This is a genomic window from Mycobacterium asiaticum (genome assembly GCF_001673315.1).
GTDB classification, from domain to species: Bacteria; Actinomycetota; Actinomycetes; order Mycobacteriales; family Mycobacteriaceae; genus Mycobacterium; species Mycobacterium asiaticum_B.
The window spans coordinates 1-57,671 of the sequence record NZ_LZLQ01000071.1; the positions used below are offsets into that span (position 1 = coordinate 1).

49 protein-coding genes and 1 pseudogene (1 of these 50 running past the window's edge) are annotated in these 57,671 nt (G+C 66.1%); 19 read left to right on the forward strand and 31 right to left on the reverse strand.

Annotated features, from left to right (window positions below):
• The 3 genes from A5636_RS10790 to A5636_RS10800 all read right to left on the reverse strand — a co-directional run.
• Nucleotides 1–1,472, reverse strand: a 1,472-nt coding sequence (locus A5636_RS10790) for a PE family protein (protein WP_155763749.1), incomplete at its 3' end; no start/stop codon positions are given.
• Nucleotides 1,473–2,132: 660 nt separating this feature from the next.
• Entirely contained in the window at nucleotides 2,133–2,588 is a 456-nt protein-coding gene (locus A5636_RS10795; protein WP_065158631.1) for a hypothetical protein, read from the reverse strand.
• Nucleotides 2,585–3,193, reverse strand: a complete 609-nt coding sequence (locus A5636_RS10800) for a ParA family protein (RefSeq protein ID WP_301336709.1) — start codon at nucleotides 3,191–3,193, stop codon at nucleotides 2,585–2,587. The genes A5636_RS10795 and A5636_RS10800 overlap by 4 nt, the downstream gene beginning before the upstream one ends.
• A 413-nt stretch (nucleotides 3,194–3,606) precedes the next feature.
• On the opposite strand from A5636_RS10800, the gene A5636_RS10805 reads away from it, so the two are divergent.
• Nucleotides 3,607–7,014 (forward strand): TM0106 family RecB-like putative nuclease, encoded by a 3,408-nt coding sequence (locus A5636_RS10805; RefSeq protein WP_065158632.1) that lies wholly within the window; start codon nucleotides 3,607–3,609, stop codon nucleotides 7,012–7,014.
• Nucleotides 7,015–7,025: 11 nt separating this feature from the next.
• Here the strand turns inward: A5636_RS10805 and A5636_RS10810 are convergent, their stop codons facing one another.
• On the reverse strand, nucleotides 7,026–8,888 hold the full coding sequence (locus tag A5636_RS10810; protein WP_081287725.1) for an MFS transporter: 1,863 nt from the start codon (nucleotides 8,886–8,888) through the stop codon (nucleotides 7,026–7,028).
• Between the two features lie 136 nt (nucleotides 8,889–9,024).
• On the opposite strand from A5636_RS10810, the gene A5636_RS10815 reads away from it, so the two are divergent.
• From A5636_RS10815 to A5636_RS10825, 3 genes are all read left to right on the forward strand, one after another.
• A complete protein-coding gene (locus tag A5636_RS10815) occupies nucleotides 9,025–9,777 on the forward strand; it encodes a hypothetical protein (RefSeq protein WP_065158633.1) in 753 nt (250 codons plus the stop codon).
• Nucleotides 9,778–9,930: 153 nt separating this feature from the next.
• Nucleotides 9,931–13,710 (forward strand): multifunctional oxoglutarate decarboxylase/oxoglutarate dehydrogenase thiamine pyrophosphate-binding subunit/dihydrolipoyllysine-residue succinyltransferase subunit, encoded by a 3,780-nt coding sequence (locus A5636_RS10820; RefSeq protein WP_065158634.1) that lies wholly within the window; start codon nucleotides 9,931–9,933, stop codon nucleotides 13,708–13,710.
• A gap of 245 nt (nucleotides 13,711–13,955) precedes the next feature.
• Nucleotides 13,956–14,786, forward strand: coding sequence for an SDR family NAD(P)-dependent oxidoreductase (locus tag A5636_RS10825; RefSeq protein ID WP_065158635.1), 831 nt, complete (start codon nucleotides 13,956–13,958; stop codon nucleotides 14,784–14,786).
• A gap of 3 nt (nucleotides 14,787–14,789) precedes the next feature.
• Here the strand turns inward: A5636_RS10825 and A5636_RS10830 are convergent, their stop codons facing one another.
• The 3 genes from A5636_RS10830 to A5636_RS10840 all read right to left on the reverse strand — a co-directional run bounded on the left by A5636_RS10830 (nucleotide 14,790) and on the right by A5636_RS10840 (nucleotide 17,884).
• Nucleotides 14,790–15,638, reverse strand: coding sequence for a glycine betaine ABC transporter substrate-binding protein (locus A5636_RS10830; RefSeq protein ID WP_065158636.1), 849 nt, complete (start codon nucleotides 15,636–15,638; stop codon nucleotides 14,790–14,792).
• Nucleotides 15,635–16,831, reverse strand: coding sequence for an NAD(P)-dependent malic enzyme (locus A5636_RS10835; protein WP_065158637.1), 1,197 nt, complete (start codon nucleotides 16,829–16,831; stop codon nucleotides 15,635–15,637). The genes A5636_RS10830 and A5636_RS10835 overlap by 4 nt, the downstream gene beginning before the upstream one ends.
• A 63-nt stretch (nucleotides 16,832–16,894) precedes the next feature.
• A complete protein-coding gene (locus tag A5636_RS10840; RefSeq protein ID WP_065158638.1) occupies nucleotides 16,895–17,884 on the reverse strand; it encodes a malate dehydrogenase in 990 nt (329 codons plus the stop codon).
• A gap of 188 nt (nucleotides 17,885–18,072) precedes the next feature.
• Between A5636_RS10840 and corA the strand changes: the two genes are divergently transcribed.
• A complete protein-coding gene (gene corA, locus A5636_RS10845; RefSeq protein WP_065158688.1) occupies nucleotides 18,073–19,173 on the forward strand; it encodes a magnesium/cobalt transporter CorA in 1,101 nt (366 codons plus the stop codon).
• Between the two features lie 100 nt (nucleotides 19,174–19,273).
• On the opposite strand, the gene A5636_RS10850 is transcribed toward corA, so the two are convergent.
• The 6 genes from A5636_RS10850 to A5636_RS10875 are packed head-to-tail and all read right to left on the reverse strand — an operon-like array spanning nucleotide 19,274 to nucleotide 24,664.
• A complete protein-coding gene (locus A5636_RS10850; protein WP_437339820.1) occupies nucleotides 19,274–19,858 on the reverse strand; it encodes a suppressor of fused domain protein in 585 nt (194 codons plus the stop codon).
• Entirely contained in the window at nucleotides 19,858–21,030 is a 1,173-nt protein-coding gene (locus A5636_RS10855; RefSeq protein ID WP_065158640.1) for an ABC transporter ATP-binding protein, read from the reverse strand. Before A5636_RS10855 ends, A5636_RS10850 begins: the two co-directional genes overlap by 1 nt.
• 4 nt (nucleotides 21,031–21,034) lie before the next feature.
• Complete coding sequence (locus tag A5636_RS10860; RefSeq protein WP_155763754.1) at nucleotides 21,035–21,859, reverse strand: carbohydrate ABC transporter permease; 825 nt, start codon at nucleotides 21,857–21,859, stop codon at nucleotides 21,035–21,037.
• Between the two features lie 4 nt (nucleotides 21,860–21,863).
• Nucleotides 21,864–22,742: a carbohydrate ABC transporter permease gene (locus A5636_RS10865; RefSeq protein ID WP_065158642.1), complete on the reverse strand. Its 879-nt coding sequence runs from the start codon at nucleotides 22,740–22,742 to the stop codon at nucleotides 21,864–21,866.
• Nucleotides 22,739–24,112, reverse strand: a complete 1,374-nt coding sequence (locus A5636_RS10870; protein WP_155763753.1) for an extracellular solute-binding protein — start codon at nucleotides 24,110–24,112, stop codon at nucleotides 22,739–22,741. Before A5636_RS10870 ends, A5636_RS10865 begins: the two co-directional genes overlap by 4 nt.
• A 36-nt stretch (nucleotides 24,113–24,148) precedes the next feature.
• The gene (locus A5636_RS10875; protein WP_065158644.1) at nucleotides 24,149–24,664 is read right to left on the reverse strand and encodes a general stress protein; all 516 of its coding nucleotides are present in this window, start codon (nucleotides 24,662–24,664) and stop codon (nucleotides 24,149–24,151) included.
• A 118-nt stretch (nucleotides 24,665–24,782) separates the two neighbouring features.
• Between A5636_RS10875 and A5636_RS25440 the strand changes: the two genes are divergently transcribed.
• The 5 genes from A5636_RS25440 to A5636_RS10900 all read left to right on the forward strand — a co-directional run bounded on the left by A5636_RS25440 (nucleotide 24,783) and on the right by A5636_RS10900 (nucleotide 29,944).
• Nucleotides 24,783–25,274, forward strand: a complete 492-nt coding sequence (locus A5636_RS25440; RefSeq protein ID WP_081287722.1) for a DUF4190 domain-containing protein — start codon at nucleotides 24,783–24,785, stop codon at nucleotides 25,272–25,274.
• Between the two features lie 52 nt (nucleotides 25,275–25,326).
• A complete protein-coding gene (locus A5636_RS10885; protein WP_065158645.1) occupies nucleotides 25,327–26,634 on the forward strand; it encodes a magnesium transporter MgtE N-terminal domain-containing protein in 1,308 nt (435 codons plus the stop codon).
• Nucleotides 26,631–27,170 (forward strand): DUF1003 domain-containing protein, encoded by a 540-nt coding sequence (locus A5636_RS10890; RefSeq protein WP_065158646.1) that lies wholly within the window; start codon nucleotides 26,631–26,633, stop codon nucleotides 27,168–27,170. Before A5636_RS10885 ends, A5636_RS10890 begins: the two co-directional genes overlap by 4 nt.
• A gap of 113 nt (nucleotides 27,171–27,283) precedes the next feature.
• A complete protein-coding gene (locus A5636_RS10895; protein WP_065158647.1) occupies nucleotides 27,284–28,744 on the forward strand; it encodes a lytic transglycosylase domain-containing protein in 1,461 nt (486 codons plus the stop codon).
• A 54-nt stretch (nucleotides 28,745–28,798) separates the two neighbouring features.
• A complete protein-coding gene (locus A5636_RS10900) occupies nucleotides 28,799–29,944 on the forward strand; it encodes an Mrp/NBP35 family ATP-binding protein (RefSeq protein WP_065158648.1) in 1,146 nt (381 codons plus the stop codon).
• 150 nt (nucleotides 29,945–30,094) lie between these two features.
• Here A5636_RS10900 and tatB read toward each other — a convergent pair whose 3' ends face one another.
• From tatB to sigE, 5 genes are all read right to left on the reverse strand, one after another.
• Nucleotides 30,095–30,493 carry a Sec-independent protein translocase protein TatB gene (gene tatB / locus A5636_RS10905; RefSeq protein WP_065158649.1) on the reverse strand — a complete coding sequence of 133 codons (399 nt, stop codon included), beginning with the start codon at nucleotides 30,491–30,493 and terminating at the stop codon, nucleotides 30,095–30,097.
• Nucleotides 30,493–30,762 carry a hypothetical protein gene (locus A5636_RS27595; protein ID WP_065158650.1) on the reverse strand — a complete coding sequence of 90 codons (270 nt, stop codon included), beginning with the start codon at nucleotides 30,760–30,762 and terminating at the stop codon, nucleotides 30,493–30,495. The genes tatB and A5636_RS27595 overlap by 1 nt, the downstream gene beginning before the upstream one ends.
• The gene (htrA, locus tag A5636_RS10915; protein WP_081287723.1) at nucleotides 30,762–32,321 is read right to left on the reverse strand and encodes a serine protease HtrA; all 1,560 of its coding nucleotides are present in this window, start codon (nucleotides 32,319–32,321) and stop codon (nucleotides 30,762–30,764) included. Before htrA ends, A5636_RS27595 begins: the two co-directional genes overlap by 1 nt.
• Before the next feature lie 151 nt (nucleotides 32,322–32,472).
• The gene (gene rseA, locus A5636_RS10920) at nucleotides 32,473–32,865 is read right to left on the reverse strand and encodes an anti-sigma E factor RseA (RefSeq protein WP_065158691.1); all 393 of its coding nucleotides are present in this window, start codon (nucleotides 32,863–32,865) and stop codon (nucleotides 32,473–32,475) included.
• A 154-nt stretch (nucleotides 32,866–33,019) separates the two neighbouring features.
• On the reverse strand, nucleotides 33,020–33,823 hold the full coding sequence (sigE, locus tag A5636_RS10925; protein ID WP_065158651.1) for an RNA polymerase sigma factor SigE: 804 nt from the start codon (nucleotides 33,821–33,823) through the stop codon (nucleotides 33,020–33,022).
• A gap of 203 nt (nucleotides 33,824–34,026) precedes the next feature.
• Between sigE and A5636_RS10930 the strand changes: the two genes are divergently transcribed.
• On the forward strand, nucleotides 34,027–34,713 hold the full coding sequence (locus A5636_RS10930; protein WP_065158652.1) for an O-methyltransferase: 687 nt from the start codon (nucleotides 34,027–34,029) through the stop codon (nucleotides 34,711–34,713).
• A gap of 16 nt (nucleotides 34,714–34,729) precedes the next feature.
• On the opposite strand, the gene A5636_RS10935 is transcribed toward A5636_RS10930, so the two are convergent.
• The gene (locus A5636_RS10935; RefSeq protein WP_065158653.1) at nucleotides 34,730–36,844 is read right to left on the reverse strand and encodes a PPE family protein; all 2,115 of its coding nucleotides are present in this window, start codon (nucleotides 36,842–36,844) and stop codon (nucleotides 34,730–34,732) included.
• A gap of 166 nt (nucleotides 36,845–37,010) precedes the next feature.
• Here A5636_RS10935 and A5636_RS10940 point away from each other — a divergent pair, with 166 nt between their 5' ends.
• The 5 genes from A5636_RS10940 to A5636_RS10960 are packed head-to-tail and all read left to right on the forward strand — an operon-like array spanning nucleotide 37,011 to nucleotide 42,573.
• A complete protein-coding gene (locus A5636_RS10940) occupies nucleotides 37,011–37,649 on the forward strand; it encodes a TetR/AcrR family transcriptional regulator (RefSeq protein ID WP_065158692.1) in 639 nt (212 codons plus the stop codon).
• Entirely contained in the window at nucleotides 37,639–38,559 is a 921-nt protein-coding gene (locus tag A5636_RS10945) for an ABC transporter ATP-binding protein (protein WP_065158654.1), read from the forward strand. The genes A5636_RS10940 and A5636_RS10945 overlap by 11 nt, the downstream gene beginning before the upstream one ends.
• Complete coding sequence (locus A5636_RS10950; RefSeq protein WP_172827210.1) at nucleotides 38,556–40,193, forward strand: ABC transporter permease; 1,638 nt, start codon at nucleotides 38,556–38,558, stop codon at nucleotides 40,191–40,193. Before A5636_RS10945 ends, A5636_RS10950 begins: the two co-directional genes overlap by 4 nt.
• The gene (locus A5636_RS10955) at nucleotides 40,190–40,864 is read left to right on the forward strand and encodes a methyltransferase family protein (protein WP_065158655.1); all 675 of its coding nucleotides are present in this window, start codon (nucleotides 40,190–40,192) and stop codon (nucleotides 40,862–40,864) included. Before A5636_RS10950 ends, A5636_RS10955 begins: the two co-directional genes overlap by 4 nt.
• Before the next feature lie 26 nt (nucleotides 40,865–40,890).
• Nucleotides 40,891–42,573: a CocE/NonD family hydrolase gene (locus A5636_RS10960; protein WP_065158656.1), complete on the forward strand. Its 1,683-nt coding sequence runs from the start codon at nucleotides 40,891–40,893 to the stop codon at nucleotides 42,571–42,573.
• 19 nt (nucleotides 42,574–42,592) lie between these two features.
• Here A5636_RS10960 and glgC read toward each other — a convergent pair whose 3' ends face one another.
• The gene (gene glgC, locus A5636_RS10965) at nucleotides 42,593–43,807 is read right to left on the reverse strand and encodes a glucose-1-phosphate adenylyltransferase (RefSeq protein ID WP_065158657.1); all 1,215 of its coding nucleotides are present in this window, start codon (nucleotides 43,805–43,807) and stop codon (nucleotides 42,593–42,595) included.
• 267 nt (nucleotides 43,808–44,074) lie between these two features.
• Between glgC and glgA the strand changes: the two genes are divergently transcribed.
• Nucleotides 44,075–45,238 carry a glycogen synthase gene (glgA, locus tag A5636_RS10975; protein ID WP_065158659.1) on the forward strand — a complete coding sequence of 388 codons (1,164 nt, stop codon included), beginning with the start codon at nucleotides 44,075–44,077 and terminating at the stop codon, nucleotides 45,236–45,238.
• Between the two features lie 26 nt (nucleotides 45,239–45,264).
• Here the strand turns inward: glgA and A5636_RS10980 are convergent, their stop codons facing one another.
• The 8 genes and pseudogenes from A5636_RS10980 to A5636_RS11010 all read right to left on the reverse strand — a co-directional run bounded on the left by A5636_RS10980 (nucleotide 45,265) and on the right by A5636_RS11010 (nucleotide 51,340).
• Nucleotides 45,265–45,432 carry a DUF3117 domain-containing protein gene (locus tag A5636_RS10980; protein WP_003406247.1) on the reverse strand — a complete coding sequence of 56 codons (168 nt, stop codon included), beginning with the start codon at nucleotides 45,430–45,432 and terminating at the stop codon, nucleotides 45,265–45,267.
• Between the two features lie 177 nt (nucleotides 45,433–45,609).
• Nucleotides 45,610–46,188: a DNA-3-methyladenine glycosylase I gene (locus A5636_RS10985; RefSeq protein WP_065158660.1), complete on the reverse strand. Its 579-nt coding sequence runs from the start codon at nucleotides 46,186–46,188 to the stop codon at nucleotides 45,610–45,612.
• 203 nt (nucleotides 46,189–46,391) lie between these two features.
• Nucleotides 46,392–46,700, reverse strand: a pseudogene (locus A5636_RS10990) (DivIVA domain-containing protein); the annotation flags it as partial.
• A gap of 38 nt (nucleotides 46,701–46,738) precedes the next feature.
• On the reverse strand, nucleotides 46,739–47,677 hold the full coding sequence (locus A5636_RS10995; RefSeq protein ID WP_065158661.1) for a glucosyl-3-phosphoglycerate synthase: 939 nt from the start codon (nucleotides 47,675–47,677) through the stop codon (nucleotides 46,739–46,741).
• Nucleotides 47,674–48,549, reverse strand: a complete 876-nt coding sequence (gene folP / locus A5636_RS11000) for a dihydropteroate synthase (RefSeq protein WP_065158662.1) — start codon at nucleotides 48,547–48,549, stop codon at nucleotides 47,674–47,676. The genes A5636_RS10995 and folP overlap by 4 nt, the downstream gene beginning before the upstream one ends.
• Entirely contained in the window at nucleotides 48,501–48,884 is a 384-nt protein-coding gene (locus A5636_RS26820) for a hypothetical protein (protein ID WP_216638831.1), read from the reverse strand. The genes folP and A5636_RS26820 overlap by 49 nt, the downstream gene beginning before the upstream one ends.
• 91 nt (nucleotides 48,885–48,975) lie before the next feature.
• Nucleotides 48,976–50,754, reverse strand: coding sequence for a long-chain-acyl-CoA synthetase FadD6 (gene fadD6 / locus A5636_RS11005; protein WP_065158663.1), 1,779 nt, complete (start codon nucleotides 50,752–50,754; stop codon nucleotides 48,976–48,978).
• A complete protein-coding gene (locus A5636_RS11010; RefSeq protein ID WP_065158664.1) occupies nucleotides 50,747–51,340 on the reverse strand; it encodes a TIGR00730 family Rossman fold protein in 594 nt (197 codons plus the stop codon). The genes fadD6 and A5636_RS11010 overlap by 8 nt, the downstream gene beginning before the upstream one ends.
• A gap of 71 nt (nucleotides 51,341–51,411) precedes the next feature.
• Here A5636_RS11010 and A5636_RS11015 point away from each other — a divergent pair, with 71 nt between their 5' ends.
• The gene (locus tag A5636_RS11015) at nucleotides 51,412–53,535 is read left to right on the forward strand and encodes an AAA family ATPase (protein WP_065158665.1); all 2,124 of its coding nucleotides are present in this window, start codon (nucleotides 51,412–51,414) and stop codon (nucleotides 53,533–53,535) included.
• Here the strand turns inward: A5636_RS11015 and dapE are convergent.
• Complete coding sequence (dapE, locus tag A5636_RS11020; RefSeq protein ID WP_065158666.1) at nucleotides 53,532–54,596, reverse strand: succinyl-diaminopimelate desuccinylase; 1,065 nt, start codon at nucleotides 54,594–54,596, stop codon at nucleotides 53,532–53,534. The two genes, A5636_RS11015 and dapE, sit on opposite strands and share 4 nt — an antisense overlap.
• Before the next feature lie 91 nt (nucleotides 54,597–54,687).
• On the opposite strand from dapE, the gene dapD reads away from it, so the two are divergent.
• Nucleotides 54,688–55,641, forward strand: a complete 954-nt coding sequence (gene dapD, locus A5636_RS11025; protein ID WP_155763751.1) for a 2,3,4,5-tetrahydropyridine-2,6-dicarboxylate N-succinyltransferase — start codon at nucleotides 54,688–54,690, stop codon at nucleotides 55,639–55,641.
• Here the strand turns inward: dapD and A5636_RS11030 are convergent.
• Together A5636_RS11030 and A5636_RS11035 are read right to left on the reverse strand one after the other, a co-directional pair.
• Nucleotides 55,638–56,897, reverse strand: coding sequence for an MFS transporter (locus A5636_RS11030; protein WP_065158694.1), 1,260 nt, complete (start codon nucleotides 56,895–56,897; stop codon nucleotides 55,638–55,640). The two genes, dapD and A5636_RS11030, sit on opposite strands and share 4 nt — an antisense overlap.
• A 169-nt stretch (nucleotides 56,898–57,066) precedes the next feature.
• Nucleotides 57,067–57,671: the 3' end of an acyl-CoA synthetase gene (locus tag A5636_RS11035; protein WP_065158668.1), read on the reverse strand. The gene runs 817 nt beyond the window's last position; 605 of the gene's 1,422 nt are visible here — the last part of the coding sequence; its start codon lies beyond the right edge, outside the window; its stop codon occupies nucleotides 57,067–57,069.

Genomic DNA, 57,671 nt, shown 5'->3' on the forward strand with positions numbered 1-57,671 from the left:
CCGCCGCCACCGCCGCCGCCGCGGCCGGCCGCAGTGTTCGTACCGGCCGCGCCGGCGCCGCCGGTGCCACCAGTACCTCCGGTGGTGCTGCCGGTCGACCCGACAACGTTGCTCGCACCGGCACCACCGGCGCCGCCGGTGCCGCCACCGCCGAACGCGCCGCCGTCGACGCCGATGCCACCGGTGCCCCCAGTGCCTCCGGTGCCACCGGCCTGCGACTGCCCGAGGCCGCCGAAGCTGGGGTTGGCCAAGATGCCTTCGCCGTGGCCGCCTTGGCCCCCGGCTCCACCGGTACCCCCGTTCCCGCCAGCACCGGTCCCGCCATTGGCACCATCGACGCCTAACCAACCAGATCCCCCGCCGGCCCCGCCGGCACCGGCGGCTCCGCCGATGCCTCCGGTGCCACCGTCACCGCCGGTACCGGCAACCAGGTTGGGCCCGCCGGAGAAGCCGGCCCCGCCAGCACCACCAGTGCCTCCGGTGCCGCCATGCCCGCCAAGTCCGCCGGCACCACCATCACCGACAAACATCCCGCCCACACCACCGGCTCCGCCGACCCCACCGGTACCGCCGGCATACGCGTTACCGCCGGTGTCACCATTGAGGCTGCCCAGCGTGCCGTTGTTTCCCTGAGAACCCGGCGCGCCCTGACCGCCCATACCTCCCGCGCCGCCGTCTCCCGCGTTGCCGGAGTACCAGGCCCGGCCGCCCATACCGCCGGCACCCCCGGTGCCACCCATACCGTTGTTCACGCCGGCCACGCCGAGGGTGCCAGTGCCGCCAGCGCCGCCCATGCCGCCGTTGCCCATCAGCCAACCGCCAGCCCCGCCAGCGCCGCCGGCACCGCCGGCGAATCCCATGCCGCCGGCCCCACCGTTGCCGATGAACCCGGCGCTTCCGCCGCTTCCGCCGGCCACGTTCGTACCGGCGACGGGGCTATAGCCCGTGCCACCGTCACCGAGTAACAAACCGCCCGCGCCACCGGTTGGGTTAGCCGCTGTTCCCGCGGCACCGTTGCCGATCAAGCCACGTCCGATCAGCATTTCAGTCGGCGCATTGATGAACGGGTCGAACAACTGGCCGAACGGACTGTTGATCCAGGCTTGGCCGGCCGTGTGGATCGGGCCGTAGACAAAACTCTGGAACGCGCTTCCGAGGGGTGAACCGACTGCCGCCAGGGGCGATGCGGCGGCAGCATCAGCCGCCGCGTACATGAACGCACCCGAGTTCAACGTCTGCACAAACTGGTTGTGGAACAGCGCCACCTGTGAGCTCAGGGCCTGATACTCCTGGCCGAAATTGCCGAACAAGGCAGAAATCGCCGCGGACACCTCGTCCTGCGCCGCCGCCGCCAGCTGCGTCGTGGAAGCCGCCGCCGCCGAATTCGCCGAACTGACCACCGAGCCGATCCCAGTCAAGTCTGCAGCTGCGGCGGCAAAAGCCTCAGGGACTGCGATCACGTAAGAGGACATCTATGTCTCCAAATAGCTAGCGGGGAGGCCCCAAACTCGCGGCGGCCTTCGAATCGTTTCGAAGAGTACGCGCGCTATCGCGATTTGCAGAATGTTTTCCGCCAACTTTTTTGGAGTAATTTTCTTTGCTGGAAATATTAACTTAAAGGTATATGGAGTTACATATGCGCATCAAGATGTCAGTTAATATTGCCGTAAATGGCGGCGTACATATAGTTAAAGGTAATTAGCATTTAAGCTATTGGTTGTTATCCCGGCTTGGCCTCCCGTACAGGCAACTAGCTGCGCTCTTTCCCCGCGGTACAGGACGGGCGTCAGGGTATTGACAGGGGTCGGATCGTCGATTACGAAGCGTAGAAGTTCGCGTACGCCAGCGCCGGAGATAAATTCGCTCTTTTACACCAATTGCACGACTTGCACGCCGCACAGGTGTGAACAGAAACTTAGCGGAGCCATTCAGTTTGATGGCGTGCAAAGCACTGGATACGACTATCTAGAGAAGTGTGTCGGAGTTGCCGGATTATGCCACTGATCGACAGGTCTGATTATGCGACCGTGCATCGATGGCGGGTAGTGCGGGCACCTGGGTGCCGGATGCTGACGCGTTCGGGGATTCCTGACGACGTGCGCGGGATCCGCGTTGGTGACGCGGTTAACCAACTAACCCAGTTCAGCGTAGGTGCGCAAAATGGCCGCGGCGACGAGCGCCTGCAGACTCGTCCCCTCATCCGCCGCCACTCGCTTCAGCGCGCGATGCATAGGCCGCGGCAAATCGAGCGATGTCCGCACCCCGCCACTGATGCCCCGGTGGGACATCGACGCGCGAGCCAGCGCAGCAGGGTCCTGCAGTCCTGCGTCGATAGCGTTGCGAATCAGTTCGCCCATGGTGGTGTCCAGGTCCAAGGCGCGCCTTTTGAGACCTGTGCGCACCGCAGGATGAAAGTGCAACGTGGTGCGCATTGTTTCGTACATCACCGGCGACGGCGAGGACGTCTCACGTGCGGCGTCGTCGTAGCCTTGGAAGGCACTCGCGGCTCGCGCGGTCGCCGCGGCTCCGGTCGGCCGGCGAATCACCGCGTCGCGCACCACCTCGGCGATTGAAAGCTTCTCAGTCATGCCTGCGCCGCCTCGCCCTCGACCCACAACTCCGCCATTAACTCGTCGAACACGGCTTCAAACTCTGCCAAATGACGCGGTATGGCGCGGCCGAACGCTCGCTCGATTGCAATCCGATGAGGCACGCTGTTGCGCAGCACCGGGGCTTTCGCCTCATTCAAGGCGCGCGGCATCGCGGTTGCTTCAGGCTTACGCGTATCCACCAGCGTGAGCAGGATAGTCGTGGGACGGTGCTGGGTGATGTCCAGCGTCGGCCAAAGCCGGTCGATGTCCGCTGGGCGCGGCCCGGTCGGAATGATGACGAGATCGGCTGCGTCGATCGCGGCATCGATCGCCGCCGCCACCCCAGGCGGGCTATCTATCAGCACTAGCTCATCCGGTTCGCAGGACAGCGCCCGCACCTCGGCCGCCGTCCCGGGGCTCACATCGAACGGCAACGGCGTCCCCAGATGCGCAGCCCGATCGGCCCACGACGATGCTGAGCCCTGCGGATCGGCATCAATGACGCGCACTGCAACCCCGCGCCGCACCGCGGTGGCGGCCAAGAACATCGCGGTCGTCGTCTTTCCGACGCCGCCCTTGGTGTGCACCAGCGACCAGATCACTGCTCTCCGACGAACCGTGAGGAACCCGCAACATAGCTTTTCATCCAAACAGTGGTGGGCAGTGCCGACGTCCGTCTCAGCGCCGCCAAATCAACATCAACACGGCACTCAGGATCGACGATCCTTGCAGGCCTCTTCCCCGCAAGCGTCCGCACGAAGGACCCGACCCTTCGTGTCAGACTCAGAACTCTCCCGAAACCTGACGCTACTGAATTCTGTGTGAATTTTGAATGCGTTTTAACTTACTCGGTTGGAAAAAGTCCAGGTCTGCTTCAAATCGGAAATCGTCGGACAATAAACGAAGTCTCGCCGAGTGTGTCACTCAGGGATGCGTGGACCGACTGACCTGCGGCGGTACATACGCCCCTCGAGGGAACCCGTCGTTGTCACACCCCTCCCCTACAGTTGCTGCTGTGTTCGTCACCGGCGGCAGCATCGTCTACAGCGCATCGGATCTCGCGGCCGCCGCGCGCTGCGAGTATGCGCTGTTGCGGAATTTCGACGCCAAGCTGGGCTGGGGGCCGGCCGTGTCGGTTGAAGACGAAATGCTTGCTCGCACAGCAGCTCTCGGTGACGATCATGAACACCGCCGGCTCGATCGGCTGCGCGAGGAGTTCGGCGGCGCCGTCGTTGTCATCGGCCGGCCCGCCTACACCCACGCCGGGCTGACGGCCGCCGCGGCGGCCACCCAGCGGGCCATCACCCAGGGTGCCCCGGCTGTGTACCAGGCGGCGATGTTCGACGGGCGTTTCGTGGGTTTCGCCGACTTTCTGATCCGTGACGGTGACCGGTATCGGGTCACCGACACGAAGCTGGCCCGCTCCGCGAAGGTCACCGCGCTGTTGCAACTGGCGGCCTACGGTGACGCACTGGCCGCCGCGGGCGTGCCGATCGCCCCTGAGGCGGAGCTGGAACTCGGCGACGGGACGGTAGTCCGCTACCGGTTGGATGAGCTGGTCCCGGTGTACCGTTCCCAGCGCGCACAGCTGCAACGACTGCTCGACGGGCACCACGCCGCGGGACGGCCGGTGCGGTGGGACGACGAAGCGGTGCAGGCATGTTTTCGTTGCCCGTTGTGCATTGAGCAGGTGCGCGCGGCCGACGACCTTCTGCTGATCGCCGGAATGCGAATCACCCAGCGCGAGAAGCTGATCGAGGCGGGCGTCAGTACGGTGCGCGAACTCGCCGAGCACAACGGCGCGGTGGAAACCATGTCCGCCAATGCCTTCGCCAAGCTCACGGCACAGGCCAAACTGCAGTTGCGCCAGCGTGAGACCGGCAAACCCCAATATGAGGTCGTCGACCCCCAACCCCTGGCGCTCTTGCCGGAGGCCAACCCCGGCGACTTGTTCTTCGACTTCGAAGGTGACCCGTTGTGGACGGCCGACGGCCAGGACTGGGGACTGGAATATCTCTTTGGCGTCCTGGAAGCCGGCCCGGCCGGAACTTTCCGTCCGCTGTGGGCGCACAGCCGGATCGACGAACGCCAAGCGCTCACGCAATTCTTGGCGATGGTCGCCAAACGTCGTCGGCGTTATCCGGGGATGCACATCTACCACTACGCGCCCTACGAGAAGACCGCGTTGCTGCGATTGGCCGGGCGTTACGGCGTCGGCGAGGACGAGGTGGACGACCTGTTGCGCAACGGTGTGCTGGTGGACCTCTATCCGTTGGTGCGCAAGAGCATTCGGGTGGGTGCAGAATCCTTCAGTCTCAAGGCGCTGGAGCCGCTGTACATGGGCGACCAACTGCGCGACGGTGACGTCACCACCGCCACCGATTCGATCACCTCCTACGCGCGGTACTGCGAGCTGTTGGCCGAGGGCCGTACCGACGAAGCGGCCGCGACACTGAAAGAAATCGCGGAATACAACCACTACGACTGTCTGTCCACCCGCAAACTACGCGACTGGCTGGTGCTTCGCGCCATCGAATCGGCTGTCCCACCGCTGGGCGCGCAGCCGGTTCCCAAACAAGATGCCATCAAAGATCACGACCAGCTCGCGTCCACGTTGCGACGTTTCACCGGCGACGCCGCTATCGATGACCGCACTGCCGAACAAATCGCGGTAACCCTGGTGGCCGCAGCCCGGGGTTACCACCAACGCGAGGACAAACCGTTCTGGTGGGCGCACTTCGACCGGTTGAACTATCCCGTGGACGAATGGTCGGACAACACCGATGTCTTCGTCGGCGAGGCGTCGGTCGTTGTCGACTGGCATACGCCCCCGCGGGCACGCAAGCCGCAGCGGAGGGTGCGGCTGGTCGGCGAACTGGCGCGCGGTGATCTCAACAGAGACATGTTCGCGCTCTACGAACCCCCGGTCCCCTCCTTCATGGCCGACGACCCCGAGCGCCGCGCGGCTGCGCACGCAGAGGTGATCGAGGTGGACGACCCGAGTTCACCCAGCGAAGTCGTCATCATCGAACGAGCAGGCAAAGACGGCAACACTTTTCAGCAATTGCCATTTGCGCTCACACCAGGGGCGCCGGTACCGACGAAGCCACTGCGTGAATCGATCGAGTCGACGGCGCAGGCCGTGGCCGCGGCGTTGCCCAAATTGCCCGGCACCGCCCTCATCGACCTGCTGCTACGACGGCCACCACGCACACGCAACCACGTCCCGCTGCCGCGTAGCGCCGACCCGATCGCGGACATCACCGCGGCGACACTGGGCCTGGACTCGTCCTACCTCGCGGTGCACGGGCCGCCCGGCACCGGCAAGACGCACACCGCCGCTCGGGTAATCCGGCAACTGGTGACGACTCATTCCTGGCGCGTCGGTGTGGTCGCACAGTCGCATGCGGTGGTGGAAAACGTGTTGGGCTGTGTGATCGAAGCGGGTCTGGACCCGGCCGTCGTCGCCAAGAAAGGCAGCGATCACAGCGCTGCCAGCTGGCAGCGGATCGACCACAAGGCTTATCCGGCCTTCATCGTCGACCATGCGGGTTGTGTGATCGGTGGCACCGCATGGGATTTCGCGAACGCCACCCGCGTGCCGCCGGGCAGTCTGGATCTACTGGTCATCGATGAAGCGGGCCAATTCTGTCTGGCTAACACCATCGCGGTGGCCCCCGCCGCCCGCAACCTGTTGCTGCTGGGCGACCCGCAGCAGTTGCCCCAGGTCAGTCAGGGCAGCCACCCCGAACCGGTGGACGTCTCGGCACTGGAATGGCTGGTCGACGGCCAGCGCACCCTGCCCGACGAGCGGGGCTATTTCCTGGACCGCTCTTACCGGATGCATCCCGACGTGTGCTCGGCGGTGTCGGCGCTGTCTTACGAGGGCAGACTTCGCCCCCATCTGGCCCAAACCTCGGCCCGTCGTCTCGCCGGTTACCAACCCGGTGTGCAGGTGCTTGCGGTTCGCCACCACGGCAATTCGGTCGAGAGCCCCGAGGAAGCGCAAGCCATAGTGGCCGAGATTGCGCGGATACTGGACCTGCCGTGGACCGACGAGAGCGGCACCCGCCCACTGGCCACTTCTGACGTCATGGTGCTCGCGCCCTACAACGCGCAGGTGAAGCGGATACGCGACGAACTGTCGTCGGCCAGGCTCGACGGGGTCCGAGTCGGCACCGTCGACAAATTCCAGGGCGGTCAAGCGCCGGTCGTGTTCGTCTCCATGACAGCCTCGTCGATCGAGGACATTCCGCGCGGAATCTCGTTCCTGCTCAACCGGAATCGACTGAACGTGGCCATCAGCAGGGCGCAGTATGCCGCGGTGATCGTGCGATCGGACTTACTGACCCAGTACCTGCCCGCTACCCCGGCGGGTTTGATCGACCTGGGAGCGTTCCTGGCATTGACCGGCGACGGCTGACTCGCGCGGGATCAGCCGGACCAGTGCCAGCCGTCCGTCTCGTCGGGGTCCGGGCGCCGCGAATACTCGACGGCCGAGCGATAGCGTTGCCCGTCCCGCAGCGGGTTGCCGTTGTGGGCCAGCCCGTTCGAGTCGGGCAGACGGGTTTGACCGGTCGGTGCGCGGGAGGGGCCCTGGCCGGTCGGCGCGCGGGTAGCGCCTGGGCGGTTCGGCGCGGGAGCGGGGCCCTGGCCGGTCGGCGCATGGGTTGCCATGCGTGCGTACGGGACCCGAGTCACCACTGCTTCGCCGCCGGCCTCGTCGGCGCCCGCCGGCGCGAAGGCCGGGTCGCGCTCGAGGATGTATTCGACGTATTCGTCGTCGTCGTAACCGCTGTCCGGGTCTTCGGCGAGCGCGTAACCCCCCAGGGTGCCGGTCGATCGCATCGCTCCGATGAGAAACAGCGCGGCGATAATCCCGAACAGAGCGATGAAAGCCGGCAGCAGCATCGACTGTGCCATCGCGGCGGAGAACGGCTCGCGTACGAACTCCGGCAGTTGCAAACCGGCGTCGTCGTCGGCCGGCAACGCGGCACCGGCCGGCACCTCGGCACTGATGCACGACGTCATGAACGCGGCCATGCCCGCACTGCCGAGCACCGCGCCGAGTTGCCGAGTCGCGTTGTAGACCCCCGAACCCGCGCCGGCCTGTTCCGGTGGCAGGTTGCGGGTCGCGGTGGCAGCCAGCGGCGACCAGACGAAGGCCATGCCCATACCCAAGGCGATGAACGGCAGCACCAGCCGCCAGATCGGGGTGCCGGGCTCCAGTTCGATCGACAGCCAGGTCATCGAGATGGCGAGTGCCGAGAACCCGAAGCCCAGCACCGGCACCGGATGGGCGTTGTCGATGATCAGGCCGACGACCGGCGCGAGCAGACCGCTGCTGATCGCGACCGGCGCCAACAGCAGCGCGGACCGGGTCGGCGACAACCCGCACACCGATTGGGCGTAGAACGTCAGCGGCAGCATCATCGCCGTCGACGCAAACGACACGATGCCGACCCCGACGTTGCACAAGCTGAAGTCCCGGTCCCGGAACATGTTGAGCGGGACCAGTGGCGCCCGACGGTTTATCGCCTGCCAGTAGACAAACACCGACATGAACCCGACACCGGCAACCAACACCGCCCAGATCCAGGGAGCCCAATCGGCTGACTGCCCTTCCTGTAGGCCGAAGACGAGCAGGAACATGCCCGCCCCGGACAACGCGACGCCAATCGGGTCGAACCCCTGCGCGCGCACGGGCAGGTCGGGGACCAGCCAGATCGCCAAGGCCAAGGCGATGACGCCGACCGGCACGTTGACGAAGAAGATCCACTGCCAACCCAGGCTGTCCACCAATAACCCGCCGGCCAGCGGCCCGACCAAGCTGGCCACTCCCGCTGTGGCGCCCCACATGCTCATTGCCGAACCGCGGCGTTGCGCGGGAAATATGCGGGTGATCGTCGACAGTGTCTGCGGCGTGAGCGCCCCGGCACCGACACCCTGCACCACCCGGGCCGCGATCAGCATGGTCGCGCTGCCGGACAGACCGCACCACATCGACGCGACGGTGAAGATCACCAAGCCGATCAGATAGAGGTTCTTGGGCCCGAACCGGTCGCCGAGTCGCCCCGCGACCAGCAACACCACCGCGTACCCCAACAGATAGGCGCTGGTTACCCAGACCACGGTGCTGTAATCGATGCGCAGCGCGGTCATGATGGTCGGATTCGCGACGGCGACGATGGTCGAGTCGAGCATGATCATGAAGAAGCCGAGCATCATCGCCCAGAGCGCCGGCCACGGCTTCCCCGCGAGTCCGTCCCCGGCCACGCGACTGGTCACCGTGCTCATGTATCGCACCGCCCGCATTATTCCCGGTGCGTGACCCGGCCCGCTCGTCGGCTGCATCAGTCAAGGTCTGCTGTCCCGGCACGTATCGTGCTGGACGCGCGTTAGCCTGGGAGCAAGCCATTTTAAGAGAGGCACCATGAGCGCTCGACGCAACCAGTCGGTACCGGATTCCCCCGAGACCGGCAACGGCAAGCCCAAGCGGTCCACCCGGGCTTTGGCACAGATCATCGAACGCAGTTCACGCATTCAGGGCCCGGCAGCCGAGGCCTATGTGTCCCGGTTGCGTCGCGCGCACCCAGCGGCCAGTCCGGCCGAGATCGTCGGCAAGCTGGAGAAGCGCTTCCTGCACGTCGTGACGGTGAGCGGCGCGGCGGTGGGCGGCACTGCGACGTTGCCCGGTATCGGCACGGTGGCGGCCCTGTCCGCCGCGGCCGGCGAAACCGCGGTGTTCCTGGAAGCCACCGCCCTGTTCGTGCTGGCTTTGGCGTCGGTGTACGGGGTCCCGCTGGACCACCGGGAGCGGCGTCGCGCGCTGATCCTGGCGGTGTTGGTCGGCGACAACAGCAAAGCGGCGGTGGCCGAACTCATCGGCGGCGGGCGCACCAGCGGTGGCTGGGTGTCGGAGAGTATGGCCTCGTTGCCGCTTCCGGCGGTATCGAAGTTGAACACCCGGATGTTCAAGTACTTCGTGAAGCGATTCGCGCTCAAGCGCGGTGCGCTGATGTTCGGCAAGCTGATGCCGGCCGGCATCGGAGCGGTCATCGGTGCCATCGGCAACCGGATGGTCGGTAAGCGGCTGGTGCGCAATGCCCAGTCCGCGTTCGGCCCGGCGCCGGCACGCTGGCCGGTGACCCTGCATCTGCTGCCCGGCGTGCAGGATGCCAGCTAGAACGCATCAGGTTGGTCTTGCTGGCGAACTACATTCAAAGCGCTAGCCTTTATGGGTCCGAGCTGACGGTGTGAGGCGCGCCGCGATTCGGCGCTTAGGACTCGACGAACAGAAGAGACTCGACGAACAGAAGAATTGAGGCGAACAGCGGCCGTGGCCAACATAAGTTCACCATTCGGGCAAAACGAGTGGCTGGTCGAGGAGATGTACCGCAAGTTCCGCGACGACCCTTCATCGGTCGACCCGAGCTGGCACGAGTTCCTGGTCGACTACAACCCCGAGCCGGGCGGCGACTCGGGTCAAAACAACCCCACGCCTGCCGAAGCCAAGCCCGCCCCGAAGCCCGAGCCCGCGCCAAAATCCGAGCCCGCTCCCAAACCCGCGCAAACCGCCGTCCAGGACAAGAAGCCCGCTCCGCCCGCCTCACAAGCACCGCCCGCACCGGTGAAGCCGGCTAAGTCGACCGCGGCCGGAAACGGCGCTCCCGCGCCGGAGCCCAAGGCTCCCACGAAAGCTCCGACTCCCCCGCCCGCCGACGGCGACGAGGTGCAGGTACTGCGCGGGGCCGCCGCGGCGGTGGTCAAGAACATGTCGGCGTCACTGGATGTGCCGACGGCCACCAGCGTGCGGGCCATTCCGGCCAAACTGCTGATCGACAACCGAATCGTCATCAACAACCAACTCAAGCGCACCCGCGGCGGCAAGATCTCTTTCACCCACCTTCTGGGTTACGCGCTGGTGCAGGCGGTCAAGAAGTTCCCGAACATGAACCGGCACTTTGCCGAGGTCGACGGGAAACCCAACGCCGTCACCCCGGCCCACACCAATTTGGGCCTGGCCATCGACCTGCAGGGCAAGGACGGCAAGCGCGCGCTGGTGGTGGCCGGCATCAAGCGATGCGAGGAACTGCGATTCGCCGAGTTCGTCTCCGCCTACGAGGACATCGTGCGCCGCGCCCGCGACGGCAAGCTGACCGCCGAAGACTTTGGTGGCGTCACCATTTCGCTGACCAACCCCGGAACCATCGGAACGGTGCACTCGGTGCCGCGGTTGATGTCCGGGCAGGGCGCGATCATCGGTGTCGGCGCGATGGAATACCCGGCCGAGTTTCAGGGGGCCAGCGAAGAGCGGATCGCCGAGCTCGGGATCGGCAAGCTGATCACCCTGACGTCGACCTATGACCACCGCATCATCCAGGGTGCGGAATCGGGCGACTTCCTGCGCACCATCCACGAGATGCTGCTGTCCGACGGGTTCTGGGACGAGATCTTCCGCGAGCTCAGCATTCCGTACCTGCCGGTCCGCTGGAGCACCGACAACCCGGACTCGATCGTCGACAAGAACGCCCGCGTGATGAACCTGATCGCGGCGTACCGCAACCGCGGCCATCTGATGGCCGACACCGATCCGCTGCGTCTGGACAAGACGCGGTTCCGCAGCCACCCCGATCTCGAGGTGTTGACGCACGGGCTGACCCTGTGGGACCTCGACCGGGTGTTCAAGGTCAGCGGCTTCGCCGGGTCCGAGTACAAGAAGCTGCGCGACGTGCTGGGGCTGCTGCGCGACGCGTACTGCCGCCACATCGGCGTGGAGTACATGCACATCCTCGACCCCGAGCAGTTGCGCTGGCTGGAAGAACGGGTCGAGACCAAGCACGTCAAACCCACTGTGGCGCAACAGAAGTACATCCTGAGCCGACTCAACGCCGCCGAGGCGTTCGAGACCTTCCTGCAGACCAAATACGTTGGGCAGAAGCGGTTCTCGCTGGAAGGGGCCGAGAGCGTCATCCCGATGATGGACGCCGCGATCGACCAGTGCGCCGAGCACGGCCTCGATGAAGTCGTGATCGCGATGCCGCACCGCGGACGGCTCAATGTGCTGGCCAACATCGTCGGCAAGCCGTACTCGCAGATCTTCAGTGAGTTCGAGGGCAACCTGAACCCGTCGCAGGCACACGGCTCCGGTGACGTGAAGTATCACCTCGGCGCCACCGGTGTTTACCTACAAATGTTCGGCGACAACGACATTCAGGTGTCGCTGACCGCCAATCCGTCGCACCTCGAGGCCGTCGACCCGGTGCTGGAGGGCCTGGTCCGCGCCAAGCAGGACCTGCTCAACCACGGATCCAGCGACACCGACGAAGCGAAGGCGTTCTCGGTGGTGCCGCTGATGCTGCACGGTGACGCGGCATTCGCCGGCCAGGGCGTGGTTGCCGAGACACTGAACCTGGCCAACCTGCCCGGCTACCGCGTCGGCGGCACCATCCACATCATCGTCAACAACCAGATCGGCTTCACCACCGCGCCCGAGTACTCCCGGTCCAGCGAGTACTGCACCGACGTCGCCAAGATGATCGGCGCGCCGATCTTCCACGTCAACGGTGACGACCCGGAAGCGTGTGTGTGGGTGGCCCAATTGGCCGTGGACTTCCGGCAGCGGTTCAAGAAAGACGTCATCATCGACATGCTGTGCTACCGCCGGCGTGGCCACAACGAGGGTGACGACCCGTCGATGACGAACCCTTACATGTACGACGTCGTCGACAACAAGCGTGGCGTCCGCAAGAGCTACACCGAATCCTTGATCGGCCGTGGCGACATCTCGCTCAAAGAAGCCGAAGATGCGCTGCGCGACTACCAGGGCCAGCTGGAACAGGTGTTCAACGAGGTCCGTGATCTGGAAAAGCACGGTGTCCAGCCCAGCGCCTCGGTGGAGGCCGACCAGATGCTGCCGGCGGGGCTGGACACGTCGGTGGACAAGGCGCTGCTGGCCCGCATCGGCGACGCCTTCCAGGCGCTACCGGAAGGGTTCACCGCGCACTCGCGCGTCCAACCGGTGCTGGACAAGCGCCGCGAGATGGCTTACGAGGGCAAGATCGACTGGGCGTTCGGTGAGCTGCTGGCGCTCGGCACGCTGGTGGCCGAGGGCAAGCTGGTCCGATTCTCCGGGCAGGACACCCGCCGCGGCACCTTCTCGCAACGTCATTCGGTGATCATCGACCGCAACACCGGCGCGGAGTTCACGCCGCTGCAGCTGCTGGCCATCAATAAGGACGGGAGCCCCACCGGCGGCAAGTTCCTGGTCTACGACTCGCCGCTGTCGGAGTATGCGGCGGTGGGCTTCGAATACGGCTACACCGTGGGCAATCCGGACGCCTTGGTGCTGTGGGAGGCGCAATTCGGCGATTTCGTCAACGGCGCGCAGTCGATCATCGACGAGTTCATCAGCTCCGGTGAGGCCAAGTGGGGTCAGTTGTCCACCGTCGTGCTGCTGCTGCCGCACGGGCACGAGGGACAGGGTCCCGACCACACGTCCGGGCGCATCGAACGGTTCCTGCAGCTGTGGGCCGAAGGGTCGATGACCATCGCGATGCCGTCGACTCCGGCCAACTATTTCCACCTGTTGCGCCGGCACGCCATGGACGGCGTGATGCGGCCGCTGATCGTGTTCACTCCGAAGTCGATGCTGCGCAACAAGGCCGCGGTCAGCGACATCAAAGAATTCACCGAGATGAAGTTCCGGTCGGTGATCGAGGAACCCACCTACGACGAAGGCGACGGCGACCGCAGCAAGGTCAACCGGATCCTGTTGACAAGCGGCAAGCTCTACTACGAACTGGCGGCCCGCAAGAACAAGGACAAGCGCGACGACGTCGCGATCGTTCGGGTCGAGCAACTCGCACCGCTGCCGCGGCGACGGCTGCACGAGACCCTGGACCGCTACCCGAACGCCAAGGAATTTTTCTGGGTCCAGGAAGAGCCGGCCAACCAGGGCGCGTGGCCGTCGATGGGACTGACGCTGCCCGAGGTGCTTCCCGAGAAGCTCAGCGGGATCAAGCGGATCTCGCGCCGGGCGATGTCGGCGCCGTCGTCGGGTTCGTCCAAGGTGCATGCTGTCGAGCAACAGGAGATCCTGGACACCGCGTTCGGCTAGTCCGCGTGCCGCCTAGCGTGCGCCGGCCAGCGTGCGCCGCCTAGCGTGCGCCGGCCGCGTGAGCCCAGCTTCGTGTTCGGCGAGCGCGCGTGTCTGCACAGCGACACGCCGCGTCGGGTGGCATTTTGGGGACGCTCGTCCGGTGGACGTGTGCCTGGCTGTCACCCAACACGTCAGGCCCGCTGCTAAGGGGGACCGCCGGTACCGGCTAACCTCGACGAGAATCAACACGAGGGAGAGTGCTCATGGAGGGGTTCGCCGGCAAGGTAGCCGTCGTCACCGGTGCGGGTTCGGGCATTGGCCAGGCCCTCGCACTCGAGTTGGGAAAGTCCGGCGCCAGCCTGGCAATCTGCGACATCGACCTCGAAGGTCTGGCTCAAACCGAGGAGAAGCTGAAGGCGATCGGGGCACCGGTCAAGGCGGACCGCCTCGACGTCACCGAACGCGAAGCGTTCCTGCTGTACGCCGACGAGGTCGCCGAGCACTTCGGCAAGGTCAACCAGATCTACAACAACGCCGGCATCGGCCACACCGGCGACGTCGAAGTCGAGCAGTTCAAGGACATCGAGCGGGTGATGGACGTCGACTTCTGGGGTGTGGTCAACGGCACCAAAGCGTTTCTCCCCCACCTGATCGCCTCCGGCGACGGCCACGTCATCAACATCTCCAGCATTTTCGGATTGTTCTCCGTCCCAGGCTATTCCGCGTACAACTCAGCCAAATTCGCCGTCCGCGGCTACACCGAGGCGCTACGCCAGGAGATGCGGCTGCACGGCCACCCCGTGGGTGTGACGACGGTGCATCCGGGCGGCATCAAGACCGCCATCGCCCGCAACGCCACGGTGGCCGAAGGGCTCGACCGCGACGAGTTGGCCCAGCTTTTCGACAAGCGGCTGGCCAACACCAGCCCGAAGCGGGCCGCCAAGATCATCCTGCAAGCGGTGCGTAAGAACAACGCCAGGGTGCTGGTGGGCCCGGACGCCAAGGCATTGGACCTGCTGGTCCGAATCACCGGATCGGGCTATCAGCGGGTCACCGAGCTGTTCATGAGCCGGCTGGTACGCAAGGACCACTGACCTTCAGCGCCCGAGCGGATGCTCGGCCAACCACCCATCGGCCACCACTTGAGGGTCGGTACCGGCCTGCACTCTCCGGCGCATGTTCGCCAGGCCGGCGGTGTCGAGCACGCCGGCCACCTCGTTGATCGCCAGTAGCTGGCGGGTGCTCAGTGCGTTGCGCCGATACAGCGGCACCACGTTCTCGGCTTGGATCAACGAGTCTTTGCTGCTGTCGGCCAGGGCGATGAGGTCGGCCGGAATGCCAGGGTCGGCGGTGGTGGCCCACGCCGCCGTCAGCTCGCCGGACCGAAGCGCCGCGAATAGCTTTGCGTCGTCCGGGAATTCGCGCGGCGCGGGCATCCGGCAGGACCCCACTGCCGCCGGGGCATGCCACCCACTGACGATTCCTGCGATCAACCCCGCACAGTGACCGGGCAGCAGGTTCAGATCGCTGCCGCCCCACGCGCCGGAGGTTGCCGGGGTCACCACCACGGTGGGTTTGTCCTCGGCCGCGGTGGCGTAGTCCCCCGCCGCCACACCCTCCGGCAACGCCGCGTTCATCGCTTGGTAGACCTGCTTGTCCCCCAGGGACGAGGCGCCGGGCTGCAGGCTGCGCAACGTTCTGCCGGTATAGGCGGGAACAACGGTGAACGCGCCTGAGTCGAGTTTGGCCATCGGGCTGTCGGCTGTGTCGGCTCTCGCGGGAAACCCGTAGGAGCGCAGGGCAGCGACGTAGACGGCGGCCAACAGTTTCGAGTCGGCGTCCGCGGTTGAGCCGATCAGGAGTTCCGGGTGACGGTCGGCCGTGGAGCAACCGGCCAGCAGCAGCACCGCGGCAAAGGCCGCGGCGGCCAGCCTGCCGACGCTCACTCCCAGTCGGAGGGATCTGCGGCCAGTGCCACCGCTGTGGCGACGGCGTCCGCTACGCGCCGGTCCAGCGGGCTCGGCACGATCCGGTCGATCGCGAGGTTTTCGCTGGCCACCGAGTAGATCGCTTCGGCCGCGGCCACCATCATCTTTTCGGTGATCCGCCGCGCCCCGACGTCTAGCGCGCCACGGAAAATTCCTGGGAACGCCAGCACGTTGTTGATCTGATTCGGGAAGTCGCTGCGCCCAGTGGCCACCACTGCGGCGTGCTTGGAGGCCACATCGGGATGGATTTCCGGGTCGGGGTTGGACAGCGCGAACACGATCGAATTCGACGCCATGGTGGCGATCAGCTCTTCGGGGACCAGGCCGCCGGAGACGCCGAGGAACACGTCGGCTCCGTCGAGCGCTTCGACCAGCCCACCGGTTCGGCCGTCGGGATTGGTGCGTCCCGCCAGGTCGAGTTTGACGTTGTTCATGTCGTCGCGACCGCTGTGCACGATGCCACGCGAATCCAGCACCGTGATGTCTGAAACACCCATGGCCAGCAAGAGATTCGTGCACGCAACGCCGGCCGCCCCGGCACCCGAGACCGCCACCCGCAGCGAGGACATGTCCCGGCCGAGCAACTTGGTGGCCCCCATCAGCGCGGCCAGCGCGACGACGGCGGTGCCGTGCTGGTCGTCGTGCATGACCGGGCAGTCCAGAGCTTCGATTGCGCGTCGCTCGATTTCGAAGCAGCGTGGCGCCGAGATGTCCTCGAGGTTGACCGCGCCGAACGTCGGACGCATCCGGACCAGAGTCTCGACGATCTCGTCGGGATCTTTGGTGTCCAACACGATCGGGATCGCGTTCAGCCCGCCATATTCCTTGAACAGCGCGCACTTGCCTTCCATCACCGGCAATGACGCCGCAGGGCCGATGTCGCCGAGGCCGAGCACGGCGCTGCCGTCGCTGACGACGGCGACCAGGCGATTGGCCCAGGTGTATCGGGCGGCCAAGGTGCGGTCCGTGGCGATCGCGCGACTGACCTGCGCCACGCCTGGGGTGTACGCGATCGACAGCGCACGTTGGGTGTCCAGCGGCGCCGTCAGCTCTACCGAGAGCTTTCCGCCTACGTGTGCCTCGAAGATCTCTTCGTCAGAGATGACGACTTGCTCGGTGTGCGTCTGTATCGATTCAAGCAATTCGGGCACCCGCCCCAGGGTACTGACTACCGATTAGTACGCCTAATCTGCCGTCCACCCGTAGCGCTGACGCTAGATCAGCTTCAGTTCGGTGACGGCATTGCGCTCGTCGGCCAATTCCGCGGTGGACTTGTCGATCCGGCCGCGGGAGAACTCGTCGATCTCGAGTCCCTGGACGATCGACCAGTTGCCGTCCTTGGTGGTCACCGGGAACGACGAGACGATCCCTTCGGGCACGTCGTAAGACCCGTCGGAGAAGACCGCCATCGACACCCAGTCCCCCTCAGGGCTGCCCAGCAGCCAGGAACGAGCGGCGTCGACGGTCGCCGAGGCGGCCGAGGCGGCCGAGGAGGCACCGCGGGCCTCGATGATGGCCGCGCCCCGCTTGGCGACGGTGGGGATGAAGTCGTTTTCGATCCATTCCTGGTCGTTGACGACCTCTACGGCGTTCTTCCCGCCGACCTCGGCGTGGAAGATGTCCGGGTACTGGGTGGCCGAGTGGTTGCCCCAGATGGTCACCTTTTTGATGTCGGTCACAGCGGCGCCGGTCTTCTTCGCCAGCTGTGAGATCGCCCGGTTGTGGTCGAGGCGGGTCAGCGCGGAGAACCGCTCTTTGGGGATGTCGGGGGCGTTGCTGAGCGCGATGAGCGCATTGGTGTTGGCCGGATTGCCGGTCACACCGATGCGGACGTCGTCGGCTGCCACCTCGTTGAGGGCCTTGCCCTGAGCGGTGAAGATGGCCCCGTTGGCCTCCAACAGGTCGCCACGTTCCATGCCCTTGCTGCGCGGACGGGCGCCGACCAGCAGGGCGAGGTTCACGCCGTCAAAAATCTTGTTGGCGTCCGCGCCGATCTCGACATTGGACAGCAGCGGGAACGCGCAGTCGTCGAGTTCCATCACGACCCCTTCGAGCGCCTTGAGCGCGGGCTCGATCTCGAGCAGCCGCAGCTCGATCGGCCGGTCGGGCCCCAGCAGCGAACCACTGGCCAGGCGGAACAACAGGCTGTAGCCGATCTGGCCGGCGGCACCGGTGACGGCGACCTTGAGAGGACTTGCGCTCACGTCGTTCTGCTCCTTAAAGATCTTTTGGGTTTCCGGTCGAAACTAGCGCACCCGCGCTGCCGGAAAATCTCCGGTCCACCGCCCAACTGGGAATTAGCTGGTGGGCGACGCGCTTCGGCCGCCGCCGCGCTTCGGTACGCGTAGCATGGAGCACCGCCGCCACACCTGCGCTGCGATCGGAGGTGGATGTGTTCCCTGGGTTCGACGCACTGCCGGAGGCACTGAGACCGGTCGCGAAAGCTCGTCAGCAGCCTGCGCACCCTATTCCCAACCCGCCGCCCCAGACCCTGGTCGACTGTGGTGTTTACGTCGACGGGCAGCGGTTGCCCGGTAAGTACACGCTGACCGAGGCGCTGGCCAGGAAACAAGAGGCCGGACAGCCCGGGCAGGAGGCCTTCGTCTGGGTCGGTCTGCACGAGCCTGACGAAGCCCAAATGCAGGATGTGGCCGACGTCTTCGGCCTGCACCCGCTGGCGGTCGAGGACGCGGTGCACGCCCATCAGCGACCCAAGTTGGAGCGATACGACGACTCTCTCTTCCTGGTGCTCAAGACGGTCAACTACGTCCCGCACGAGTCGGTTGCGCGGGCTCGCGAGATCGTCGAAACCGGCGAAATCATGATCTTCGTCGGCCAGGACTTCGTGGTCACCGTGCGCCACGGTGAACACGGCGGCCTGCACGAGGTTCGGCGGCGGATGGATTGCGACCCCGGCCACATGCGGTTGGGCCCATACGCAGTGATGCACGCGATCGCCGACTCCGTGGTGGACCACTACCTGGATGTGACTGCCCTCATGGAGGACGACATCGATGCGATCGAGGTGGTGGCGTTCGCGCCGGGCCGCAACATCGATGTCGAACCGATCTACCTGTTGAAGCGGGAGGTCGTGGAGTTGCGCCGCTGCGTGGCCCCGCTGTCTGGCGCATTTCAACGCATGCAGATCGACAACAAAGACCTGATCTCCAAGGAAGTGCGGCGCTATCTGCGCGACGTCGCCGACCACCAGACCTTGGCCGCGGAGCAGATCACCAGTTACGACGAGATGCTGAACTCGCTTGTTCAAGCCGCGCTGGCCCGGGCCGGCATGCAGCAGAACATGGACATGCGCAAGATCTCGGCATGGGCCGGCATCATCGCGGTGCCCACCATGGTCGCCGGCATCTACGGAATGAACTTCCATTTCATGCCGGAGCTGGATTCGCGATGGGGTTACCCCTCGGTGGTCACCGTGATGGTGGTGATCTGTGTGTTGCTGTACTTCAGTTTCCGCAGGCGCGGGTGGCTCTAGGTGCTCTAAGTCCATCCCGCACCTCAGCTCGAGTGTGAAGTCTGCGACGCATTATCGGCGTTTCGCGTCGCAAGGTTCACACTCGGCGCGCCCGGGGTGGTCAACTCGGTTGTACGGCAGGGCGTTTGGGGTCTAGTACATCGACGCCGTCGGTGTGCCAGGCCTGCCGCATCGCTTCGGCGCCCTTCAGGCGCACCCAGGCCGCTTCGGTCGCCGTGATCGGGGTGGCGCTCAAGAACTGCACCGGGTCGCGAGGCGGGTCGAGCGGCAGATCGGCGATGTCGCTGGGGCCCAGCAGGACGGCAGTGAACGGCACCCGGCCCGACGGACTCGCCCACAGCGGCGAGCCGAGGTCGATCAGCGCATCGGGGACCAGCACAACGCCGTCCACGGCGGGTGTCGCGGCCAATATCGCCAGGGTGCGTGCCAGTCCGGCCGCCGGCTCCGGGTTGCGCAGGGACAAAACGATTTCGGCTCGCGGGCCTCGATGCTGATCCGCCACCATTTGGGTGGGGTCCGTCATCGGGTAGCGCGAACAACCCAGCGAGACGTAGTGCATCACACCGTCGGCCCGGAAGCGCAGTACCTCGATGGGTTCGGCACCCAGAAATGTCACGCTCGCCGACCCGGGCTCGGTGGCGAAGTGGTCGCGCAGATGAGCGCGCACCGCATCCAGAATTTTCATCACTTCGCCGGTGACACCGTGAGGTTCACACCGGAGTCGGCATCGAAGACGGCTAGCTTGCCGGTATCGAACGCCAACTCGGCGGATTGCCCGATAGCCACTTTCGACTCTGCGGGAACCCTTGCTACGAACTGGTTTTCATTCACCTCGGACTCCGCGGCCACCTCGTCCAGCGGGGCCGAGTGCACCTCGGGCCCGCCGGTGCTGAAGTACACGTACTTGTCCGAGCCCAGCGATTCGACCAGGTCGACACTAGCCTGGAAAACCAGCGAACTGATGCGCTGGTAGCCGTCGATCAGCGCCGCGTCGTGAATATGTTCGGGCCGCACTCCCAGGATCACGTTTTCCGGTTTGGGATGCTGACCGATCGCCTGCTGAAGCTCCGGTGCCAACGTGAGCTCCCCGAACGTCAGCTCCAGCCCAACCGACGTCAATGTCGCCGGGAAGAAATTCATCGCCGGCGACCCGATGAAGCCGGCCACGAACAAGTTGGCGGGTTGTTCGTAAAGCTCAGTGGGAGTACCGATCTGCTGCGCGATACCTGCGTGCATCACCACCACCCGGTCACCCAACGTCATAGCCTCGGTCTGATCGTGGGTGACATAGACGGTGGTCGTGCCCAGCCGCTTCTGCAGGCGGGCGATCTCGCCGCGCATCTGCACCCGTAGCTTGGCGTCCAGGTTGGACAGCGGCTCGTCCATCAAGAAGGCCTTCGGGTGGCGCACAATCGCCCGGCCCATCGCCACCCGCTGCCGCTGACCGCCCGACAGCTGAGCGGGCCGGCGGTCCAACAGCCCGGTCAGATCGAGGATTCGGGCGGTCTCCTCCACCTTCTGCGCGACGTCGGTTTTCGACATCTTGGCCAGCGTCAGCGGAAACGCAATATTCTGCCGTACCGTCATGTGCGGATACAGCGCATAAGACTGAAAAACCATCGCGATGTCACGGTCCTTGGGTGCCTTCTCGTTGACCCGTTGGCCGCCGATGCGCAGCTCGCCCGAAGAGATGTCTTCAAGTCCGGCAATCATATTGAGCGTCGTGGTCTTGCCACAGCCGGACGGGCCCACCAGGATCAGGAATTCGCCGTCGGCGATGGTGATGCTGAGGTCCCGCACCGCCGTATGGCCGTCGGGGTAACTCTTGTTGACATGGTCCAGCACAATCTCGGCCATCGCGCTATCCCTTCACAGCGCCAGAGGTCAACCCGGCGACAATCCGTCGTTGAAAGATCAGAACAAAGACAATGATCGGAACGGTGATTACCATCGCCCCAGCCGCGATCGAACCGGTGGGTTCTTCGAATTGCGAACTGCCGGTGAAGTTTGCGATCGCCACCGGAGCGGTGATAGCTGCTTTGGTGGCGGTCAGCGACAATGCCAGCAGCAGGTCGTTCCAGGCGAAGATGAACACCAGGATGGCCGCGGTCACCATCCCCGGGGCGGCCAGCGGCACAATCACCTTCCAAAACGCCTGCGCCGGCGTGGCGCCGTCCATCTTCGCCGCTTTCTCCAAATCCCATGGAATCTCCCGGAAAAAGGCCGAGAGCGTGTAGATGGCCAGCGGCAACGCGAACGTGATGTACGGCAGGATCAGTCCCCACCAGGTGTCGAAGAGTCCCACCGCGCGTTCGATATTGAACAGCGGGGTCACCAGCGAGATGGCCGGGAACATGGTGATCAGCAACGTCATGCCGACCAGCAGCCGCTTGCCCGGAAAACGCAGCCGCGCAATCGCATATGCCGCCATCGCACCCAGTGCCACCGCGATCGCCGTGGTGGTCAATCCGATCCCGATCGAATTGACCAGCGCGGAGCTGAAGAAGTCGCCGCGGAAGATGCCCCGGTAGTTGTCCAGCGTCATCGACGCCGGAATCAGCCTGCCGTCCTTGACAGTTGAGGTCGACTTGAGCGACAGGCTCAAGATCCACAGCACCGGCAACAGCGCATACAGCACCACCAGCGTGTCGACGACCACCCAGACAGCGGCGCGACGCCCCTCCATCAACTCACCTGCCATCGACGTCGCCCCCCGGCGCCGCGGCGCCGAACACCCTGATGAAAACGATCGCGATCAATCCCACGCAGAGAAAGATCAGCACACTGATCGCCGAGCCCAACCCCACGTTGAAACCCTTGAACAGGTTGTCATAGCCCAAGATCGACACCGAACCGGTGTTGTTGTCACCGGCGGTCAGCACGTAGATGTTGTCGAAGATGCGGAACGCGTCCAAGGTCCGAAAGAGCAGCGCAACGACGATCGCCGGCTTCATGATCGGCAGGATGATGCGGGTCAGCCTTCGCCACGGGTCCGCTCCGTCGACCTGCGCCGCCTGCAGCAGATCCTCGGGTACCAACGCCAGGCCGGCCAGCAGCAGCAGCGCCATGAACGGCGTCGTCTTCCACACTTCGGCGAGTACCACCACTCCAAGTGACGGAATCTGTTGCGTCAGTGGGGCGCTGCCGCCCGGCAACAGGTTGGCCAGATAGCCGGTACCCGGTGTCCAGGCGTAGTACCAGCTGTACGAGGCGGCCACCGTGACGATGCCGTACGGGATCAGTACCGCGGTGCGCACCAATCCTTTGCCGACCATCGTCCGGTGCATCACCAGCGCCAGCGCCAACCCGAGCACGAACTCGACCGACACGGAGACCACCGTGATCGCCAGTGTCACACCCAGCGCGGTCCACCAGTACTGGTCGGTCAGGACCGTCTGGTAGTTGCCGAGTCCGATGAACGCGGTGTCGTTGGGTGCGGCTAAGTTGTTGCGCTGCAAGCTCAGCCACACCGCATAACAGATCGGATAGGCCGTCACGGCAAGCATCAGGGTCACCGCCGGGGCCACCAGCAGATAAGCCAGGCGACGTTCGTCGTTGAGGTGTTTCACGGCAACAGCCCCTTGCCGTCGATGGCCTTCTGCACCTGCACGGTCAGCGCATCGGCGGTACGTTCCGGATCGATGGTGGTGATCGGGCTCAACACCGCCGCCAGCCGGATCGACACCGCCTGGTAGGCGGGCGTCACGGGCCGTACCGCGGCGTCGGTGAGCTGCTGCCTGATCGTGCCGTACATCGGGTATTTCGCCTGGAACTGCGGGTCCGAATACAGCGACGTCCGCACCGCGGGCAGTCCCCCTTCGATCGAGACGTACTTCTGGTTCGGCAGGCTGCGCAGGCATCGGACGGCATCGAAGGCCTCGGCACGGTGCCTGGTGGTGCTGGCGACTGCCAGATTCAAGCCGCCGATGGTCACTTTGGCGCGCTGTCCGGGCAGTACCCCGGGATAGCGGGCGAAGCTGAAAACTTTGCGGCTGGCCGCGTATGCGGTCCGGAATTGCTCGTCGTCTGGTGCGAACGCGCCGACGCCGTTGATGCTCCCGGCGAGCTCGGGCAGCCGGTCGAGAGGCAGGAACGGCACGCCGCCTTTGACCGCGTTCTCCAGCATGGAAGCCAAGACGTAAGGCCAGTTGACTTCCAGCGCGGCCTTGCCCTGTTCCACCGCCAGCCTTGCGCTGCCCTCGTCGCTGCGGGTGATGGACGGGTCAGCCCCGAGCGCAGTGGCAACAGATTTCAGTATCCGCAGCGCTGTCACGGTGGCGGCGCGATGTTCGGGCGTATCGGTCAGGGCGACGTGCTTTCCGTCCTCGGAGAGCACCTGACCCCCGGCACTGACCAACAGCGTGTTGAACCACACCACCAGGCCCTCGGCCTCATTGGCCTGCACGGCAATCCAGCTGGGCTGGCCCGCGGCGTGCAGGCGTGTTGCCTCGGCCACCATGGCCGTCCAGTCACGGGGCGGGAACTGCACCAGATCCGGCCGATACCAGAGCAATTGGGTGTTCGTGGTCACCGGCGCGACATACAGCCGGTGCTTCCAGGTGGCTGTCTTGAGCGGACCCGGCAGGATGTCGGCACTGGCGTCGGTCTCGGCCCGCCCGGACGGGTCGTCGGACAGCGGCAGCGCCCAACCCGCCTCGGCGAATTCGGCGGTCCAGACCACGTCAATGCCCATCACGTCCAGGGTGTGATCATGCCCGGCCAGTCTGCGGGCCAGCTGCAACCGCTGTTCGTCGGGCGATCTGGCCAGACTGACGTGTTGGATGCGATAGCGGCCGTCGACCTGCGCACTGCAGCGCTGCGCAAGGGCGGTGAATGTCGCTGCGTCCGTCGCCGGGGTGTAGAGACTGATCACCACCCCGTGGGCGTCCGAACCGCAGGCCGGCACCGTCGCGGCGGTCAGCGCCGCCAGCATCGCCATCCCCCACCGCCGCACCTGTCGGCGCGAGATCACCGGTCAGATCGCCAGACGTGCCAGCAGGTCCCGTGCCTTCTCAGCGTTTTGCGGGTCGCAGAGAACGTCGTAGCGGCCGGCCACCAGTTGCATGGTCGAACTGAAGTCCCGGGTGCCGCGCGCCATGGCGTATGGAACGGCCGACGTGATGAGCCCGAAGAAGACTCCCGCCACCAAACCCGTGATCAACGCCCCCCACGGATTGGGGCTGAAGAATCCGAGCACCAGCCCGATGAACAGACCGAGCCATGCGCCGCTGAGTACCCCGCCGCCGAGCACCTTGCCCCAGCTCAAACGGCCCGTGACGCGTTCCACCTGCATCAGGTCGACACCCACGATGGTCACCTGCTGAACCGGGAATTCCTGGTCGGAGAGATAGTCGACGGCGCGTTGCGCTTCGGCATAGGTGGGATACGACCCGACGGGCCACCCTTTGGGCGGTGTGGGCAGCGCGGGCACGTTGCGCCGGCTTGCAGCCCCACCCGCTGGTGGTTGTCCGGATTGGAATGGGCTAGTCATCGGTCCTCATCTTTCTCCTGCCTCGGCCATCGTTTCATCTCGGCATCCGAAATGCACTCTCTGTGCATCCGATTTGACCTGGCCGGAGGCAACTGCCCGTAGGCTACGGTTGGTTACCATGACAGCTCCCGGCGGATTTCCCGGGGATGATCAGCGCCCCACCGAGCAGCCGATTTCCAATGCGCCGTGGGTCCCGCCGAGCACGCCGCCTCCCGTGGATTACCCCGATACCGCCGCCTATCCACCGCCTGGATACCCGACGTACGGCCCCGGCGGCCTGGCCGGCAACCCGCCCTACCCACCGCCCATGCCGCCCCAGTACGGCGGTTACCCCGGTGGCTATTACCCGGGATGGGGCCACGCCCCAGGCGGGTATGGCGCCCCTCGGACCGGGATGAACACCATGGCGATCGTTTCGCTGATCGCCGGCGTCCTCGGCATTTTCTGCTGCGTCGGTTCGATCGTCGGGATCGTCTGCGGCACGGTCGGGCTCAACCAGATCAAACAAACGCGTGAAGATGGCCACGGCCTCGCGGTGAGCGGGATCGTGATCAGCGTGGCGACGCTGTTGTTCTACTTCGTCGTTCTGGCGCTGGGCGCGCGCGGCTGACCCGCACCGCCCGAACCTGCCGAGTCACCCGGCGCTGAATACGCTCTTGCCTATGGGTTCGGTCAACAGGGTGTACGTGGCACGGCTGCCACGGATGATGGTGCTGGGTCCGCTCGGTGAATCTTTCGGCCGCGTGCGCGATGTGGTGATCGGCATCAGCATCGTCCGCCAGCAGCCCCGCGTGCTGGGTCTCGTGGTGGACCTGGCCACGCGCCGCAGCATCTTCATCCCGATTCTGCGCGTCGCCGCGATCGAGCCGAACGCGGTGACACTGCGCACCGGCAACGTGTCGCTACGCCACTTCGAGCAACGGCCCGGCGAGGTACTGGCCATGGGGCAGGTGCTCGACACCCAGGTCAAGGTCAACGACCCCGACCTGCCGGAGTTGGCCGGTATCGATGTCATCGTCACGGACCTGGGCATGGAGCAGACCCGAACCCGGGACTGGGTGGTCACCCGGGTGGCCGTGCGCACTCAGCGACGACTCGGACGGCGCGGGCCGGTCCACGTGGTGGACTGGCAGAACGTACAGGGGTTGACGCCGTCCGCTCTGGCAATGCCTGGCCAGGGCGTGGCACAGCTGCTCGACCAGTTCGAGGGGCGGCGCGCAGTGGACGTCGCCGACGCGATCCGCGGACTGCCCACCAAACGCCGCTACGAGGTGTTCAAGGCGCTCGACGACGAACGGCTGGCGGACATCCTGCAGGAACTGCCCGAACTCGATCAGGCCGAGGTGCTGTCCCAACTGGGCACCGACCGCGCGGCCGACGTGCTCGAGGAGATGGACCCCGACGACGCCGCCGACCTGTTGGGCGTGCTGAACCCGAGCGACGCCGAGGTGTTGCTGACCCGGATGGATCCCGACGACTCCGACCCGGTGCGACGGCTGCTGAAGCACTCCCCCGACACTGCGGGTGGTCTGATGACCTCCGACCCGGTGGTGCTCACCCCGGACACGTCGGTGGCCGAAGCACTGGCGCGGCTGCGCGACCCTGACCTGACCCCCGCATTGGCGTCAATGGTGTTTGTGGCGCGCCCGCCGACCGCCACCCCGACCGGGCACTACCTGGGCTGCGTACACCTGCAGCGGCTGCTGCGCGAACCGCCGGCCGAACTGGTCGGCGGACTCGTCGACAGCGACCTGCAGGCGGTCACACCGGAAACTCAGTTGGGTGCCGTGACACGATATTTCGCCGCCTACAACCTGGTGTGCGGGCCGGTGATCGACGACCAGAACCACCTGCTGGGCGCGGTGACTGTCGATGACCTGCTCGACCATCTGCTGCCGCATGACTGGCGGGTGGACGTGCCGCAACTCGATCCCGCCGGCCGGCCGCCCCGTTCCGGAGGAGCCCTGTGAGCAACACACCCCCGCCGCGGCGGCTGTACACCCCGCGGACGTCGCGCTGGTACACGCCGCGGCTGGACCCCGAGACCGTCGGACGGTTCACCGAGTCGATCGCGCGGTTCTTCGGGACCGGCCGCTACCTGCTGCTGCAGACGCTGGCGGTGGTGGCCTGGATCGCCGCCAACTTGTTCGCCGTCCGCTGGCGCTGGGACCCTTACCCATTCATCCTGCTCAATCTGGCGTTCTCCACTCAGGCGGCCTACGCGGCGCCGTTGATCCTGCTGGCCCAGAACCGGCAGGAGAACCGCGACCGGGTCGCGTTGGAGGAGGACCGCCGCCGCGCTGCGCAGACGAAGGCCGACACCGAATATCTGGCTCGCGAGCTCGCGGCCCTGCGGCTGTCCATCGGCGAGATGGCCACGCGCGACTATCTGCGCCACGAGCTGGAGAGCCTGCGCACCATGCTCGCGGACTTGCAGGCGGCGACTGCGGAATCGAGTCGGCGGGCGTCGGACGGTGCCGAACGCCGTGCTAAGAAATCCAGTTGAGAACGAAGTCGGCCATTGCGCAACTCCCGTTACGAGAGTTATGTATGGTGATCTAGTTCACGAACCTATTAAGAGATCAGTTTCCCAGCGGCTCAAATTCGAGGACGGTCTAGGTGCGAATAGGGGGACGCTGGGGTGCTAACCCGGTTGTCGCGAAGGTGCGGCAGCAGGCACTCGGCGTGACACTGAAGCCGGTCTTCGGCCTCGCGGTGATCTCCCCGTTGATTCTGGCCAGTGCGGTCGGCGCTGCGGCCCCCACCCTGCACGGCAAGAATCAGCCGGTGCGCACCGCGATCACTCCGGTGGCCGCCGTCGGCCCCGCCCCCCGGGTGGACCTGTCCCGCCCGACGGTCATCTCCGTCCAGCGAGTGCCGACCAGTTTCCATGTCGCGGCGGCCAGCAGTTCCGCTCCCCCACCACCGACCATTGTCAGTTCGCCCGGCACCCTCGGCATTCCGATCATGGCGCTGTCGGCCTACCGCAATGCCGAGCAAAAGATGAGCGCCGCGGTACCGGGATGCGGTGTCAGCTGGAACCTGCTCGCCGGGATCGGGCGCATCGAGTCGATGCACGCCAACGGCGGTGCCACCGACTCGCGCGGCACGGCGACCAACCCGATCTACGGTCCGGCCCTGGACGGAACGCTGCCCGGCAACGAGGTCATCGTCCAGAGCAATCAGGGCAATCGGGTGCAATACGCACGCGCCATGGGTCCCATGCAGTTCCTGCCCGGCACCTGGGCGCGTTATGCCGTCGACGGCGACGGCGACGGCGTGCCCGACCCGCAGAATCTGTTCGACGCGACGCTGGCCGCCGCCCGCTACCTGTGCAGCGGTGGTCTGAACCTGCGGGATCCGTCGCAGGTGATGGCCGCGATTCTGCGCTACAACAACTCGATGTCCTATGCCCAGAACGTGCTGGGCTGGGCGGCGGCGTACGCCACCGGCGTGGTCCCGGTCGACCTTCCGCCCATCACCGGGCCGCCACCGCCGATCGGCGATGCCCACCTCGAGCACCCAGAAGGTTTGGGTCCCAACCTGCCGCTGAACGTCAACGGCCTGGGCAGCTATGACCCAGCCGCGCAGCACATCCCGTTGATCGACTTCGGCCAGCCACAGCTCGTGTCGCAATTCCCGCAGTTGCCGCAGCAGCCGCCGATGTGGCCATGGCTGCCCCCCGCGCAGACGCAGCCCCAGCCGGCGGTCACGCCGGGTTGCACCCTGATCTGCATCAGTTCGCAATCCCCTGAATCGGCCCCCGCACCCGGTATGCCACCGGTCCCGAACGGCGGCATTGTCCTCGCGCCGGCAGCCCCGCCCGCCGCTCCGCCTTTCTCGGACCCGTTGGCGCCGCCGGCACCTTTTGCCCCGCCACCGGTAGCCCCGCCGGCACCTTTCGCCCCTCCGGCTCCGCCCGCTGCCCCGGCACCACCGGCGCCAGCGCCAGCGGCCCCGGCGCCACCAGCGAATGGGGCACCGAAACCCGCCACGGGCTCGCCGGCGCCGAAGCCCGCCGGCCCGGGGCAGCCCGGCGCGCCAGCGCCCGGCGAGCCGGTACTCGCGCCAGTCAGCTGATCGGCGTACCGGCCGGCGGCCGGCGTCGGACCGCGCCGCCTACACTCGGCGTTGATGTCTGATACTCACGATGATGACCTCACCCCGGCTATCCGCGCCGCGTTGACGAAGGTCATCGACCCCGAATTGCGCCGCCCCATCACCGACCTGGGGATGGTCAAAAGCATCGACGTCGGCACCGACGCCAGCGTGCACGTCGAGATCTACCTGACCACCGCTGCTTGTCCCAAGAAAACTGAGATCAGTGAGCGCGTCACCCAGGCGGTCGCCGATGTCCCCGGCACCGGGGCGGTGCGGGTCAGCCTGGACGTGATGAGCGACGAGCAACGCACCGAGTTGCGCAAGCAGTTGCGTGGGGACGCCGCCGAACCGGTCATCCCGTTCGCCCAGCCCAGCTCGCTGACCCGCGTCTATGCCGTCGCTTCGGGCAAAGGCGGTGTCGGCAAATCGACCGTCACGGTCAACCTGGCCGCGGCGATGGCCGCCCGCGGGTTGTCAGTCGGGGTGCTCGACGCCGACATCCACGGGCACTCCATTCCCCGGATGATGGGCACCGCCGATCGACCCACCCAGGTCGAGTCGATGATCCTGCCGCCTATCGCCCACGAGGTGAAGGTCATCTCGATCGCCCAATTCACCCGGGACAACACTCCGGTGGTGTGGCGCGGGCCCATGCTGCACCGCGCGTTGCAACAATTTCTGGCAGACGTGTACTGGGGCGACCTGGATGTGCTGCTACTGGACCTACCGCCCGGCACCGGGGACATCGCGATCTCGGTGGCTCAACTGATTCCCAACGCAGAGATCCTGGTGGTGACCACGCCGCAGGCGGCCGCCGCCGAGGTGGCCGAGCGGGCGGGCAGCATCGCGATCCAGACCCGTCAGCGCATCGTTGGTGTGGTGGAGAACATGTCGGGGCTGATGTTGCCGGACGGCACCACAATGCAGGTGTTCGGTGAGGGGGGTGGCCGGCAGGTCGCCGAGCGACTGTCCCGGGCTGTGGGCGCCGACGTCCCGCTGCTGGGTCAGATTCCGCTGGACCCGGCGCTGGTGGCCGCCGGCGATGCGGGCGTACCCGTGGTGCTCAGCACGCCCGACTCACCGGTGGGCAAGGAACTCGCCCGCATTGCCGACAGCCTGTCGACGCGGCGGCGTGGTTTGGCCGGCATGTCGCTGGGACTGGACCCCACCCGGCGCTAGCTTCTGGCATTCGCGAGCGGAACCTGGCATTCGTGAGCTTCTGGCATTCGCGAGCGGAACCTGGCATTCGCGAGCTTCTGGCTGCGAGCGGAACCTGGCTGCGATTTTCAGCCGCGGATTTAGCACTGTAGTTACGCTCGCGGACGCGACTCAGGTCGCGTCGGTGTCGAACGGGGTGCGCTCGGGCGGTGCTGCTTCGGGTGCAGGGTTTGACGGTCCCGGCGTCGGCGTCGCCGGGGTATTGCTGGTCGGCTTGTCGAAGTTGCCGGTGAAGATCGAGTCGTCGCCGTCCAATAGGTGTTTGGTGAGCGCCGCGCGCGGGGTCATGCCCCGCAACTTCTGCAGCTCGCCGAGTTGGCCCCGCAGATCGTCGAACTCGGGACCCATATCCTCGCGCAGCTGATTGGACACCCCACTGAGGTAGTCGCGCGCCTGCCGTAGGGCGCCGGCCGTCCAGCGAATGGCGCCGGGCAGGCGCTCGGGTCCGAGCACCACCAGCCCTACGACGACAAGCACGAGCATCTCGCCCCAGCCGATGTTGGCGAACATTAGGTCAGATGGTGATGACCCGCAGCGCCCGGCTGCGCCGGGCTTGCGATCATCAGGGTCGGATGGTGATGACCCCCAGCGCCCGGCTGCGCCGGGCTTGCGATCATCAGGGTCGGATGGTGATGACCCCCAGCGCCCGGCTTCGCCGCGCTTGCGATCATCAGGGTCGGACGGTGATGACCCGCAGCGCCCGGCTTCGCCGCGCTTGCGATCATCAGGGTCAGATGGTGATGACCCGCAGCGCCCGGCTTCGCCGCGCTTGCGATCATCACGAGGTGGTATCGGGGTCGGGTTTGACCGTCAACGTGACCGGGCGACCATCGCGGACCACCTCGATCGGGGCGTCCTGACCGATCGTCAACTGCCGCGTCGCCACCACCGCCTCGTCGGAGTCGGCGACCTTGCGCCCGCCGATCTTGACGATGACGTCATTCTCCAGGATCCCGCCGCGCTGAGCGGGGCCGCCCGCTTTGACGTTGGCCACCTGCGCACCGGAAGCGATCGCATTGCTCACCGAACGGGTGCTGATGCCCAGAGTCGGATGCAGGATCTTTCCGTCCTTGATCAGGGTCTGCGCCACCAGTTTCATCTCGTTGACCGGAATAGCGAATCCCAGCCCGCTGGCGCTGTCGGACAAGGACTTGCCGGCGGTGTTGATGCCGATCACCTGAGAGTCCATGCCGATCAGCGGGCCGCCGGAGTTGCCGTGGTTGATGGAAGCGTCGGTCTGCAAGGCGTCGATCACGGTGTCTGTGTCCGAACCTTCACCGGACAGCGGGACGGGTCGGTGTAGTGCGCTGATGATGCCGTGGGTGACCGTGCTGCGCAGGCCCAGCGGCGCGCCGGCCGCGAGTACCTCGTCGCCGACCCGCACCTTGTCGGAGTCACCCAGCCGCGCCACGCTCAGGTTGTTGACGTTGTCGACCTTGAGCACGGCCAGGTCGGTTTTTGGGTCGCGGCCAACGAGACTGGCGGGCACTTCCTTGCCGTCGTTGAACACCACGGTCGTCTTGAACTGGCTCGGGTTGTTGGCGGCTTCGGAGATCACGTGGTTGTTGGTGACGATGTAGCCGCGGCCGTCGATGACGACCCCCGAGCCCTGCATGCCTTCCTGGTCGCTCTTGGACTCGATGGTCACCACCGAGTCGGCGACGGCGGCCGCGACCCGGGTGAACCTGCCGGCCGGCTCTTCGGCGTTGCCGGCCGTGGACAGCGTCACTTTGGACGTGGTGAAGGCTTCAACGACCTCGGCGGTCTTGCGTCCGATCACCCCGCCGATCACGCCGATGACCAGTGCGATCAACAACAACACCGCCAAGGCGAGGTAAGACACCCTGCCGCCGAACAGCACGTCGCGCACACCGAGCTTGCCGCTGTGGCGAGACTCGCCGTGGCTGACTACCGGCGGTAACGCCGGGGTGCCCAGCGCGGCAGCCGCGCCGGGATCGCGCCATGGGTCATCGGGCTCATCGTGCTGGTCGCCGTTTTTCTCGGCCGCCAGCGCGCTGGCGTCGATCGGGTGACGCTGTAGCGTCTCGGTGCCACCCAACGGCCGGCCGAAGGCCTCCTCCAGCACCGGGTCAGCCGGCTTCTCGTGCGGCCGGAACTCAGACTGCTCCTGAAATTTCGGTGGCCGCACCCGCTCGGCCACGAAGGATCCGTGTTGGCCGGCCGGACGCCCGAAGGCTTGCCGCGAGGCGGGATCGACCGGCGGACGATAGATGGGACGCGGCGCCAACCGTTCGGTGTCCTGGCCGCTGTTATTGCCGCCGCTGTTATTGCCGCCGCTGTTATTGCCGCCGCTGTTATTGCCTTGGTCGGAGGTCACGGTTCCTCTTCTAGATCCTTTTCGAGCCCGATACCGGGCGATGTGCGCAGCCACACAGCGGCACGAGGTTGTTCGTTCACCCTAGTATCCACGGATCCAGCGCGGTCGACATGAACCCGCGCTGATGCCGCCGGGGGTAGCAAAACTCAAGCTAGCGGCGCTTCCGCTGATCCCGCGGGTCGCGCTCGATGAAGGCGTCCGACAGGGACGGCGGCTCCTCCTGCGGGTGGTGCGGAATCTCCGCCAGCAACCCGAGCAGCGAGCTGGGGATGCTGATGGGATGCGAGTCGCGCAAGGCGGCGCGCGCACGGCTGTGGTCCTCCACTTCGGCGGCGCACTGCGGGCACAGCGACAAGTGGTGCGCGGCACGTAAGTGGGCATTCATTCGCAGCTCGCCGTCCACGAAAGCGGCGATGGCCTCGATGGACAGGTGTTCGGTGGAGCCGAAGCGGCGCGGCGCACCTACCGGTGCATCACTTTGGGAGGCGAATTGAGCCGGGAGCCAGGAGAACGCGCGCCGAAACACATGTCCCCGGTCGGCCATCACCAGCTCCCTTCGCGCCTTCTCGACCCATGGATATTTCGAATGTAGCGCGGCAGCGTGCCTGATAACCATGTTCAGCCCTCAAAACCCCAGTATTTGGGACCAGTTGGCAACCCTGCGGAGGCCTTTCGATGACTTGGCCACCGCAAGTCGCTTAGCTGGCCACCCTCATGACGCGGTCCTCGGAGCGCAGGCCATGTTCGGGGTGGGCAGCCAGATAGTCCCGCAGGGCTTGACGTCCGCGGTGGATCCGGCTGCGGACGGTGCCGAGCTTGACGCCCAGAGTGGCGCCGATCTCCTCATAGGAGAGGCCTTCGATATCGCAGAGCACCACCGCGGCGCGAAACTCCGGCGGTAGGGAGTCCAATGCGGCCTGCAAGTCCGGACCGAGCCGGGAGTCGTGGTAGATCTGCTCGGGGTTCGGCTCGTCGGCCGGTACCCGGTCGTAGTCCTCGGGTAGGGCTTCCATGCGGATGCGCGCCCGGCGCCGGACCATGTCGAGGAAGAGGTTGGTGGTGATGCGGTGTAACCAGCCCTCGAACGTGCCCGGCTGGTAGTTCTGCACCGAACGGAAAACCCGGATGAACGTCTCCTGAGTCAGGTCCTCGGCGTCGTGCTGGTTCCCGGAAAGCCGGTAGGCCAGCCGGTAGACCCGGTCGGCGTGCTGGCGCACCAATTCATCCCAGGACGGCATGGCGGCCTTGTCCCCGGTCGCGTCGAAAACCGCTGTGCCGAGCAGCTTGTCAGCCGGCTCAGCCCAATCGTCGTCGCGGACCTGCTGGGGGTGTGACATGGTGGTCGGACTCAAGGTGGTGACGTTCACTTCCTCTTGGTTGTTCCTGACATTCAGGATCGGCATTTCTTCACTTGACGAAACCCGAAGCTGCCACTTCGTATTCCCGCCGTCGTTCGCGTCGTCGTTAGCGTCGTCGTGGCCCCAGAGTGCACCGCGTTCCATAGCACTCACCGTTCCGTACCCGAGTGTGGCCGAGGTAGGAGCAGTCTGAGCTTTAGCTGAGAAACCATACTGTTACCGACCTTTTCCAGCGGTTATGGGCGGTGTGGTGACGCTGGTCTCGCTGGCGCTGCCGGGCGTGTCGGGAAATGCTCCCCCGGGCGCGCCTGAACGACGACCAGACCCCTTCGGCATACTCTGCGGACATGGACGGCACCTCCACTTCCGGCCCCGAGACCGGCCACGAGAGCGGCTCGGCATCCCCGAGCCGGGCCGAATCATTGGTGGCGCACGCCGAAGAATCGATATCCGAGGACGCGATCCTGGTCAGCGCCCGCGAACGAGCGGTAGACAGTGGCGCCGCGGCCGTCACGCCGGCAGTCGGCGCCTTGCTGAGTCTGCTCGCCAAGCTCAGTGGCGGCAAGGCGGTCGCCGAGGTCGGCACCGGAGTGGGCGTGAGCGGGTTGTGGTTGCTGTCGGGGATGAGCCACGACGGCGTCTTGACCACCATCGACATCGAGCCCGAGTACGTCCGGCAAGCTAAGCAGGCGTTCGCCGAGGCGAACATCGGACCGTCGCGCACCAGGTTGATCAGCGGGCGGGCTCAGGAAGTTCTGACCCGGCTCGCCGACGACTCATATGACCTGGTGTTCATCGACGCCGACCCGATCGACCAGCCGGAGTACGTCGTGGAAGGCGTGCGACTGCTGCGATCCGGTGGGGTCATTGTCGTGCACCGGGCCGCGCTGGGCGGACGCGCCGGTGATCCCGCGGCGCGCGACGCCGACGTGGCCGCGGTCCGTGAGGCGGCCCGACTGATCGCCGAGGACGAGCGCCTCACCCCCGCGTTGATACCGCTGGGCGACGGGCTGCTGGCCGCGGTCCGCGATTGAGGCCGGGCCGCTCGGGTTATGCGCGGTTGAAGAAGCCGGACTGCCCGACGCCGGCGTTGAAACCGCCGGAGTCGGCGCCAGGGCCGGTGTTACCGACGCCCGAGCTGTGCTGGCCGGCGTTGAAAAGACCCGTGTTGTAGTAGCCCACATTTCCAAACCCGATGTCGTGGTCACCGGCGTTGAAGAAGCCCACCTGTAAGCCGCCTGCCCCGCGGTTGAAGAATCCGGTGTTGGTGCCGCCGTCGCTGGCGTTGAAGAAGCCAACATTGTCTTCACCCCCGCCGGCGTTGCCCCATCCCGAGCTGTAGCCGCCGCTGGCCGAATTGGACAGGCCGGAGTTGTAGTTGCCCACGTTGAAGAAGCCGGAGTTGCCCGTCCCGGAGTTGCCGAATCCCGAATTGCCGCTGTAGCTTCCGATCCCACCGAAGCCGGTGTTGACGTCACCGGCATTCCACAGACCGGTGTTCGTGTTGCCCGAATTGAACAATCCGGTGTTGGTGAAGCCGGTGTTGAAGAACCCGGTATTACCGGCCTCGCCGACATTACCGACGCCGAAGACGGGATCGGTGCCGTTGCCGCCGGCGTTGAACCCGCCGGTGTTGCCGATGCCGGTGTTGGACCAACCCACGTTGCCGAAGCCGGCGTTGAACGAACCCACGTTGTGATTGCCGGCATTGAAGAACCCGACGTTGTGGCCGAACAGCGCGGTGCCGCCGGAGTTGAACGCGCCCAGGTTGCCGTTGCCCGCGTTCGCCAGTCCCATGTTGGTGCTGCCGGCGTTGAACGACCCGGTGTTGAAGCTGCCCGCATTGAACACACCGGTGTTGGTGGAACCGCTGTTGCCGAAGCCGGTATCGGCCACGCCTGAATTCACCATTCCAACGTTGTGGCTGCCGGTGTTGCCCAGACCCCAGTTCGCAACGCCTGAATTGAACAGCCCGGTGTTGCCGGCGCCCGAGTTGAACAGCCCGATATTGCCGCTGCCCGAGTTGAATCCGCCGAATCCGATCTGATGGTCGCCGGTGAGCCCGATGCCGATGTTTCCGTTTCCGGTGTTGGCCAGGCCGAAATTGCCGTCGCCGGTGTTGGCCAGCCCGAAGTTGAAGCTGCCGTTATTGCCCAACCCGACGTTCCAGCCGACGTTGTTGACGTTGAAGCCCCCGATGCCGATCTGGTTGTTGCCGGTGAGCCCGATACCGATGTTGTTGTTGCCGACGTTGCCCAGCCCTAGGTTGCCGATGCCGACGTTGCCGATGCCGATGTTGGAACCACCGAGGTTGCTGAGCCCGACATTGAGCGACGACGGGATCCCGGCGATGGCGGTGGCCAGGTTTCCGTTGCCGAACCCGATATTGCCGGTGCCGACGTTGCCGGCACCGAAGTTGAACGTGCCGATGTTGCCCAGGCCGAAGTTGTAGGACGCCGCGCCTGGATACGGAGCACCGACGACTCCCAGGACTGCGTTGCCGTTGCCGGCGCCGACGTTGAATGAGCCGTAGTTGCCCAGGCCGAAGTTGTTGCCGCCACTGTTGCCGCTCCCGAGGTTGAAGCTGCCGGTGTTGCCGCTGCCGAGGTTGAAGCTGCCGATGTTCCCGATGCCCAGGTTCAACTCACCTAACACCTGCTGGAACGGCACCAACTGTTCGGCCGCCGCCACCGCGCCGCTGTAGTAGCCGGACATCGCCGTCACGTCCTGCGCCCACATTTGCTCGTACAGCGCCTCGGCAGCCGCGATCGCCGGCGCGTTGAAGCCGAACAGGTTCGACCGCACTAGCGCCATGAGTTGAGCTCGGTTGGCCGCCAATACTTCTGGATGCACGATCGCCGCTCGTGCCGCTTCGAACACCGCTGCCACTGTCTTGGCTTGGCCGGCCGCTAGCTCGGCGTGCGCCGCGGTCGCGCTCAGCCACAGCTTGTAGGGTGTCGCCGCCGCCGTCATGGCCGATGCGGCCGGGCCCTGCCACGACGCCGCGGTCAGCCCTGACGTCACTTCGCCGAAGGACGACGCCGCCGCACCCAACTCGGCCGCCAGCCCGTCCCAGGCGGCCGCGGCCGCCAGCATCGGTCCCGTTCCCGCGCCCGAGAAGATCTGTGCCGACGTGATCTCCGGCGGCAGCACGGCAAAGTTCATGACCCCCCCAAATGTTGTCGCACCGCTGTTCGGCACCGGAGAACGTATCGAAAAGCTCCGTGCCGCGGATGTTTTGCGCAACATTCATATGAACTTGAGTGCGTCCGTCGCACGCTTGGACATAGCGCCCTTGACGGCGATTGAACGGGCGTTTAGTCTGCTGAACATGCGTTCAGTCGACTTGACCGCCGCCGCCCGAATCAGGGATGCCGCCATCGAGCAGTTCGGTGAGCACGGCTTCGGCGTCGGGTTGCGGACTATCGCAGAAGCCGCCGGCGTGAGCGCCGCACTGGTCATCCACCATTTCGGTTCCAAGGACGGCCTGCGCAAGGCATGCGACGAATACATCGCCGAGGAGATCCGCAGCGAGAAATCCCAAACCATCCAGTCCAATGACCCAGCCACCTGGTTGGGCGCGTTGGCCGAGATCGAGTCCTACGCGCCGCTGATGAAATACCTGGTACGCAGCATGCAGACCGGTGGTGAACTCGCAACAATGTTGTGGCGCAGGATGATTGACAACACTGAAGACTACATGGCAGAAGGTGTCCAGGCCGGCACTCTCAAGCCGAGCCGCGACCCGCACGCCCGCGCCAAATATCTTGCGATCACCGGCGGCGGCGGTTTCTTGCTGTACCTGCAGATGCACGAAACCCCAACGGATGTACGCGCGGTACTGCGTGACTACGCCCGCGACATGGTGCTGCCCGCCCTCGAGCTCTATTCCGAGGGCCTGCTGACCGATCGCACCATGTACGAAGCGTTTCTCGCCAGAGAAAACCAAGGAGAGACAGATGTCAGCTAACCCCGCCCCGATCGAAATTCGCGGGCTCACTAAGAACTTCGGTGCAGTTCAAGCACTCGACGGCCTCGACCTCACCGTGCAGGAAGGCGAAGTGCACGGCTTTCTGGGACCCAACGGCGCCGGCAAGTCGACGACCATCCGCATCCTGTTGGGTGTGGTAAAGGCTAGCAGCGGCACCGTGCGCATGCTGGGCGGCGACCCGTGGACCGATGCCGTCCGGCTGCACCGTGAAATCGCTTATGTGCCGGGTGATGTCACGCTGTGGCCATCGCTGACCGGTGGTGAAACCATCGACCTGCTGGCCCGGATGCGCGGCGGCATCGACCAGGGCCTGCGCGCCGATCTGATCGAACGCTTCGAATTCGATCCGCACAAGAAGGTGCGTACCTACTCGAAAGGAAACCGGCAGAAGGTCTCGCTGATCTCTGCGTTCTCCTCTCGGGCCCGGTTGCTGCTACTCGACGAACCGACCAGCGGGCTTGACCCGTTGATGGAGAATGTCTTCCAGCAATGTGTCGCCGAGGCGCGCGAGCGTGGTGTGACGGTGCTGCTGTCCAGCCACATTCTGGCCGAGACGGAGGCATTGTGCGAACGGGTCACCATCATCGCGGCCGGCCGGACCGTGGAAAGCGGATCGCTGGAATCCATGCGCCACCTCAGCAGGACGTCAATCAAGGCCGAATTGATCGGCGATCCAGGCGATCTCACCCGTATCAGGGGTGTGGAGGACGTCAGCGTCGAAGGCAACACCGTGCGTGCGCAAGTTGACAGCGAAAGTCTGGGCGAGCTGATCCGGGTGCTCGGGGACGCCGGCTTGCGCAGCCTCGTCAGCCAACCACCCTCGCTCGAGGAACTGTTTCTGCGGCACTACAGCACCAACGGGTCGCGCAAGGAGGTATCAGTGCGATGAACACCGCCGTCCTGGACCGTCCCACCCGACACTCCGGTCCGCTGCGCGGCTCGAATTTCGCCGGCACGCTCAGCCTGCTGCGACTCTATCTACGCCGAGACCGGATTGTGCTGCCGCTGTGGGTGTTTCTGCTGTCAGTGCCACTGGGCAGCGTTTACATCAGCAGTATCGAGAAGCTGTACCCCACCTCCTCCGAGCGGGCCGCCTTCGCGTCCTCGATCATGGCCAGCCCGGCCCAACGTGCGCTCTACGGACAGATCTACAACGACAGCCTCGGCGCCGTCGGCATCTGGAAAGCCGGAATGTTCCACCTGCTCGTCGCAGTCGCGGTCATTCTCACCGTGATTCGGCACACCCGCGCCGACGAGGAGAGTGGGCGCGCTGAACTGATCGACTCGACCGCGGTCGGGCGTTACGCCAGCTTGACCGCTGCGCTGCTGTTGTCCTTCGCGGCCTCCCTGGGCACCGGCGTCATCGGCGCCGCCGGACTGATCACCACGTCGGTCCCGGCAAGCGGATCGGTAGCTTTCTGTGCGGCCCTCGCGGCGTCCGGCCTGGTGTTCACCGCGGTAGCCGCGGTAGCCGCGCAACTCTCGCCCAGCGCGCGAGTGGCGCGCGGGGTGGCTTTCGCCGTCCTGGGTGCCGCTTTCACCCTGCGCGCCGTGGGCGACGCGGGTTCCGGTGCGATGTCGTGGTTTTCGCCGCTGGGGTGGTCGTTGCAAGTTCGCCCGTATGCGGGTGACCACTGGTGGGTGCTGCTGCTGCACGTGGTTACGACGGTCGCGCTCACCGGCGTCGCGTACTGGTTGCTCGCCGGTCGCGATGTCGGCGCCGGACTCATCCCCGAACGAATGGGCGGTGGCGCCGCCCCGGCCTGGCTGAGCAATGTTTTCGGCCTGGCGTGGCGGCTGGATCGCGGTGCACTGCTGGTGTGGACCGTAGGCCTGGGCCTGTACGGACTCTTGATCGGCAGCGTGACGCACGGCATCGGCGACGAACTGGGCGGTGCCTCCGGCCGTGAGCTTGTCGCGCGGCTGGGCGGCACGGGCGCGGTGGAGCAGGGCTTCATCGTGGTGGGATTCACCATGCTGGGTATGGTCGCCGCCGCGTTCGCCATCTCCCTGTCACTGCGGCTGCACCAGGAAGAGATTGAGCATCGCGCCGAAACCCTCTTGGCCGGAACGGTTTCCCGCCGTCGACTCCTGGCGAGCCACTTGGCGATGGCATTGGGTGGGTCGGCGTTGGCCATCCTGCTGTCCGGGCTGGCGGCCGGGTTCGCCTACGGCGCGGCAGCCGGCGACATCGCCGGCAAATTACCGACGGTCGTGGGCACCGCGGCGGCGCAACTGCCCGCGGTATGGCTGCTGGCGGCCGTGTCCGTCGCACTGTTCGGGCTGACACCGCGGCTCACCCCCGCGGCGTGGGGTGTGCTGGTCGGCTTCGTCGCGCTGTACTTGCTCGGCTCGCTGTCCGGGTCCCCGCAATGGCTGCTCGACCTGGAACCGTTCACGCACACGCCTCGGGTCGGCTCGGGTAGCTTCAGCGTGGTACCACTGCTCTGGCTGCTGGCCATCGACGCGGGGCTGATCATGTTGGGCGCCGCGGGTTTCCGGCGGCGGGACATGCGGCAATGAACGTCGGCTTGCGGGCGTTCGCCTCGGGCCTGTGCGGTCTCGTGATTTTCGGGCTGGTGGTGTTCTATCCGGCCGGCACGCTGCATTACTGGCAGGGTTGGGTTTTCGTGGCGATCTTCACCGTCGCCACGATCGCTCCCAGTGTCTACCTGGCTCGTAACAACCCGGCCGCCCTGCAGCGCCGCATGCACGTCGGTCCGAAAGCCGAAACCCGGATCGTCCAGAAGTTCATCATCGTGGCCGCGTTCGTGGCGGTGTTCGCCATGACGATTCTCAGCGCGCTCGATTACCGGTTCGGCTGGTCCTCGGTGCCGATGGCAGTGACGCTGTTGGGCGATGTCCTGGTTGCCACCGGACTCTCCGTCGCCATGCTGACCATCATTCAGAACAGCTACGCGGCCGCGACCGTGACAGTGGAAGCCGATCAGCACGTCGTCTCGACTGGCCTTTACGGCCAAGTGCGACACCCCATGTACGTCGGAAACGTAATCCTCATGGTGGGCATCCCCCTGGCGCTGGGGTCGTACTGGGGTTTGGTGGTGTTCATCCCCGCGCTGGCTGTGCTGGTGTTGCGCATTCTTGACGAAGAGCGGGCGCTGGTCGACGGACTGGAGGGTTACGGCGATTACATGCAGCGGGTGCGGTACCGGTTGGTGCCCCACGTGTGGTGATCGCCGCCGCGTTCTAAGGTAACCACGTGACGCAAGACGCGGCACCTGCCCTGGACCGGCCGTGGCGTCGACCCGGAGGTCTGCGCTATGCGCGGGAACGGATCCGGGGAATCGCCAAACCTCCCGTCACGGTCACCGACCCACCGGCGGACCTCATCGTCGAACGCGACGTCGAGGTGCCGACGCGGGACGGAACGGTATTGCGGGTCAACGTCTTTCGACACCACGCCCATACGGCCGGCCCGGTGATCCTCAGCATCCATCCCTATGGCAAAGACGAGCTGCCGAAAAGGCGGCGCAAGAAATGGACGTTCTCCCCGCAGTACCGGGTGCTGCGCCAACCCGACCCGGTGCGTTTCTCTGCCCTCACCGGTTGGGAAGCGCCCGACCCGTCCTGGTGGACGGCTCATGGCTTCGTGGTGGTAAACGCGGACTCCCGCGGCTGCGGCCATTCCGGCGGGACCGGAAAGTTGCTGTCTCAGCAGGAGGCTGAGGACACCTACGACCTGGTGCAGTGGCTGGCCGAGCGGCCATGGAGCGACGGGCGGGTAGTCATGCTCGGTGTCTCCTACCTGGCCATCAGCCAGTACGCCGTGGCTGCGCTGCAGCCGCCGGCCCTGCGCGCGATCTGCCCGTGGGAAGGTTTCACCGACGCCTACCGCGACCTGACCTTTCCGGGCGGCATCCGGGAGTCGGGGTTCACCCGAATGTGGTCGCGGGGAGTGCGGCGACGCACCCGGCAGCAATACGACCTCGCACAAATGCAGCTGAAACACCCGCTGCGCGACGAGTTCTGGTGCTCGGTGGCGCCCGATCTGTCAGCGATCAAGGTGCCCATGCTGGTCTGCGGCAGCTTCTCCGACAACAACCTGCACACCCGAGGCTCGATCCGGGCGTTCACTCAGAGCGGTTCCAGCCATGCCCGGCTCTACACCCATCGGGGTGGCAAGTGGACGACCTTCTACTCCGAGGACGCGCTTGCCGAGCAGCTGACATTTTTCCGTGGCGTGCTGGACGGAGCGCCGCCGGCGCGCAGTGTCCGGCTGGAGGTGCGTGAAGACCGCGACACCGTCACCGCGGTGCGCGAGGAATCCGAGTGGCCGCTCGCCCGAACCCGTTGGCGGCCCTTGTATCTCGCCGGCGCCGGCCGGCTGAGCACCGAGCCGCCAACTAGCGCGGGCAGCATCACCTTCGAAACCCATTCGCGCGCTGCGGTCTTCTATTGGACGGTGCCCGACGACATCGAGCTGACCGGGCCCATGTCGGCGCGGCTTTGGGTCCAGCTGGACGGTTGCGCCGATGCGCATCTGTTTGTCGGCGTGGAGAAGTGGCGCGACGGGCAGTACGTCGGATTCGAAGGGTCCTATGGCTACGGCCGCGACCGGGTGACCACCGGCTGGCAGCGGGTCCTGCTGCGTGAGCTCGACGCCGAGCAGTCGAAACCATGGGATCCGGTGCCGGCGCTGAACCGTACCCAGCCCCTGCAGCCGGGCGAGGTGGTGGCGGTCAACGTCGCGCTGGGACCGTCGGCGACGCTGTTTCGCGCCGGCGAGCAGCTGCGACTGGTGGTGGCCGGGCGCTGGCTGTCCCCGCGCAATCCTTTGACCGGTCAGTTCCCGGCAGCTTATCCGGACCCGCCACGTGGTCTGGTGACGCTGCGCTGGGGGCGCCGCTATGACGCGCACCTACTGATCCCGGAGATCCCCTAGGTCGTGCAAGCGGGGAGCCTTAGATCCAGACGCCCTTCCCCACCGCGACCACACCACCGGCGCTGATCGCGAAGCGCTCCCGGTCGCGCTCGAGGTCCACCCCGACCATCTCACCCGGGCCCACGACGACGTTCTTGTCCAGGATCGCGTGCCGCACCACCGCTCCGCGACCGACCCGCGCGCCGGGCATGATCACGCTGCCCTCCACAATGGCGCCGTCGTCCACCACGACATTCGACGACAGAACCGAGTTGCGCACCGACGCCGCCGAAATGATGCTGCCGGCCCCCACGACGGACTCCTGAGCGGAGCCCCCGTTGACGAACTTCGCGGGTGCAAGGTTCTCCGACTCCCCGCGGATCGGCCAGCGCTTGTTGTACAGGTTGAACACCGGATGCACCGAAACCAGGTCCATGTGCGCGTCGTAGAACGCATCGAGTGTCCCCACGTCGCGCCAGTAGGCCCGGTCGCGGTCGGTGGCCCCGGGCACTTCGTTGTCACTGAAGTCGTAGACGGCGGCCATACCGTCGGCGACCAGGCGGGGAATGATGTCGCCGCCCATGTCGTGATCGGAGTGGTCGTCATCGGCGTCCGCGCGGATCGCGTCGATCAGCACCTTGGTGGTGAAGATGTAGTTCCCCATCGACACGAAAGTGGCGTCGGGGTCGTCGGGGGTGCCGGGCGGGTCGAGCGGCTTCTCGATGAACTTGCGGATCCGGCCGGACTCGTCGGAGTCGATGCAGCCAAAAGCGCTCGCTTCGGTTCGCGGCACCCGAATTCCAGCCACCGTGGCGCCGGCCCCGCTGTCGATGTGGTAGCGCACCATCTGCTCGGGGTCCATCCGGTACACGTGGTCGGCACCGAAAACCACTATGTAGTCCGGATCTTCGTCGTAGATCAGATTGAGCGACTGGTAGATCGCATCCGCGGACCCGGTGTACCAGCGCGGTCCCAGGCGCTGCTGCGCGGGCACCGGGGTGATGTACTCGCCGGCCAAGCCGGACAAGCGCCAGTTCTGCGAGATGTGGCGGTCCAAAGAGTGCGACTTGTACTGGGTCAGAACACAAATTCGCAGGTAACGGGCATTAACGAGGTTGGACAGCACGAAGTCGATCAGCCGGTATGCGCCGCCGAAGGGAACCGCAGGCTTGGCGCGGTCGGCGGTCAGCGGATAGAGCCGTTTGCCTTCACCACCAGCCAGGACGATTCCCAGCACTTGTGGCGATTCCCTCATAAAGTCAAACCTATCGGCAGCTGCAAACCGCTGCCACCCGCGACCTCTCCTCAGCCCGCCCCGCAGGCCGCATCGTCGCCGACACCGCCCAAACGTCCGACTCCTCCTCAGCCCGCCCCGCGGGCCGCATCGTCGCCGACACCGCCCAAACGTCCGACTCCTCCTCAGCCCGCCCCGCAGGCCGCATCGTCGCCGACACCGCCCAAACGTCCGGCTCCTCCTCAGCCCGCCCCGCAGGCTGCATCGTCGCCGAACTAACGTGCGGGTATGCGGGTGGCGATGATGACGCGGGAATACCCCCCCGAGGTCTACGGCGGAGCCGGTGTGCACGTCACTGAACTGGTAGCCCAACTGCGCAAGCTGTGCTCGGTCGACGTGCATTGCATGGGTGCCGACCGCCCAGGTGCGATCGCCCACCGGCCCGACCCGCGGTTGCGCACCGCGAATGCTTCGCTGTCCACGCTGTCGTCGGACCTGGTGATGGCCAACGCCGCGAGTTCGGCCACCGTCGTGCATTCGCACACCTGGTACACCGGTCTGGCCGGACATCTGGCCAAACTGCTCTTCGGGATTCCGCACGTGTTGACCGCACATTCGCTCGAGCCGATGCGGCCATGGAAAGCTGAGCAACTCGGTGGCGGCTACCAGGTGTCTTCGTGGGTGGAGAACACCGCGGTGCTGGCGGCCGACGCGGTAATCGCCGTCAGCTCCGGCATGCGCAACGACATCCTGCGCGTCTACCCCACGCTGGATCCCAATGCGGTGCACGTCATCCGTAACGGCGTCGACACCGAGGTCTGGCACCCGGCCGGCGCGGCGCCCACCGGGTCGGTGCTGGCTGACCTCGGCGTCGACCCGAACCGACCCGTGGTCGCGTTCGTCGGGCGAATAACCCGGCAGAAGGGCGTCCCTCATCTGGTGGCGGCCGCACACCACTTCAGCCCGGACATTCAGCTGGTGCTTTGCGCCGGCGCGCCGGACACCCCCGAGATCGCCGAAGAAGTGCGGTCCGCGGTAGCGGGACTGGCCCGGGCCCGCACTGGGGTGTTCTGGGTGCGCGACATGCTCCCCGTCGCAGAGTTACGCGAAATACTCGCAGCCGCATCGGTTTTCGTATGCCCGTCGGTGTACGAGCCGTTGGGCATCGTCAATCTCGAGGCGATGGCTTGCGCGACGGCTGTGGTGGCCTCGGACGTCGGGGGCATCCCCGAGGTGGTCGCCGACGGCGTCACCGGATCACTGGTGCACTACGACGCCGACTTCCCCGACGCCTACGAAGCCAGGCTGGCCGAAGCAGTCAATGCCTTGGTCGCCGACCCCGCCAAAGCCCAGCAGTACGGCCACGCGGGACGTCAGCGCTGTATCGAGGAGTTCTCCTGGGCGCACATCGCCGAGGAAACACTGGACGTCTATCGGAAAGTGTGCGAATAACGCCGTCCGATGACCCAATGCGCTGGCTAGCTGGTGACGCCTTTGAGTTCGTCGCCCAGCGCGGCGGCTTCGTCGGGCGTCAACTCGACGACGAGGCGGCCACCACCTTCCAGTGGTACCCGCATTACGATGCCGCGCCCCTCCTTGGTTGCTTCTAGTGGACCGTCGCCGGTCCGGGGCTTCATCGCCGCCATCGAGTGCTCCCTCCAGATTCGAGCTGGCCCGCGCCCGCGGACCTGGTCGGCGCCGAGCATGCCCCGCCAGTGGATTTCCAGCCATACCCGACATTGAACTGCCAAATCACGCTTCTATTGTTCCCTATCCGGGTGACCACGTGCACAAAGACCCGCTTCTGGGATCATTCGGCCCCATTAATGAGCTGCCGGCTGCACCCAGCAGCCGCTGATGTGATCGTCGACCATGCCGGTCGCCTGCATCAACGCGTACGCGGTTGTGGGTCCGACGAAGCGGAACCCGCGCCGTTTCAGCTCTCGTGCCATGGCCTTCGATTCCGCACTCGTCGACGGGATTTCAGACAGGTCTGCAAACCTGGGACGCGGCGGCGGCGCGAACGACCACAACAGGTCGGACAGGTCTTGCGGTGATCCCAGGTCGACGGCGGCACGGGCATTCGCCACTGTCGCCTCGATCTTGGCGCGGTTGCGCACAATGCCACTGTCGGACATCAGTCGTTGCACGTCAGCGTCGGTAAAGCCGGCAACCTTGTCGACATCGAACCCGTGAAACGCGCGCCGGAAATTGTCCCGCTTGCGCAGGATGATCAGCCAGGACAAGCCGCTTTGGAACGCTTCCAGGCTCAGCCGCTCGAACAACGCCGTGCCGTCTTTCAGCGCACGGCCCCACTCCCGGTCGTGATAGTCGCGGTAAAGCTCGGCGTCGGGTCCGGGGCGAACCTCGGCCCAGCTACAGCGAATCAGGCCGTCACCCATTACCGGCGCACCTCACCCACGGCCTGCATGATCGTCGCCGCAACTCATGTCGGACCGGAACGGTCCGAACCGACGGCGTCGACGTCGGAGGGTTCGGCTACATCAGGGGCAACTTCGGGAGCCGCCAGGGGCTGCGCCTCGGTGCCATCGGCCTGCGCCGCGGTGCCAGCGGCCCGCGCCGCTTCGGTGCCAGCGGCCTGCGCCGCCTCGGGCTGTACCTCGGTGCCGGAGGCCTGCAGCGCTGCCACCTGGCCACGCAACGTCTCCAGCTCACGCCCCAACCGGTCCAGCACCCAGTCGACCTCGCTGGTTTTGTATCCGCGCAACACCTGGGTGAATTTGACCGCGTCCACGTCGGCGCCGGTAACTCCGAAGGCTGGCAGGACGGTGGCCGTCGTCGCGCGCGGCAGTGGCGGCAATGGCTCGCCACGGCCGAACAACAGACTCGCCGCGCCGAACAACACGCCCGCCACAAGGATCAGAACCACCAGGTAGAGCAACACCAACGCCACGCGACCGATCCTGCCCTATGGCACCGACAAACCGTCGATCAGTGCGGACGCAACACGTTCATCGGCGGCCGGTCGGCAAGGGAGACCGGCAGCGTGTGCTGGGTGAAGCCGTCCCCGACGGGAAAGAACTGGGTCAGGCCGGCCCCGGAGTCGGGGATCCCGCACCGGGAAAGCAGCGTGGCGATCACTTGCCGGCTCATGGCGCCCAGCTCTTCCAGCGGCCGGTTGCGGTGTGCCCGAACACCCAGGTTGACCTGCGCGATCGCGTCCAGCCCCAGCCGGTCGAAGGTGTCGATCAACAGTCCGATCTCGACGCCGTAGCCCGGTGCGAACGGCAGCGAGGTCAGCAGTTCGCGGCTTGCCGCGTACTCCCCGCCCAGCGGCTGCAACACGCAACCGAGTTGGGGTCGTAGCGCCGCAAGCAGCGGTCGCGCCACCAGTTCGGTCACTCGTCCGCCGCCGGTGGAGCCCGCGTCGCCGCTGGCGTCACCCGTGGTGAGCGGCCGCCGGTAGAAGCCCTTGACCAGGTGAATTCCATCGCCGGTGAGTAGTGGACCCACCAGATTGGGGACGAAACTGGGATTGGGGTCTACCAGGTCGGAGTCGATGAACACCACGATGTCGCCGCGGGTGGCCGCCAGGGAACGCCACAACGCCTCGCCCTTACCGGGCCGGGTGGGCAACTCAGGCAGCGCATGTTCGCGGCTGACAACGCGGGCACCTGCGGCGATCGCGCGGATCTCGGTGTCGTCGGTGGACCCGGAATCGAGCACGATCAGCTCGTCGACCAGCCCGTCGACCAGCGGTGAAATGCTGTCGATGACCGACTCGATGGTGGCTTCCTCATTGAGTGCCGGCAGCACCACCGAGATGGTCCGACCGGCCTTGGCCGCGACCAGTTCGCTGACCGTCCAGCACGGACGGTTCCAGGTATGGACGGTGGTGAGATCGCCTGTGACCAGCTCAGATGCTGTCATGCCAGTCCTCTCACCGTGCGTGTCGGCGGGCGCGTCCCCTGAATCGAGGCCACCATCTCCAGCGTCCTCCTGGTCGCCGCGACTTGATGGACGCGGAACATGCGTGCCCCGGCGGCTGCTGCCAGCGCGGTGGCCGCCAGTGTGCCCTCGAGTCGTTCGGTCACGTCCACGCCCAGAGTCTCCCCGACAAAGTCCTTGTTACTCAAAGCCATGAGCACCGGCCACCCGGTCTTAACAAGATCGGCCAGATGGCGCAACAGCAACAGCCCGTGGAAGGTGTTCTTGCCGAAATCGTGGGCCGGGTCGATCAGCACCCGGTCGCGGGCCACGCCGACCGCAACTGCCCGCTCGGCGGCGGTTGTGACCTGGCGAATCGCGTCGTCCACCACGCCGCGGGTAGTCGTACCGTAACTCACTCGGAAGGGACGGGTACGCGGTAGCGCTCCCCCGGTGTGCGCGCACACCAAGCCGGCGTTGAACTCTGCGGCAACCTCGGCCAAGGCGGGGTCTACGCCGCCCCAGGTGTCGTTGATGATGTCCGCACCGGCCGCGCAGGCCAATTTGGCCACCTCGGAGCGCCAGGTGTCGACGCTGATCAGTTGGTCGGGGTAGGCGCCGCGGAGCCACTCCACGAACGGCACCAGGCGGGCGATCTCGGTATCGGCGTTGACGGTCTCGCCGGGGCCCGCCTTCACCCCACCGATGTCGATGACGTCGGCGCCTTCGGCGACGGCACGGTGTACGGCGTCACGGGCAGCATCGTCGGCGAAAGTTGCGCCCCGGTCAAAGAACGAATCCGGGGTTCGGTTGACGATCGCCATGATCAGCGCGCGATCCGACGCCACTGGGCGACCGCACCACGTTGACTGCACGCCTCCATGGTGCCTGGATAACGCTGAGCGTCGAAACTGCGGTGGCCTCGCCGAGCCTGCGCACACAACGGGTTGAGGGGGGTGTCGACACCGTCGCCGCAGTATCGATGCGGCCACCGCAGTATCGATGCGGCCACCGCAGTCTCGGCGCAGCCGCCGCAGTCTCGGCATCGAGACTGCGGGTTGGGAATCGAGACTGCGCCCAGTGCGTTCCCGCCGGGCGTGTCGACACCGTCGCCGCAGTATCGATGCAGCCATTGCAGTCTCGGCGCCGCCAGCGCAGTTTCGACGCCACCAGCGCAGGCTCGACGCCACCAGCGCAGGCTCGACGCCACCAACGCAGCTTCGACCCCACCAGCGCCGAAGTTCAGCCCTGCGGTCGCTTACCGACTCGACCCGATGGGCCGTCGCGCTCCCCCAGGCCTTTCAGCCCTGCGGTCGCTTACCGGCCGAAACCTCGTCGGGGTACTCGTCGTAGAACGGCACGTATCCCTCGTCACGCCCAGCCAGCACATACAGCGGGTCTTCGATGTCGGACCCGTACGCCTGCTTACGCAACTCAACCTTGCGACTCTTGAACGTCGTGGTGTGCTCCAGCGACTCCACCAACCGCACGAACAGCGGCAGCGCGTAGCCGGGCAACCTGTCGTACACGGCGCGGGCCAGGGCTTGGCCGTCGAATTCGCGGCCCTCCCGCAGCTTGACCGCGGCCATGCCGGCCCGCCCGCCGGTGTTGGGTACCTCCACACCGAACACCGTGCACTCCTCGACGTTGGGGTCCGCCGCCACCGCCGCTTCTACCTGCGTGGTGGCCACGTTCTCGCCCTTCCAGCGGAAGGTGTCGCCGAGGCGATCGACGAAGGCAGCGTGGAACATGCCCTGCGGACTCATCACGTCGCCGGTGTTGAACCAGGTGTCGCCTTCCTTGAAGGCGTTGCGCACCAACTTCTTCTCGGTCGCCGACTTGTCGGTGTAGCCGTCGAACGGCTGCAACCGGTTGACCGGGCTGAGCAACAGGCCCGGCTCGCCGGCGGGCACGCGGCGAACCCGCCCGCTGTCGTCGCGTACCGGTTCGCCGGTCTCGGGATCGTATTCGACGTAGGCGAGCGGCATCGGTGAAATACCCGTGCTGCGAGGGACATTGAACACGTTGATGAACGCGGTGGTGCCTTCGCTGGCCGCGTAGAACTCGCAGACCCGGGAAATCCCGAAACGTTTGGTGAACTCGTCCCAGATGTCGGGGCGCAACCCGTTGCCGGCGATGACGCGGACCTTGTGCGCGCGGTCGGTCTTCTTGGGCGGTTGATTCAGCAGGTAGCGGCAGACCTCTCCGATGTAGATGAATGCCGTTGCGTCGTAACGGATCACCTCGTCCCAGAACCGCGATGCCGAGAACGACTTGCCCAAAGCCAAAGTCGCCCCTGAGTTGATCACCGACGACACCGCGACCGTCAGCGCGTTGTTGTGGTAGAGCGGCAGGCAGCTGTACAGCGTGTCGGATGATCTCAGCCGCAGTCCCAGGCCACCGAACGCACCGAGCGCCTTGAGCCACCGATAGTGCGTCATCACGCTGGCCTTCGGATATCCGGTCGTACCCGAGGTGAAGATGTAGAAGGCGGTGTCCTTGGCGCGCACCGTGTCGGCCGACGACGGGTTGGTGGCGGGCGCGGTTACTGCGAAGCGCTCCAGGTCTTCGACGGTCAACACTTCACCCGCCGACCCGCCGGACTCGCTGACCGCGCTCACCAAATCGGACTCCGCGATCAGCACCTTCGCGTCCAGCAAGCCCAGGCTGTGCTTGAGGACGTCGCCGCGCTGGTGGTAGTTGAGCATCCCGGCGATGGCGCCGCACTTGACGATGGCCAGCATGGCCAGCACCGCGTTGGGTGAGTTGCGCAGCATCACGCCGACGACGTCGCCCGGCCCGACGCCGCGGGCGGCCAGCACCGCTGCGTACCGGTTGGCGGTCGCGTTGGCATCGCGATAGGTGACTTGTTGATCGTCGAACTTCAGGAAAACGCGGTCGGCGTAGCGGGCGGCGCGGTCCTGGAATACCGACGCGATGGACACCTTCGAACTTGGCCGGGCCAACAGGCCGCTCACTCCCCGCAGGATCGACGGGGCGTCGGCGATCAGGCCGGGAACTTGTGTGGCGATATGGGTGAGCGTGACTCGCGCGCCCGCGTCACCCTGCTGGTCAGACACCTGATTCCTCGATTCTCTGCAGACCCGTCAGCTTGGGCGCGCACGCCTGCAGCGCCTCGCCGACCTTATCCACCACCACCAGCCGATCGACCGCCGCCTGGGAGATGTAGCCGCTGTCGACCAAACCGTCCACCCAGCCCAGCAGCCCGTCGTAATGCCCCCAGGGATCCAGCAGCACGATCGGCTTGTCGTGCACGCCGAGATAGCCCTCGGTCCAGGCGCTCAACAATTCGTCCAGGGTGCCGACACCGCCCGGAAGCGCGATGAACGCATCGGCACGCATTTCCATCACCCGTTTGCGCTCGCTCATGGTGTCGGTGACGATCAGTTCGTCGGCGTCCCCGTCGGCCAGTTCGCGGGTTTGCAGCATCTTGGGAATCACCCCGACGGTCCAGCCTCCGACTGCGCGGGCCGCAGAAGCCACCGCTCCCATCGCCGAAACGTGGCCGCCTCCCCATACCAGCGTCCAGCCTCGTGAGCCGATGCTCGCACCAAGTGATGCGGCGAGTTCGAGCAACTCGGGGTGCACCGGCGTAGCGGCGCAGTACACGGCCACCGTCCACTGACCGTCAGTCTCTGCGGGCATACCTCGAAACGTAGACCAACCGGACCGGCCCTACGCACGGTCGGGGTGAACGTCACCATAAACTCACAACGGTGCCGATTCGTTGGAACGTCCCGCAGCACGCGGCCGCGCTGGAACGGCTGGACGCCGCTTTGGGTGAGGCGGGCGGCGGGGTCGTTGTGGGACCCGACGGCGTCGGCAAGTCCACCCTGGCCCGGTTGGCCGCCGAACGATACTGCGAACGGCAGCCGAGCACACTGACCCGCTGGGTCATCGGCACTCCCGCCGAGCGCGTGGTGCCGTTCGGCGCCTTCGGGCATCTCGTCGACATCGCCGACATCGGCAAGCCGTCGGCGTTACTGCGCGCCGCGCGAGCCTCGCTGACCCAGGTCGCCCAGCAGGGTGATCTGCTGCTCGTCGTCGACGAGGCGCATGATCTCGACATCCTGTCGGCCACACTGGTTTACCAGCTCGCACTCACGCGCGCGGCCCGGATGGTGGTCACCGCGCGCGCCGACGCGGCACCTGCTGCGATCGCGGCGTTGTGGACCGACGGCTTGCTGGAACGCATCGACGTCGAGCCGCCCGGCAGGGCGCGCACGGCCGCCGACGTCGACGAGTTCCTTTCCCAGTTGCCGGCCCCGGCCCGGTCGGTGTTGGACTACCTGGCGGTGCTGGAGCCGCTGACGCTGGCCGATCTGACGGTCCTGGCCGGCGAGGGCGCCGTCAGTCAGGCCGAGGACCTGGGCGCCGCCGAGACCCGGGTACGGGGTGGCAGCGCCACCGACCCGGTGGTGTACACCGCGCATCCGCTGTTCGGCGAACGCGCGGCGGCGGCCCTGGGCCCCGACGGCACACGAAGGCTGCGCACCGATCTGGTGAACCTGCTTTCCCAGCATCCGTCCGAACACCCCAGCGAGCGGTTGCGGCTGGCGTCGCTGGCGCTGAAATGCGATGCACCGCAACCGGTCACCGAAGTCGCCGACGCCGCGCAACAAGCGCTGCGACTGGGCGACCTGCTGCTTGCCGAACGGTTGGCACGGGCGGCGGTCGAGCGGTCGGGAAGCTTGGCGGCACGTCTGGTGTTGGGTCAGGCGCTGGCCTGGCAGGGGCGTGGCCGCGACGCCGGAGCGGTGCTGGCTGCGGTGGACCCCGCTGACTTGAGCGAACCCGAGTTGATGGCCTGGGCGGTGCCGAGGGCGGCCAATCAGTTCTGGATGCTGGGCGAGCCCGAGCGTGCCACCGCCTTCCTGCAGACCACCCGCAACCGGGTCACCCAACCCGAGGCTCGCGCCGTGCTGGACGGTCTGACCGCGACGTTCGCGATGAATTCGGGAAATCTGCAGCGGGCTATCACGCTGGCGACGTCGGTATTGGACGACCCGCCGGGAAACGACATGGCGGTGGCGTGGGCCGCCAGTGCCGCGGCGTTGTCCTCGGCGCGGATGGGCCGGTTGGGTGATGTCGAGCGATTCGCCGAAAGGGCAATGACGGCCGAGCATCCCGGGTTGCTGCGATTCACTGTGGGTCTGGGTCAGCTCATCTCACTCTTGATGGCCGGTGAGGTCATGCAGGCACAGACGCTGGCTCAACAATTCACCGACTTCGCCGAACTACAGCAGCCGGGCCGGTCCATCGGTGAGGTGTTGCTGGCTTACGTGCTGCTTGTCAAGGGCGAATTCGCTGCCGCCGCAACATTGTTGGAGCCGGCCGCCGCCGAACTAGAGCGCAGCGGCTATTCCTGGGGGCCGTTTTCGCTGATGCTGTTGACCACGGCCGTCGCCCGGCAAGGTGATATTCCAGGATCGGCAAAGGCGTTGCGCCGGGCCGAGACTCGGCATGGGACCAAGTCCGCGTTGTTCGCTCCGGAGCTTGGCATCGCCCGTGCCTGGACCAGAGCGACCGCCCGGGACAACACCGGCGCCATCAGCGCCGCGCGGGAGGCCGCCAGAGCCGCCGAACGCGCAAACCAGTCAACCCTGGGGTTGCTCGCCTATTACGATGCCGTCCGGCTCGGTGATCTGCGCGCGGTGGACCCGTTGACCCGACTGGCCCGCGAAATCGACTGCCCGGTAGGACATCTGGCGGTGCGTCATGCCCGCGCAATGGCAGACCGCGATACGGTTGCGTTGCGCGCCGTTGCCGACGAGCTCTTCGCGCTGGGGATGGGCGCGGCGGCCGCAGATGCCACCACGCAGGCACAGCGGCTCGGCTAGCCGCCCAAGTATCCGCGCAGCATTCCCACCGCGGCGGTGATATTGGCGACGGGCACCCGCTCGTCGCGCTTGTGAGCCAGGTTGGGATCACCCGGTCCGTAGTTGACCGCGGGGATGCCGCGCGCCGCGAAGCGAGAAACGTCGGTCCAGCCGTACTTCGCCCGGACCTGCCCACCTGCGGCTTCGACCAACGCCGTGGCGGCGGGCGCGGCAAGCCCGGGCAACGCACCGGCGGCCGAGTCGGTCAACGCAATCTCCACGTCGAGCCCGTCGAGCACCTCATGGACGTGTTGCAGTGCGGCGTCGGGCGATCGGTCCGGGGCGAACCGGAAGTTGATGGTGACCGAGGCGGCGTCGGGAATCACGTTGCCGGCAACCCCGCCGTCCACCCGGACCGCCGACAGGCCCTCGCGATACACGCATCCGTCGATGTCGACGCTGCGTGCCTGATAGTCGGCCAGCCGGTCCAGAACGGCACCGAGTTTGTGAATTGCATTGTCGCCCAGCCAGGATCGTGCCGAGTGCGCGCGGGTCCCGCTGGCGCTGACGACGACGCGCAGCGTGCCTTGGCAGCCCGCCTCGATGAATCCGGCGGTGGGCTCGCCCAGGACGGCCACGTCGGCCGCCAGCCAGTCCGGCAGCTCGCGCTCCAGGCGCCCCAATCCGTTTGCGGCGGAATCGATTTCCTCGCAGTCGTAGAACACCAGAGTCAGGTCGTGCGCGGGCTCGGTCACCGTGGCGGCCAAATGCAGGAAGACCGCGTCGCCGGATTTCATGTCCGCGGTTCCGCAGCCGTGTAACTCGTCATTCTCGATCCGGCTGGGAAGGTTGTCGGCCACCGGCACGGTGTCGAGGTGTCCGGCGAGCAGCACCCGCGACGGCCGTCCCAGCGCAGTGCGCGCCAGCACCGCATTGCCGTTGCGGATGATTTCGAATCCGGTGGTCTGTGCCCGCAGCGCCGCCTCGACCTCGTCGGCAATGCGCCCTTCGTCGCGAGACACGCTGGGGATGTCCACCAACGCCGCGGTCAGCGCGACGGGGTCTCCGGCCAAGTCCAGCACAGGTCCAGCCTAACCACCGCGAGCAGACGCAGAATCGCACTGCCGCAGGCAGTGGGATGCGATTCTGCGTCTGCTCGGCGGCCAAAGTAACCTGTCGACCGTGACTGGAGCTGCAGGTATTGGCCTGGCGACCCTCGCCTCCGACGGATCTGTCCTGGACGCCTGGTTCCCCGAACCCGAACTGACCGACTCTGACACCAGCGCCACAACCCGGGTGGCGTTATCGGACCTGCCCGCCGTACTGGGCGCTCTGGTCGGTCGCGATGACGACCGGCAGACCGAGACCATCGCGATCCGCACGGTGATCGCCTCGCTGGACGGTCAGGCCGCCGACGCATACGACGCCTACCTGCGCTTGCACCTGCTGTCGCACCGACTGGTGGCGCCGCACGGGCTGAACGCCGACGGTTTTTTCGGGGTGCTGACCAACGTGGTCTGGACCAACCGTGGACCCTGCGCCATCGAGGGTTTCGAAGCGGTGCGGGCGCGGTTGCGCCGACACGGACCCGTGACGGTGTACGGCGTCGACAAGTTCCCGCGGATGGTCGATTACGTGCTGCCTTCGGGTGTGCGCATCGCCGACGCCGACCGGGTGCGCTTGGGCGCCCACTTGGCGTCGGGCACCACCGTGATGCATGAGGGCTTCGTCAATTTCAACGCCGGCACCCTGGGCGCCTCCATGGTGGAGGGACGTATCTCGGCGGGCGTAGTTGTGGGCGACGGGTCCGATATCGGCGGCGGGGCGTCCATCATGGGAACACTGTCTGGCGGTGGCGCACAAGTCATTTCGATCGGCAAGCGTTGCCTGCTGGGGGCCAATGCGGGGCTGGGCATTTCGTTGGGTGACGACTGCGTCATCGAGGCCGGCCTCTACGTCACGGCCGGCACCAAGGTCGCGCTGCCCGACGGCAACTCAGTCAAGGCCCGCGAGTTGTCGGGGAGCAGCAATCTGCTGTTCCGGCGCAACTCGCTGACCGGAGCGATCGAGGTGGTATCTCGCGACGGTCAGGGCATCGCCCTCAACCAGGAACTGCACGCCAACTAGCCGATCGCGGCCGCCCCGGTTTCGGGCAGTAGATACGTGCATACCAGGCTGGTCGCGACCAGCACTGCCAGCAACAGTCCTACCGCCCAGCTGCCGTAGGCGGCAATCAGCGTCCCGGCGATCAGTGGCGGCACCGCGCCGCCGGCGATTCCGCCGAAGTTCACCGCCAGCGCTGACGCGGTGTAGCGGTAGCGAGTGGCGAACAACTCCGGAATCAAGGATGCGGTGGGTCCGGAGCTGATCCCCACAATGGCGTAGACACCCACGATCGCCACCGCATAAGCCGTGGCACTGCCGGTCCCGATCAGCGGCATCACCAGCAGCGACCACGGCAGGCAGGCCCCGAACCCGATCAGCATGATGCGGCGCCGGCCGTATCGGTCGGACAGGGTGGCGGAGACAGCGACGGAGGTCATGCTGGCTAATCCGCCCAGTACTCCGACGGACAAGATCAGACCGCGCGAGTAACCGAGGTGATGGACGGCATAGCTGGGCAGAAATGTGCTGGCCATGTACACCATTCCGAATGCCGTCAGGACGCTGCCGGCGGCCAGGGCGACCTGGTGACGCTGTAGCCGCAGCACCTCCGACACCGGCGCATCGGGCAGCAGGTTGCGGGCCTTCTCCGCGGCGAACACCGGGGTTTCTTCGATATTGAGCCGGACATACAAGGCGATGACGATCATCGCCGCGCTGACCAGAAACGGAAGCCGCCAACCCCATTGCAGGAAGGCCGGGCTGTCCTCACCGATGGTGCAATTCACGCTGAGGAAGGTGAGGCTTGCCAGCACGGTCGCGGTGCCCCCGCCGATCAGCGTGAACATGCCGTACCGCCCCCGCTTGTCCGGCGGCGCGTATTCGGCACTGAGCAGTGCCGATCCGGCCCACTCGCCGCCGACGGCAAAGCCCTGCAGCAATCGAAGGATGGTGAGGGTCAGCGGTGCGGCGATGCCGACGGTTGCCGTGCTTGGCACCAGACCCACCCCCACCGTTGAGCTGGCCATGATCAGCAGGGTGGCGATCAAGGTTTTCTTGCGGCCCAGTCGGTCCCCGTAGTAACCGAACACGGCCGCGCCCAGCGGCCGGGACAGAAACGCCGCGGCGAACGTCCCCATCGATGCGATCATGGCGACCGCCGGACTCAAATGCGGGAAGAACACCGCGGGAAAAACCAGCGCCGCAGCGGTGCCGTAAATAAGGAAGTCGTAGTACTCAATCGCTGAGCCGACGTAGCAGGCCACGGCGACCCGTCTCATCGATGTGGGCCGGGGAGCGGCGGCAATCGTCACCACGGTGACCCCCAGGCAGCATTACCCCGTCGATACACCATGACGACGTTAAGCCACGGTCCCCACTCCAACCCGTCAGGAAACCTGTCAACATGCTGCCAGTCAGGTAACGAATGCACTACAGCCGGTGCGGATCTCAGCCTTCGGCCAGTAACTGCTTCTTGAGCACCTTGCCCAACGCGTTGCGGGGCAGCGAATCCACCATCCGCACCTCGCGCGGACGCTTGTGCACCGAAAGTTGTTCGGCGACATATTGGATGAGGTCATCCGGTTTGATTCCCGGTGAGCCGACGACGTACGCCACGATCCGCTGACCCAGGTCGTCGTCGGGCACACCGACTACGGCGGCCTCGGTCACGTCCGGATGCCCGATCAGCACGGTCTCGATTTCGCCTGCCCCGATGCGGTATCCGCCCGATTTGATCAGGTCGACGGACTCGCGTCCCACGATGCGATGCATGCCGCCGCTGTCCACCACGGCGACGTCTCCGGTGCGGTACCAGCCATCCGGGGTGAACGCGTCCGCGGTGGCCTCGGGTCGATTAAGGTAACCGTCGAACAGGGTCGGTCCCCGAACATGAAGGCGACCAACGGTTTCCCCGTCGTGAGGTGCCAGCTCTCCATGCTCGTCGACCAATCGGGTCTGCACGCCCGCCAACGGCATGCCAACCCAGCCCGGACGGCGTTCACCGTCGGCGCGGGTGGACAACGTGATCAGCGACTCCGAGGTGCCGTACCGCT

Bases quoted from the DNA above. Each gene is read 5' to 3' on its own strand.
- glgA (WP_065158659.1), top strand. From the start codon at position 44,075: ATGCGGGTGGCGATGATGACGCGGGAATACCCCCCCGAGGTCTACGGC.
- A5636_RS10980 (WP_003406247.1), bottom strand. From the start codon at position 45,432: ATGGCGGCGATGAAGCCCCGGACCGGCGACGGTCCACTAGAAGCAACC.
- A5636_RS10985 (WP_065158660.1), bottom strand. From the start codon at position 46,188: ATGGGTGACGGCCTGATTCGCTGTAGCTGGGCCGAGGTTCGCCCCGGA.
- A5636_RS11010 (WP_065158664.1), bottom strand. From the start codon at position 51,340: ATGCCCGCAGAGACTGACGGTCAGTGGACGGTGGCCGTGTACTGCGCC.
- A5636_RS10940 (WP_065158692.1), top strand. From the start codon at position 37,011: ATGCGTTCAGTCGACTTGACCGCCGCCGCCCGAATCAGGGATGCCGCC.
- A5636_RS10935 (WP_065158653.1), bottom strand. From the start codon at position 36,844: ATGAACTTTGCCGTGCTGCCGCCGGAGATCACGTCGGCACAGATCTTC.
- rseA (WP_065158691.1), bottom strand. From the start codon at position 32,865: ATGGCCGACCGGGGACATGTGTTTCGGCGCGCGTTCTCCTGGCTCCCG.
- glgC (WP_065158657.1), bottom strand. From the start codon at position 43,807: ATGAGGGAATCGCCACAAGTGCTGGGAATCGTCCTGGCTGGTGGTGAA.
- A5636_RS27595 (WP_065158650.1), bottom strand. From the start codon at position 30,762: ATGATCGCAAGCGCGGCGAAGCCGGGCGCTGCGGGTCATCACCATCTG.
- A5636_RS10855 (WP_065158640.1), bottom strand. From the start codon at position 21,030: ATGGCCGAGATTGTGCTGGACCATGTCAACAAGAGTTACCCCGACGGC.
- tatB (WP_065158649.1), bottom strand. From the start codon at position 30,493: ATGTTCGCCAACATCGGCTGGGGCGAGATGCTCGTGCTTGTCGTCGTA.
- A5636_RS10955 (WP_065158655.1), top strand. From the start codon at position 40,190: ATGAACGTCGGCTTGCGGGCGTTCGCCTCGGGCCTGTGCGGTCTCGTG.
- sigE (WP_065158651.1), bottom strand. From the start codon at position 33,823: ATGGAACGCGGTGCACTCTGGGGCCACGACGACGCTAACGACGACGCG.
- A5636_RS10885 (WP_065158645.1), top strand. From the start codon at position 25,327: ATGGGTTCGGTCAACAGGGTGTACGTGGCACGGCTGCCACGGATGATG.
- A5636_RS10945 (WP_065158654.1), top strand. From the start codon at position 37,639: ATGTCAGCTAACCCCGCCCCGATCGAAATTCGCGGGCTCACTAAGAAC.
- A5636_RS10950 (WP_172827210.1), top strand. From the start codon at position 38,556: ATGAACACCGCCGTCCTGGACCGTCCCACCCGACACTCCGGTCCGCTG.
- A5636_RS10900 (WP_065158648.1), top strand. From the start codon at position 28,799: ATGTCTGATACTCACGATGATGACCTCACCCCGGCTATCCGCGCCGCG.
- A5636_RS10875 (WP_065158644.1), bottom strand. From the start codon at position 24,664: ATGACTAGCCCATTCCAATCCGGACAACCACCAGCGGGTGGGGCTGCA.
- A5636_RS10930 (WP_065158652.1), top strand. From the start codon at position 34,027: ATGGACGGCACCTCCACTTCCGGCCCCGAGACCGGCCACGAGAGCGGC.
- A5636_RS11030 (WP_065158694.1), bottom strand. From the start codon at position 56,897: ATGAGACGGGTCGCCGTGGCCTGCTACGTCGGCTCAGCGATTGAGTAC.
- A5636_RS10825 (WP_065158635.1), top strand. From the start codon at position 13,956: ATGGAGGGGTTCGCCGGCAAGGTAGCCGTCGTCACCGGTGCGGGTTCG.
- A5636_RS10870 (WP_155763753.1), bottom strand. From the start codon at position 24,112: ATGGCGATGCTGGCGGCGCTGACCGCCGCGACGGTGCCGGCCTGCGGT.
- A5636_RS10850 (WP_437339820.1), bottom strand. From the start codon at position 19,858: ATGAAAATTCTGGATGCGGTGCGCGCTCATCTGCGCGACCACTTCGCC.
- A5636_RS10795 (WP_065158631.1), bottom strand. From the start codon at position 2,588: ATGACTGAGAAGCTTTCAATCGCCGAGGTGGTGCGCGACGCGGTGATT.
- A5636_RS10860 (WP_155763754.1), bottom strand. From the start codon at position 21,859: ATGGAGGGGCGTCGCGCCGCTGTCTGGGTGGTCGTCGACACGCTGGTG.
- A5636_RS25440 (WP_081287722.1), top strand. From the start codon at position 24,783: ATGACAGCTCCCGGCGGATTTCCCGGGGATGATCAGCGCCCCACCGAG.
- A5636_RS10815 (WP_065158633.1), top strand. From the start codon at position 9,025: ATGAGCGCTCGACGCAACCAGTCGGTACCGGATTCCCCCGAGACCGGC.
- A5636_RS10995 (WP_065158661.1), bottom strand. From the start codon at position 47,677: ATGACAGCATCTGAGCTGGTCACAGGCGATCTCACCACCGTCCATACC.
- A5636_RS10810 (WP_081287725.1), bottom strand. From the start codon at position 8,888: ATGAGCACGGTGACCAGTCGCGTGGCCGGGGACGGACTCGCGGGGAAG.